This window comes from Psychrobacter sp. C 20.9, assembly GCF_001921765.1.
GTDB classification, from domain to species: Bacteria; Pseudomonadota; Gammaproteobacteria; order Pseudomonadales; family Moraxellaceae; genus Psychrobacter; species Psychrobacter piscatorii_B.
Genome location: NZ_MRYC01000007.1, coordinates 1 through 57,671 on the forward strand (window position 1 = coordinate 1; position 57,671 = coordinate 57,671).

The following is a 57,671-nucleotide window of genomic DNA, read 5'->3' on the forward strand; positions in this document are numbered from 1 at the left end:
GAACTAAGACTTAAGTCTCAGTAATGAGATTATGAATTAGTCATAAAAAAGCCATCCTAAGTAGGGTGGCTTTTTTTTGGGTGTTGAATAAGGGCGGATACAGAATTAGATCTAAGATTTAGCAAAATGGTTCTTTTAATACTAGTTATTTATTTATAGTATACTGTATTGTAATTTGCCGCATAGCTTGCTATATTAGCGCTGCATTTAACATGTATGGTTAATCTAAACCATAATGAGAAAGCCTATAATTAATATAGTGACTTTTGGTAAATGCAATATCAGGTAAAAATTAACAATTTTACCGCCAAAGGCTTGCATTCTATGCTAAATATTGTATAATGCTGTCCTTTACACCCATAGGCGATTGGCTCAATTGGTAGAGCATCGGTCTCCAAAACCGAGGGTTGTAGGTTCGAGTCCTACATCGCCTGCCATCTTCTTATCTCATCTTTGTTGTACCCCACCATCTCCGAAGCGAGTTCTTTATGAGCAATAATCAAGATAACCTCGAGACTAAGTTATCTGATGCCAAGGCGGTTGCTGGTGGAATGCTGTCTAAAGATAAGCACATCTCAGCGAACGGTACTTCTGCTGTTGAAGTTGCTAAGACTGGCTCAATCAAAGATTTGATTTTGTGGCTACTTGCCGCAATTGTTTTGATCGGTGCGACTCTAGTTAATCAATATCTACCAGGCTATTGGCAACCAGCCAACGACGTCTGGGTACGTATTGGTATCATTGTCGCACTTATTGTATTTGCATTAGTTTGCTTGGCAATGACGCATCAAGGCCGTGCTTTTAAAATATTATTAAGAGACGCAGGTGTTGAGCTTCGCCGAGTAACATGGCCAGGTAAAGACGAAACCTTTCAATATACATGGCAAGTCATTGTTGTGATTGCAATTGCTGGGTTCTTTGTTTGGTTATTAGATAACTTTTTTAATTGGTTCGTTGGTATCTTTATCGGTTAATAGCGCGTATTAGCGACTATTAACGAGAGATTTACTTATAACGACTTATTTATAATGATCAGGAGCGTGATATGCGTTGGTATATTGTCCAAGCGTTTTCAGGATATGAAAAACAAGTACAACGTTCATTAACTGATCGTATTAACCGTAGTGACTTTACTGAGTTATTCGGTGATGTACTGGTTCCTACTGAAGAAGTCGTCGAAATGAAAGACGGCAAAAAACGTAAGAGTGAGCGTAAGTTCTTTCCTGGATACGTATTGATCCAGATGGAGATGAACGATAATACTTGGCACATCGTAAAAGACTGTCCGCGTATTATGGGCTTCATCGGCGGTACGCCTGAGATGCCTGCACCGATTACGCAAGTAGAAGCTGATCGCATTTTAAACCGTTTGAATCAAACTGAGACTGACCCACGTCCTAAAACGCTATTTGAGCCAGGCGAAGAGTTGTTGGTTATCGATGGTCCATTTACTGACTTTAAAGGGTTGGTAGAAAAAGTGGATTATGAGAAGTCTAAACTACATCTAACGGTAAACGTATTTAATCGACCTACGCAGGTTGAGCTTGAATTTAGTAAAGTTGAAAAACTAGACTAAATCAGCAAAAAATTCATCAACCGGGGAGCTGTTAGTCAATTAGGTATATACCACGTTGATTTGGCGCTATTACCCATTTAGGAGAGTATCATGGCTAAGAAGATTGATGGTTACATCAAACTGCAAGTGCCTGCAGGCAAAGCAAATCCTTCACCACCGATTGGTCCAGCTTTGGGTCAAAAAGGTGTGAACATCATGGCGTTCTGTAAAGAATTTAACGCTGCGACCTCAGGCCAAGAGCCAGGTCTACCGATCCCAACTGAGATCACAGTATACAGCGATAAATCTTTTACCTTCATCATGAAGTCACCACCAGCTGCGTACTTACTACGTAAAGCTGCTGGCATTGCTAAAGGTTCAGGTACACCGAACACTGCTAAAGTCGGTAAAGTCGACCGTGCACAGCTAGAAGAAATCGTTAAAACTAAGAATGCAGACTTAACTGCAGCTGATCTTGACGCTGCTGTTCGTACCATCGCTGGTACTGCACGTTCAATGGGTATTACCGTGGAGGGTGTATAATGTCTAAGCTAACCAAACGTCAAAAAGAAATCCAAAGCCGTGTTGATAACGAAAAGCAATACACTCTTGAAGAAGCCGTTCAAATCCTAAACGATTTGCCAGCGCTGAAATTCAAAGAGTCTATCGACATTGCAGTAAACTTGGGCGTTGACCCACGTAAATCTGACCAAGTCGTTCGCGGTGCAACTAACCTACCTGCTGGTACTGGTAAAACCAAACGCGTTGCTGTATTTGCTCAAGGCGCTGCTGCTGAAGCCGCTAAAGAAGCTGGTGCAGACATCGTTGGTTTTGAAGACCTAGCAGAACAAATCAAAGCCGGCAACATGGACTTTGATGTTGTTATCGCAGCTCCAGATGCAATGCGTGTTGTTGGTCAATTGGGTACGATCCTAGGCCCACGTGGTCTAATGCCTAACCCAAAAGTTGGTACGGTAACGCCAAACGTTGCTGAAGCTGTGACCAACGCGAAAGCAGGTCAAGCACAGTACCGTGTTGATAAAGCTGGTATCATCCATGCAACTATCGGCCAAGTTGGTTTCACTGCTGAGCAAATCGAGCAAAACGCGCAAGCGATTCTTTCTGATCTAAAGCGTGCTAAGCCTGCTACTTCTAAAGGTACTTTTATCAAAAAAATCACCTTGTCTAGCACGATGGGCCCTGGTCTAACGATTGACGCTGTTCCTTATCGTACTGCAAAATAATTAAAGTCTCTATTTTTGAGTACTTGAACTTCAAGTATTTTGAATGATGAGCACACACTATATTTAAAAATTAGGTCAGCGTAGTATTTGCTACGCTGTCTAAGACCGTAGGTAGAGAGTGGTTTAGCGTCATAGATAGCAATTTTCGAATGGTTAAATATGATACTGAGTCACTTTTGTTAATCGACGACAGATGAAAATCTTAGTTGTCCTACGCAGACGGTGGCCCACACAGTTTAAGACACGAGCGAATAGGGCGGTAAGGTTATTTATATAACCTTCAAACTATTACTCAACGTCATTCTGATAACGGTGCCGTAATCAGTCGTTATCAGTAGATGCTTTTTTCATTAATTGAATCCGCTGGTAATGTGTCGTATCAAGTCAGTCCCAGCTTAAAGTTTAAGCCCGCGGAAATTTCGATTTTCAGCGCTTTTATGATAAGCAGATTGATAAGATTAAAGGAGTCAACTTATGGCATTAACGCTAGAGCAAAAACAACAAGTTGTGGCTGAAGTGTCTGAAGTTGCTGCTAATGCTTACTCAGCAGTAGCTGCCGAGTATCACGGAATTGGTGTTGCACAGCTTACTAAGCTTCGCGAACAAGCTCGTGATAAAGGTGTTGTTTTGAAAGTGGTAAAAAATACCCTTGCAAAACGCGCTTTTGAAGGCACTAAGTTTGAGAGCATGTCAGACCGTATGACTGGTCCACTACTTTTGGCTTTCTCTATGGAAGATTTGGGATCTGCAGCACGAGTCGTTTTCGACTTTAGCAAAGATAACAAAGCTTTAGAGACCAAATTAGTATCAGTCGGTGGTGAAGTTTATGGTCCAGAAGAGCTAGAGCGCGTATCGAAGCTACCAACTCGCGACGAAGCAATCTCTATCTTGATGGCTACTATGAATGCACCAGTGACCAAGCTTGTCCAGACTATGAATGCTGTTCCTGGCAAGTTCGTTCGCACTGTAGCGGCAATCAAAGACGCAAAAGAAGCTGCTTAATTGCTTGTTTTAACGTAACTTTGACATCGCTGGTTGTACTGTATTGCCAATTCTATTTGTATATTTGGCAAACGATCAAAGCGATATTAAAATCAATTAATTTTTATCAGATAACGGAGAGTTCTCATGGCACTATCTAAAGAAGATGTGTTAAACGCAATCGCTGAAATGTCAGTAATGGATATCGTTGAGCTAATCAGCGATATGGAAGAAAAATTCGGCGTAACTGCTGCTGTTGCTGCTGCTGCACCTGCTGCTGCTGCTGGTGGCGCTGCTGCTGCTGAAGAAAAAGACGAGTTTGACGTAGTTCTTGCTAGCTTCGGCGACAAGAAAGTTGGCGTAATTAAAGCCGTACGTGAAGCAACTGGTCTTGGCCTAAAAGAAGCGAAAGATTTGGTTGAAGGCGCTCCAGCTCCAATCAAAGAAGGCGCATCTAAAGCTGAAGCTGAAGAGTTGAAAAAGAAACTTGAAGAAGCTGGTGCAACTGTTGAACTAAAATAAGTTTAACACTGTACAGAAAAAAAGCTGGTAATGCCTTGCATTGCCAGCTTTTTTTTATTATAATTCGTAGCTTGACCTTTTGTGTCTGCCAACATACGTATGCATTAACGGTGGATACCCATCAAAAGGACAGACGATATACATGCAAGTACACATACCAGTTTTTAAAATCAGTTAATATCAGCTAAACGTCTGTAGATGTTTGGCATTTTTTTGTGTCTGCATGCTTTCCTATCAACACTATAGTTTATACTGATTCTTAAAGTTATAGTTACCCCGATTATTAATCCTGAAAAAAGCGGTATTCTGAAAAAGCTGGTGATCATAAGTTGCCTACTTGGTGTGGCATGACTGTCGATATTAAGTCTTATAGACAGTTTGCATGTGTAGGGAACATAGTTCGGTAATAAGCAGTCTAGATGGCAAGTGGCTTATATGCAATCTTAATAGACGTTATTTTCCAGCAATGTATTTGTAAATTAAGCCTCATAGGCAATGCATTATAGATTATATAATATTGAATTTTTTGGTTGCAACAGTCATATAGATTGATTCACTTACCATGAATTTAGCAAGCAACGACGAGATTAAGTGAAGTGTGCTAGGTAAGCACTGATGAGTAAAGTAGTAATTGAAAGAAAAAACATGAACTGAACACGAAAATCCGTTTTATATTATCGTTTACGTCGCTAAGTGTGCATCGTATTTATGCATACTGGCCACGCTTTTAATTTGTTTCCACGTTTACTGTAAGGACTCTCGATGGCATATTCTTATACTGAAAAAAAGCGTATTCGCAAAAGTTTTGCTGAATTGCCCACTGTAATGGACGTTCCCTATTTACTGTCTATTCAAGTAGATTCTTATGAGCAATTTTTGCAAGAGCACAAAAAGCCAAAAGCTCGTGAGAATACTGGTTTGCAAGCTGCGTATTCCTCTATTTTCCCAATTGAGAGTCACTCTGGTAACGCCGAGTTACAATTTGTTGAGTACTATTTAGGTACGCCTGAATTTGATGAGCGTGAGTGTATCTTACGTGGTTCAACGTTTGCGGCGCCGATGCGTGTCAAAATCCGTTTGATCATCAAAGATAAAGATAGCAAAGATAAAGATAGCAAAGCCGCTATCAAAGATATCCGTGAGCAAAGCGTTTACATGGGCGAGATGCCTTTGATGACTGCTAACGGTACTTTCATTATTAATGGTACTGAGCGTGTTATCGTATCTCAGCTACATCGTTCACCTGGTGTGTTCTTTGACCATGATAAAGGTAAGTCGCATTCAAGTGGTAAAGTGCTTTATAACGCGCGTATCATCCCTTACCGTGGTTCATGGTTAGACTTTGAATTTGATGCAAAGGACTTAGTCTTTGCTCGTATTGACCGTCGCCGTAAACTATTGGCTTCTATCATCTTACGTGCACTTGGTCTGACCACATCTGAAATTCTAGATTTGTTCTTTGATAAAGTGGCTGTTTATAAAGCTGAAGAGACGTTTGAAATTGATCTCGTTGCTGATCGCCTACGTGGCGAAATGGCTCAGTTTGATATCGTATCACCTGAAGGTGACGTTATCGTAGAGCAGGGCAAACGTATCAACGCACGCCGTATCCGTCAGCTTGAAGAAGCAGGAATGACGAAAATTGCTGTGCCTGATGAGTATCTATACGAGCGTATCTTAGCAGAAGACATCGTCGTTAATGATGAAATCATCGCTAAAGCAAACACGCCAATCGACCACGAGTTATTGGTTAAATTGAACTCATTTGAAGCCAGTGGTGCCATCAAAGAGTTCAGCATTCTATTCACCAACGATATCGACCAAGGTAGTTATATTGCCGATACGCTACGTGCTGATAGTACATCAAGCCGTGAAGAAGCATTGATCGAAATCTACAAAGTAATGCGTCCAGGTGAGCCACCAACGGTCGAAACTGCTGAAAAACTGTTTGAGAGCATGTTCTTTAACGCAGATCGTTATGACTTATCAAATGTCGGTCGTATGAAATTCAACCGTCGTCTTGGTTTAGAATTTGATAACACTGATGATCCTGATATCCAGCGTGAACGCAGTGTATTGACCAACGATGATATCGTTAACGTTCTAAAAGAGCTTATCGAGATTCGTAATGGTCGCGGTGATGTCGATGATATTGATCATCTTGGTAACCGTCGTATTCGTTCAGTAGGCGAAATGGCAGAAAACCAATTCCGTGTTGGTCTAGTACGTGTTGAGCGTGCCGTAAAAGAGCGTTTAAGCTCAGCAGAATCAGACAACTTGTCACCGCAAGATTTGATTAACTCTAAGCCAGTAGCGGCTGCGGTTAAAGAATTCTTTGGTTCAAGCCAGTTGTCACAGTTTATGGATCAGAACAACCCGTTGTCTGAAGTTACCCATAAGCGCCGTGTATCAGCGTTAGGACCTGGTGGTCTAACTCGTGAACGTGCAGGCTTTGAAGTACGTGACGTACATGATACCCATTATGGCCGTGTATGTCCTATTGAGACTCCTGAAGGTCCAAACATTGGTCTGATCAACTCACTAGCGACTTTTGCTAAAACCAACAGCTTTGGCTTCTTAGAAACGCCATATCGCCGTGTGGTTGATGGTAAAGTGACTGATGTTATTGAATATCTATCAGCAATCGAAGAAGTAGGTACTGTTATTGCACAGGCTGATTCTCCGATGACTGAAGATGGCGCGTTATCTGACGAAATGGTCAGTGTACGTAGCTATGGTGAATTTGTTCGTATGCCGCCAGAAAAGGTGACACATATGGATGTATCACCAAGTCAGGTAGTATCGGTTGCAGCAGGTTTGATTCCGTTCCTAGAGCATGATGATGCTAACCGTGCCTTGATGGGCTCGAACATGCAGCGTCAGGCTGTTCCTACGCTACGTGCTGATAAGCCATTGGTAGGTACTGGTATGGAGCGTCACGTTGCTCGTGACTCTGGTGTCTGTGTTATTGCTAAGCGTGGCGGTGTGATTGAAGATGTTGATGCATCGCGTATCGTTGTTCGTGTAAACGAAGACGAGATGACTGCTGGTGAAGCGGGTATCGATATCTATAACTTGATCAAATACACGCGCTCTAACCAGAACACTTGTATCAACCAACGTATCATCGTTAACCAAGGTGACGAGATTGCTTTGGGTGATATCTTGGCTGATGGTCCTTCAACGGATCTTGGTGAGCTAGCACTAGGCCAGAACATCCGCATTGCATTTATGCCGTGGAATGGTTACAACTTCGAAGATTCAATCTTGCTCTCTGAAAAAGTAGTTAAAGAAGATCGTTTCACTACTATTCATATCCAAGAATTGACTTGTGTGGCTCGTGATACCAAGCTAGGTACAGAAGAGATCACTGCTGATATTCCAAACGTTGGTGAAGCAGCACTATCAAGTCTTGATGAAGCAGGTATCGTCTATATCGGTGCTGAAGTTGACGCTGGTGATATCCTAGTTGGTAAAGTGACGCCAAAAGGTGAAACACAACTAACGCCAGAAGAGAAACTACTACGGGCTATCTTTGGCGAAAAAGCGGCTGACGTAAAAGACACTTCACTACGCGTACCAACTTCAAGTAAAGGTACGGTTATCGATGTACAGGTCTTCACCCGTGATGGCGTTGAAAAAGACGCACGCGCAAGAGCGATTGAAAAATCGCAGCTTGATAGCTATCGCAAAGATTTGAAAGAAGAGCTACGTATCTTTGAAGAAGCAGCACGTGGCCGTATTGGTAATCTATTAGATGGCCAAAAAGTCAGCGGCGGTGCTGGTCTAAAAGCGGGTACAGTTATGGCATTGGCTGATATGAAAGATATGAGCCTTGAGACCTTGCTTGATATCCAACCAGTTGAAGAAGAAATCTCTGAGCGTCTAACGCAAATCGCTGATTACTTGGTTGATAAGCAAAAAGACATCGATGTGAAGTTTGCTGAGAAAAAACGTAAATTGACTGCTGGTGATGACTTACAACATGGCGTACAAAAAATCGTTAAAGTATATCTAGCGGTTAAGCGTCGTATTCAGCCTGGTGATAAGATGGCTGGTCGTCATGGTAACAAAGGTGTTGTATCGCGCATCATGCCAGTTGAAGACATGCCTTATGATGAAAATGGTAATACCGTTGACATCGTATTGAACCCGCTTGGTGTACCATCTCGTATGAACATTGGTCAGGTTCTAGAGACGCATTTGGGTATGGCAGCGAAAGGGTTGGGCGAGAAGATTGACGGTATGCTCAAATCTCAAGCAGCAATCAAAGAGCTACGCGACTTCTTGGATAAAATCTACAACCAAGTTGGCGGTGAGCAAGTTGATCTTGATAGCTTGAATGATGACGACATCATGGCGCTAGCAGCTAACTTACGTGGCGGTGTCCCAATGGGTACAGCGGTATTTGATGGCGCAAGAGAAAGCCAAGTCAAAGATCTGCTTGAGCTTGCTGGTATGGATCGCGATGGTCAGCAGACGTTATATGATGGTCGTACAGGTCAGAAGTTTGACCGTAAAGTAACCGTTGGTTACATGTACATGCTCAAGCTTAACCATTTGGTTGATGACAAAATGCATGCGCGTTCAACGGGTTCTTATTCTCTAGTAACGCAGCAGCCACTCGGCGGTAAAGCTCAGTTTGGTGGTCAGCGCTTTGGTGAGATGGAAGTATGGGCACTAGAAGCTTATGGCGCGACGTACACGTTGCAAGAAATGCTAACGGTGAAGTCGGATGACGTTGAAGGCCGTACTCGTATGTACAAAAACATCGTTGATGGTGAGCAGTATATGGATCCAGGCATGCCTGAGTCGTTCAACGTACTGACCAAAGAAATCAAATCACTGGGTATTAATATTGAGTTAAAACAAAGCAACTAGCCCGTTGTTTAACTTAGTTGTCCACTAAAGGCAGTCTGCTTTATTGCTGCTGCTTTTAGTGATTTGTCTCAACCCTATTCATTGCCTTCATTCATCTTATCTGCGTCAATGGTACGCTGTCAGATGATTATAAAGATAACGGAGAAGCAACTTGAAAGATTTACTCGATATCATGCAAAGCCCTACCGGCAACGGTAATACAGAGTTTGATAGCATTCAAATTACTTTGGCCTCACCTGACGTCATCAAGTCATGGTCACACGGCGAAGTAAAAAAACCTGAAACCATCAACTATCGCACGTTCAAACCTGAGCGTGATGGTCTTTTTTGTGCCAAAATCTTTGGCCCAGTAAAAGACTTCGAATGTCTATGTGGTAAATATAAGCGCCGTAAGTTCCAAGGCGTTATCTGTGAAAAATGTGGTGTTGAAGTCACCACTGCTAAAGTCCGTCGTGACCGTATGGGTCATATCGACCTAGCTAGTCCTGTGGCGCACATTTGGTTCCTAAAATCACTACCAAGCCGCATCGGTCTATTGCTAGATATGACATTGCGTGATATTGAGCGCGTTCTATATTTTGAAAGCTATATCGTGACTGAGCCTGGTCTGACTTCTTTAGAGAAGTATCAATTGCTTGATGATGAAGATTATTACAAAGCACTTGAAGAGTTTGGCGATGAATTCACTGCCAAGATGGGTGCTGAGGCTGTCCAAGACCTATTGAAAGATATCGATATGGATCTTGAGATTGATGAGCTGCGTGAAGCGATTCCGCAAACAGGTTCTGAGACCAAGCTTAAGAAGATGTCTAAGCGTCTTAAATTATTAGAAGCATTCCGTGATTCTAATAACAAGCCTGAGTGGATGGTAATGAATATCTTGCCAGTACTACCACCAGATTTGCGCCCGCTAGTACCGCTAGAAGGTGGCCGTTTTGCGACGTCAGATCTAAACGATCTATATCGCCGTGTAATCAACCGTAACAACCGTCTTAAACGTCTGCTTGAGCTAAGCGCACCTGACATCATCGTACGTAACGAAAAACGTATGTTACAAGAGTCAGTGGATGCGTTGCTTGATAACGGTCGTCGCGGTCGTGCCATCACTGGTAGTAATAAGCGTCCATTGAAATCTCTGGCAGATATGATCAAAGGTAAGCAAGGTCGTTTCCGTCAGAACTTACTTGGTAAGCGTGTCGATTACTCTGGTCGTTCGGTTATCGTTGTAGGCCCAACATTACGTCTACATCAGTGTGGCCTACCTAAGAAAATGGCGCTAGAATTATTCAAGCCATTTACTTATAACAAACTATTGTCTCATGGTTTGGCAACGACGATTAAAGCTGCCAAAAAGATGGTAGAGCGTGAAGAGCCACAAGTGTGGGATATGCTGGCCATGGTTATCCGTGAGCATCCAGTACTTCTTAACCGTGCGCCAACACTTCACCGTTTGGGTTTACAGGCATTTGAGCCAGTATTGATCGAAGGTAAAGCCATCCAGTTGCATCCGCTTGTTTGTACTGCATTCAACGCCGATTTCGATGGTGACCAAATGGCCGTTCACGTGCCATTGACCCTAGAAGCACAGCTTGAATCACGCGCGTTGATGATGTCTACCAACAACATCTTGTCACCTGCGAACGGTGATCCGATCATTGTACCATCACAGGATGTTGTACTAGGTCTATATTACATCAGTCGCTCGTCGATCAATGCCAAAGGCGAGAGCATGATTTTTGCGACCGTTAATGAAGCATTGCGTGCAATTGGTTCAAACGACCTACATGTAAACGCGAAGATCAAAGTGCGTGTCACTGAGACGCAAATTGATGAAGACGGTAACGAGACCAAAGAAACCAGTATTAAAGATACGGTTGCTGGTCGTTTGCTTATCTGGAACATCATGCCTAAAGGTATGACGTTTGATGAGTGTAACCAAGAGATGACGAAGAAAAATATCTCTCGTTTGATCAACTCTTGCTACCGTAAAGTTGGCGTCAAAGAAAGCGTTATGTTTGCTGACCAATTGATGTATCTTGGTTTCGCACAAGCGACGCTATCTGGCGTGTCTATCGGTATCGATGACATGGTTATTCCACCACTGAAAAAGCAAATTATCGAAGTGGCAGAAGGCGAAGTTCGCGAAATCGAAGATCAGTTCGAGCAAGGTTTCGTAACTGCTGGTGAGCGTTATAACAAAGTCGTTGATATCTGGTCACGTACCAATGACAAAGTCGCTAAGGCGATGATGGATAACTTGGCAACAGATAAAGTCATCAATGCGCAAGGCGAAGAAGACGAGCAGAAATCATTCAACTCGATCTTTATCATGTCGGATTCTGGTGCTCGTGGTAGTGCAGCACAGATTCGTCAGTTGGCCGGTATGCGTGGCCTAATGGCGAAACCAGATGGCTCAATCATTGAAACTCCGATTAAAGCGAACTTCCGTGAAGGTTTGACGGTACTACAGTACTTCATCTCAACTCACGGTGCACGTAAAGGTCTAGCGGATACAGCACTAAAAACAGCTAACTCAGGTTACCTAACTCGTCGCCTAGTTGATGTGGCGCAAGATTTGGTGATCACGAGTGATGACTGTGGTACTGAAGAAGGCCTACTCATGAAGCCACATATCCAAGGTGGTGAAATCATTGAGAAATTAGGCGAGCTAGTACTTGGTCGTGTAACTGCACGTGATGTGACGTATAACGATGATGCTGATAAAGTATTGGTTCCAGCCGGTACTTTGATTGACGAGTATTGGGTTAACGTCCTTGATAGCAACGCGATCGATGATATCTGGGTACGCTCAGTTATTACTTGTGATGTTGAGCATGGTGTGTGTTCACAGTGTTATGGTCGTGACCTTGCACGTGGTCATAAAGTGAACATCGGTGAGTCAGTTGGTGTTATGGCCGCTCAGTCTATCGGTGAGCCAGGTACTCAGTTGACCATGCGTACGTTCCACGTGGGCGGGGCCGCGAGTTCAGCATCTGTGGACAATAGCATCTCTGTACGTAATGCTGGTCAAGCGCATTTTGAAAACATGAAAACGGTACAGCATACTGACGGTCACTTAGTCATCGTATCGCGTTCAGCTGAAATCGCGTTGACTGATGAGCTTGGCCGTGAGCGTGAGCGCTATAAAGTACCGTACGGTTCAAGCGTTCTTGTGAAAGACGAAGAGCAGGTTGAAAGCGGTCAAACCATCGCTAAATGGGATCCGCATACCCATCCAATTATCACAGAATTTGCTGGTACAGCACGTTTCAGTGATATCGTTGATGGTTCAACGGCGACCGTTAAGGTTGATGATGCCACTGGTATGAGCTCGTTTGAGATTCTAGCGACTCGTGACCGTTCAAGTTCAGCAAAAGACTTACGTCCTGCTATTATCTTGAACACTGACGAAGGCAAAGAAGTGGTTTACTTCTTACCAGCTGAAACGATCATTCGCGTGAGCGATGGTGAAAAAGTAGCAGCAGGTTCGATTCTAGGCCGTGTCCCACAAGCCTCTTCTGGTACAAAAGATATTACCGGTGGTCTACCACGTGTTGCTGATCTATTTGAAGCACGTCGTCCAAAAGATCATGCCATTATGGCAGAAATGACAGGTGTCGTAAGCTTTGGTAAAGAGACTAAAGGTAAGAACCGCTTCATTATTACCAATGAAGATGGTGAAGTGCATGAAGAGCTGATTCCAAAATGGCGTCAAATCAATGTCTTTGAAAACGAGACGGTAGCACGTGGTGAGATTATTGCAGATGGTCCACAAAACCCGCATGATATCTTGCGCTTGAAAGGCCAGACGGCACTTGCTGATTATATCGTCAACGAAGTACAGGACGTCTATCGCTTGCAGGGTGTAAAAATCAACGATAAGCACATCGAAGTTATCATTCGTCAGATGCTGCGTAAAGTTGAAATCACTGATGGCGGCGATTCAAGCCACTTCAAAGGTGATCAGGTTGAGTATGCAGATATCAAAGCGTTGAATGCGAAACTAGAAGCGGAAGACAAATTCCCAGTACAGTTTGAGCGTCAATTATTAGGTATCACTAAGGCAAGTCTTGCAACTGAAAGCTTTATTTCAGCGGCGTCTTTCCAAGAAACAACCCGTGTACTAACGGCGGCGGCTGTGACTGGTAAAGTGGATGAGCTACGTGGTCTGAAAGAAAACGTGGTCGTTGGTCGCTTGATTCCTGCAGGTACGGGTCTTGCTTATCACAAGGCACGCAAAGAGACAGCGGATCAGAAGCTACAAGACAGTGATCTAAATGCAGCGTTTGATATGACTGCAAGCACTGATAGCAAAGACTTTGCAAGCTTTGATGAAGCTTTCGCTCAAGAGCTAAATCAAAATAATTAATTGTATTAAATATTTTTGATTCATTTTCAATTCAGAAAAAGCCAGCCTAAGTCGCTGGCTTTTTTGTGTGTATAAAAACTGAGAAAGGCATGGTGCTATTATCTAAAAAAATAGTACACTGGAAAACAAGCCTCAATTTACTATCTATAGAAGGATAAGTCGCACATGGCAGGTAAAACTCGCGTTGCCAAATATCAAGCAGATCGTACCAATCAAAAACTCTATTTCTGCCGTCTCTCTTGTCAAGCAGCAGGCAGCACCAATGATAAGCAGCTATATCAGGCTCATTGTGAAACGGCTATTTTTCATTTATACGGGGCATTGTTGGCATTTATTCAAGAGTTGGGTCATTTTTATAGTCTAAACATGACCTCGCCAACCTTGTCAGATATTGAGCAAGCACTAAGCGAGCGCACGCAGGTATCTCCTGAGATTCAGCGCTTGCAGCAATTGCAGCAGCAAGGCTTTATTGCAAATATAGAGCGCGCTTATGAGCGTTGTCTTTATGCGGTACCACCAGATACGGTTGTGGATGAAAAACCAAGTAGCGATTTAGCCGCGCCCGACCTTATTGTGAATGTCGTTACTTTGTCAAATCAATGGTTACCTGATGAGGCAACGATAAGAGAATGGCGTAATCAGCTTTTAGAGCTGATCGAGCAACTACGTGCAGGGATGGTTGAGTTTTAGCAGGATGAGTATATCTGAAATATAATATCTACAGAAAAGGCTTACTCAGCGATGACTGAACAAGCCTTTTTTTATATCGGTAGCTAGAGATACCAGTAGATTACTCTGGCATCGGGGGCATACGCTGAACTGGCGTGACCGATAAAGGGTTTTGCGGCACGCTATCGTTACTACGGCTATTGTTTGCTTGAGCTACTGCTGAGTTGTTAGTATCTGTAGTTGGTTCAGGTAGGGTCGGCTTACGCTGCTGAGTTTGAGTCTTGACCGGTTTTGCTGGTGCGCTATTATCAGAGATGTCGTCATCATCAGTTATAATACCATCATCGGTCATTTCTATAATTTGCTGTTGCTGCTTTTTAGATTTTGAGCGGTTATTGATAGACACCCATTGGTTTGGCGTGTCTTTGAGCTGAGCTTTCATAAAGTCCATCCAGACGGGCAGGGCAGCCACACCACCATACTCTCGGCGACCCATAGATGTTGGCTGATCAAACCCCATCCATACAACCGTTGCATTGGTAGGATGAAACCCTGCAAACCAAGCGTCTTTGGCTTCGTTGGTTGTACCGGTTTTACCGCCAATATCATCACGGCCTAAGGCTTTTGCTCGTACTGCTGTACCACGCTGCACCACATCACGTAAAATATCTGCCATCTCAAATGCCACTCTAGGCTTTAATATCCTTGGTGCTTGTTTGGCTGCTACGTATTGTACGACAGGTGCTTTTAGGCGATCTGATTGTGGACCAGCGTCATAGATAGTAAGGTCAACAACTTCATCCGTTTCTTCTACATTTTTACTATTTTCTAACTCTGTGCTTTCGGTAGCTGATTTATCAGTAGTACTATTGTCGTCTTCTAATGATTTATTATATTCTTCTATCAGGTTTTTATTAACCGCTTCAAGTTGCTCATTGAAGCATAAGGCGCAAGCCTGAAGTGGATTGGCCTGAAATAATAACTCATTTTTATAGTTATAAATTTGCTCAATAAAGTAAGGTTGTACGCGGTGACCACCATTGGCAAAGGTCGAATACGCCGTTGCCATTTGCAATGGGGTTGCTTGTCCTGCCCCTAGAGCCAACGATAAAGTTGTTGGTAGTTTTTCTTTGTCTAGGCCGAACTCATCTAATAGATTGCGCGCATCAGAAATACCAATGGCTTGTAGGAGACGGATAGAAACCAAGTTGCGAGATAAATACAAACCACGACGTAAGGTAATGTCACCTAAGAAGCGTTCATCAGAGTTTTTAGGTTTCCAGTCGCCTACTTGAATAGGGCGATCTGAAACAATACTGTCTGGATGATAGCCTTTTTCCAAAGCTGCGGTATAGACCAATGGTTTGATGGTTGAGCCAGGTTGGCGCCATCCTTGTAAGGCTCGGTTGAATTTACTATGTTTGAAATCAAAACCGCCTACTAATGCATTGACCGCGCCAGTTTCTGGATTTAATGAAACCAGACTACCTTGTATTTTGGGTATTTGCCCTAGCTGCCAATTACCATTTGCGGTAGGTATCACGCGGACAATATCGTTTTTGCTGACTATTTGGCTAGCATTATTAGGATAGTAACCGATACGATTGGCAGAGATGTATTTGCGTGCCCAGCTCATGCCAGACCAATTGACCGTTACACTTTCACCAGACTGTAATGTCGCTTCAAAACTACGAGAGTTGACTTTGGTAACTTTGGCAGGAGACATATTGCTATAGCGCTGAAAGTTTTCGAGAGGCTCGTCATTTGCCTCTGCACCGCGCCAGCCATGACGATGCTCATAAGCTACTAAGCCTGTTAATATGGCCGCTTCTGCATCGGTTTGTGCCTTACTATCAACAGTCAGGCGAACACGCCAACCACCATGCATCACTTGCTCACCGTAACGCTCGACTAGAGTCGCACGCGTCATTTCTGCCAAATAGGGCATATTAACGTCGAGTTTTTCTTGATATAGTTTGATGCCTACGGGGGAGTTAACGGCCTCATCATACTGAGCTTTTGTGATATAGCCCAATTCATGCATACGGCCAATAATCCAGTTGCGCCGAGTCAACGCGCGGCTAGGATTGGCAACAGGATTGTATTTAGAAGGGGCTTTCGGTAAACCGGCAAGCATTGCCATTTCAGCAATGGTGAGATTATCTAGTGATTTACTATAGTATTTTTTGGCAGCAGCGCGGATACCATAAGCGCCTTCACCCAAATAAATCTTATTGACATAGAGAGTAAGGATCTCATTTTTGCTAAGCTCATCTTCCATTTTTCGCGCCACAAACAGCTCTGTCAGTTTGCGATTTAGAGTACGTTCAGGACTTAAAAAGTAATTTTTGGCGACCTGCATCGTAATAGTGGAGCCACCAGTCTGACTGTCATCATCAGTCACAACTTCAGTGACCGCGCGCCCAAGACCTTTAATACTAATACCACTATGCTGAAAGAAAGAAGCATCTTCTGCCGCTAAAAAAGCATGAGTCAAATCTTCAGGAATTTCATCGAATGTGACTGGTAACGATAAACGATTGCCGTATTGGCCGATTAATTTGTCATCGCTACTATAAATCTGCAATGGCATTTCTAAATTGGCAGTTTTTATCTCTTGAATACTTGGCAAAGTTGGCGATAAATACATCGCCATACCATAAAAACCAATAGGTACAGCAAGTGCTAAGATAACTGCCAATGCTAGGCAAGCGACAAAAAGTCCCACCAAGAAATGAATGAGACGAGCGGTAGCATTTTTTTTGGCCATAATAAGACTTATTAATTAGAATTTGTAGCGGATAACTTATTATACCTTGAACAAAATCAACAGGTCATAATAAATGTGTAAGTAGGCCTTAATATATTTTTAAACGCTTGAATCTATCAATTAAGTAAAGTATTGTATTCAATTATTACAAATAACTATCAGATTGTACACTTAATATAAGGTATAGAGTTTGTGAGGCTATTTACTTCGAAAAGTCGACATTTGATTGGTGTGGATATTTGTGCCACTTCAGTAAAAATAGTGGACATACAGCGTCAACAAGGCATGTTCCACCTAAAATCCTACGGTATTGAGAGACTACCGGAAGGTGTAGTCGTCGACAAACTCCTAGTTGATACAGAGGCGGTTGGCAACATTATAGCGAGTCTAGCAAGACGTTGCCAAGTTGCGGGCAGCAATGCTGCAACGGCCGTATCAGGATCTGCCGTCATCACCAAAATTATTGATATGGATATGATGCTAAGCGATGTTGAGCGTGAAGCACAAATACGTTTGGATGCTGATCAGTATGTGCCTTATCCATTAGAAGATGTCAATTTAGATTTTGAGGTGCTAGGTCCATCTTTAGTGAGTGAGGATATGGTACAAGTACTGCTTGCGGCCTCTCGCTCAGAAAACGTTGATCAGCGTGTTGATGCGTTGGCCTTTGGTGGTATGCAAACCAAGGTTATGGATATCGAGTCACATGCAATAGAGCGCGCTTTTGGACTGATGGCAGACAATCTGCCAAATATGCCAGAACTGGTCGCTTTGGTTGATATCGGCCATAATCAAACCACTTTATATATCGCAAAAAATGGTGAGTTCATTTATAGTCGCGAGCAATTGTTTGGTGGTGTTCAGTTAACAGAAGCGATTCAAAACCGGTATGGGTTGTCAACTGAAGAGGCAACGCTGAGCAAACGTGAGCGCACATTGCCTGATGACTACTATCCTGAAGTTTTGACCCCTTTTATAGAAAATACCATTCAGCAAATCACTCGTTCCTTACAATTTTACTTCTCCTCAAGTCAGTATAGTAGTATTGACCACGTGGTACTTGCGGGTGGTAGTAGCTCCATTGCAGGTCTCGCTGGGATGGCACAACAAAAACTTGGTGTGAGCGTTAGTGTTGCCAATCCGTTTACCAATATGACCATTGCGCCTAATATTGATAATGAGCAATTGACCATTGACGCGCCAGGATTAATGGCTGCATGCGGTCTTGCGTTAAGGAGCTTTGACTAATGGCTCGTATTAACCTTTTACCTTGGCGACAAGAGGAGCGCGAGCGTCGTAACAAAGAGTTTATGACTCTGATCGTTGCGGTGACTTTGCTCACCTTATTAGCGGCCTTTGCTTCATGGAGCTATTTTAACAATGAGCTTGATGAACAGCTTGATGCTAATGCTTTGATTGAACAAGAAAATGCACGCTTAGACACCGCATTGACTGAGATTGACAGTTTAGAGCAGCGCCGTGAAGATATTATCTCACGTATGCAGGTCATTCAAGACTTGCAAGGTCGGCGTCCTGTACCAGTACGTTTGTGGGATGATCTGGCAAGAGCGATTCCACCAGCGCTTTATCTAACCAATCTCAAACGCGAAGGCGATGTATTAACATTGACTGGTCTGGCTGATAACCCAAATATTGTATCTAGCCTGATACGTAATTTGGACAGCAGTAAATGGATGGGTAATTCAGCAGTTAGCAATATTCAACAGAACATTAGCGCTTATGAAGCGGCCCCTGTACTGAATAATACCGTCACTAAGGCTGGTGAGACACCGCGTCCAGTCTATCCTGAAGACAGTTATGTACAGTTCGTAGTGACGACTAAAGTACAATCAGAAACGCCTGTCCCTGCGGAAGATGGTGTGGGAGGGGAGTTATGAAACTTGTCCGTAAAAAAAGCCTAATTAAGACCAAAAAAATTGCTTCAAAACCAAAGAAGCAGTTTGATCTTAATGAATTTCGTCGCAGTTTTGAGTCACTAGACTCTGAAAATTATGGCAGCTGGCCGCTACCAGTGAAGGTGACGGTGGTAGGTCTTATTATTACCTTTATAGCGGCCCTATCATGGGCGCTACCGATTAGTAGTAAAATCGACGAGATCAATGCTGCTGAAAGTCAGCAACAGACCTTGCTTGAAAGCTATCGTGAAAAGGAATCGCGCGCGCGTCACCTAGAAGCCTATCAAGCACAGGTCATTCAGATGGAAACGGAGTTTAATACCTTGTTAGACCAGTTGCCAAAAGATACGCGTGTGTCAGAGCTGGTAGAAGGTATCAATATGACAGGTGTCGGTAGTAATATTCGTTTTCAAGACATCTCTGTCGAACCTGAGATTGAAAATGAATTTTTCATTGAGCAGCCGATTCGCATTGCTGCTTTAGGTGAATATCATCAGTTTGGTAGTTTTATCAGTGGCCTTGCAGCACTGCCTCGTATTATCACCATGCACGATTTTGAGGTGAGTAATCCACAACCGAGCTTAGATGTTTTACCTGAGCTTAATCTAGTCTTGCAAACCAAAACCTATCGTTCAAAAGAAGCGACTCCTGAAGATGAAACGGCTCCTGCAGGTGATGCCGCCGCTACTGATGCAAATGCAGGAGGTAACTAATGAGTATGCAAAAACTACCCATGCTGTTGACTTTAAGTATCTCAGTGCTAGCGATGACTGGCTGTACGGATCGTATCGGTATGGCAGAGCAAGCGATGACTGACATCCGTAACCAGCCAGCGCAGCCTATCGAACCACCACCCAAAGCTGAACTAGTAGAAGACTTCGTCTATAGTGCAAGCTCACAGCGCAGCCCGTTTTTACCACCGAGCTTGGTGAATGTAGAGGGTCCTACCACTTCTATTGATGGCGTGCGCCCAGATATTACACGTGTAAAAGAACCACTTGAACAATACGAGTTATCGCAGCTGGTTTTTCGAGGCGTAGTAGTGTCGCCTGAAGGTCAGCGATACGCATTGGTACAACGTCCTGATGGTTCAGTTGCTAGTGTGAAGGTGGGTGATTATCTTGGATTGAATGACGGCCGTATTGTTGAAATCACGCCGACCCAGATCAATTTGATTGAAATTGTGCCAGACAGCCGCGCTGGGTTTATTGAAAAACCCCAGTCGCTGGTATCCCCTATAAGCTAAGTCGGCAGATTTTTTGAGGAATAAATAATGACAGTACGCAATAACAAGGTAATGATGATGAGCAACCGCGTTTCTTCTGCTTTTGCCATTTCAGCACTGGCAGTCAGCATGGTGGCAGTAAGTAGTAGCGCCCACGCTGCACAGCGCATCAATAATGTGTCTGTAGTGCAAACTGCACCAGCAGTGACACAAATGCGTTTGGGGTTCACAGGTTTACCAGTATTGCCTGCAGCCTACCAGCTTGATGATCCTAGCCGCTTGGTATTAGACTTTGAACAAGTACAAAACGGTCTTGCCAGTCGTTTCAACGAATACAACATTGGTATGGTCAATGATGTCACCACGTTGAGTAGCGACAGTACGACGCGTCTTATCGTTGGCCTCAAGCAATCAGGCAATTATACAACAGCGATTGAGGGTAACGAGCTACTACTGACCATTACAGATCCTGATCGTCCAGTGATTACTAGTGACCCTGTACAAGATGTCCTTAATAACTCTAGCGGCATCACCACCACTGCAGTCGTTACGCCAATCGTCGAGACTAGTACGGTTCCTGTTGCGGCTGTCAGTACAAATAATACAGTCGTGGTAGAAAACGAAGTACCAGCCGATACGATGGTAGTCAGAGTTAATCCACTGTTGAACCCACAACTTGCTTCGGCACAAGTGAGTAAGCAATACAGCTATGATGGTCTCAGCGCGGTCAATTTTTCGGCAGGTAATGATGGTGGCGGTAACGTCAGCATGGTACTTGCCAACGAAGCCATTCCGGTAGATGTACAACGCCAAGGTAATAAGCTTGTCGTACGTTTAACAGGCAGTACGGTCCCAAGAAACTTGCTACGTCGATTAAATATTAATAGTGGTCTGGTGAGTAGCATCGATACTAAAAACCAAGGACAAAATGGCGTCATCACTATCAACATGTCTGATGATTACGAGTATCAAGCTTACCAATCGGGCAATCAGTTAAATATTAGTATTAGCAAGCCTGAGCTGCTACGTGAGCCGACACTTGAGGAGAGAGTATACAGCGGCGAGCCACTGTCCATGGAATTCCAAGACGTTGAAATTCGCAGCGTGTTAGATATTTTAGCACAGTTTACCGAGATGAATATCGTTGCGAGTGATTCAGTCGCTGGTAACATCACCTTGCGTTTGATCAACGTGCCTTGGGATCAAGCACTCGATATTATTCTAAAAAGTAAAAATCTAGGCAAGCGCGAAAATGGTAATGTGATTTTGGTTGCGCCTTCTACTGAACTCGCTGAACAAGAAGCACGTGAGCTTGAAGCGCAGCAAGCTGTTCAATCTTATGCGCCATTACGTACTGAATATATTCGTTTGAGCTATGCAAAAGCACAAGATGTCCTGACTTTGATTTCTCAAGGAAGTGGCTCATCTGGTAGTAGCGGTATAGGGGGCACGAGCGGACTTACAAATCGTGGAAATGACAATAATACGTTGTTGTCGGATCGTGGTACGGTAACAGTTGATGAGCGTACCAATACCTTGATTGTCAAAGATGTGGCAAATAGCATTGAAAATATTCGTACCTTAATTAGCAAGATTGACATCCCTGTGCGTCAGGTTATGATTGAAGCGCGTATCGTTAGTGCCACTGACAGCTTTAGTAAAGAGATTGGGGTTCGCTGGGGAATCTTATCGAATGGTGCAGCCAATAATCGTAGCTTGTTGGTTGGTGGTAGTGATCAAACTTTGTGGGACTTAAAAGATTTTGACGTAGAAACCACGACTGTCAATGGACAAACGGTTTCTTATCCTTCATATGACATCAGCCGTCCTGATAACTTAAACGTTGATTTAGGGGTGGATAATCCAGCCGGTAGTATCGCTTTTGGCCTATTAAGTTTATCTGATGTGATGCTTGATCTTGAACTATCAGCATTGCAAGCGGACAATCGCGGTGAAGTCATCTCAACCCCGAAAGTTTTGACGGCCGACAAGCAAACCGCAAAAGTTTCTTCTGGCACCCAGATTCCTTATCAGGAAGCCTCAGCGAGCGGCGCAACTACAACCAGTTTTAGAGAAGCGGCACTGAGTTTAGAGGCGACGCCAAATATTACCCCTGATGGCAAAATTGGTCTGCAGTTACTTATTACTAATGGTACGCCGACTATTATCAACAATCAGGTGGCTATTTCCGAGGATTCTATCTCAACCAATGTGATCGTTGAAGATGGTCAAACGGTGGTATTGGGTGGGGTCTTTAGAAACCGCACTAACAACAATGTGGACAAAGTGCCGTTTTTAGGCGATTTACCATACATTGGCCGTGCATTCCGTAAAGATGTGCGCAATAACAATAAGGAAGAGCTGTTGATATTTGTCACACCAAAATTGATCAATGATGGTACAACTCGCTTGAATTAATCATAAATTTGTTTATTATTCACTAAAAAAGTAAGCCTTAGTGCTTACTTTTTTTTGTGCATAAACTTAGCATCTTTAATATTGCGAGCTATATGCATGGATTAATGGACGATAAGCGCTAAATATTACTAACAATAATCACAGCGCATTACTAGCCAGAATATCAATGACGTTGTATGATAGCTAATTTAGCTGAGTGAGTATTATGGTGCAGGAATTGCCGTCGGTGTTTTTAGTGGGTCCGATGGGAGCGGGGAAGACGACGATCGGTAAGTTACTGGCCAAGCAGTTAGGTCGCACTTTTGTAGATAGTGATTGGTATATCGAATCGCAAACCGGTGCTGACATTGCTTGGATATTCGCCAAAGAAGGTGAAGCGGGTTTTCGTGAGCGTGAAACGCGTGCCATTGATGAGCTGACTCAATCTCCCCAAATTGTATTAGCAACTGGCGGTGGCGCAGTATTGGCTGCTGAAAACCGAGAGTTCTTAAAACAGCGTGGTATCGTGGTTTATCTCAATGCCCCGGTCGATGTGCAAATGGCCCGCACTTCTAAAGACAAGTCACGGCCTCTTTTACAACAGCCTAATCCTAGAAAAATACTGCAAGATCTATATAGTATTCGCGATCCGTTATATCGTCAGGTCGCGCATATTATTATGCCCACTGGTCACACTTATCCACGTCATATGGTCAGCCAATTAATGCAGCAGCTGAACGCATTTTTTGATGGTACTGCCACCATACCAAAAGACAATAAAGAGTAGACCGATATTATCTATTGATATGATAGGTAGGTACACTCAGCTACTTTTACCCAACTATAAATGCTTAAGGAGTGTCTCATGGCAACGTCACTGTTTCATGATAGCTTAACAGTTCGTACGCAAAGTCATGATTATCCAATCATTATTACTGAAGATGCGACGTCAAAAGACAGCAGTATGGCAAAGCAAGTCGCACCTTATATTAAGGGTTGCCAAGTATTGATTGTGACTAACGATACCGTGGCACCTCTATACTTGCAAGCTTTAGAAAACGAGCTAGCAGAGCAGTTTACGGTAAAAGTTTGCGTGTTACCAGATGGTGAGCAATATAAGAACCAGACAAGCATTGACCAAATATATGATGCACTAATGGCAGAGCATTTCAATCGTGATGTCACGCTTATCGCACTTGGTGGCGGCGTGGTGGGTGATATGACAGGTTTTGCTGCGGCAAGTTTTATGCGCGGGGTCAACTTTATCCAAATTCCAACGACCTTATTATCGCAAGTCGATTCTAGCGTTGGCGGCAAAACGGGCATCAATCATGCGCAAGGCAAAAATATGATTGGCGCATTCTGGCAGCCACAAATGGTGCTCGCTGATATGAGTACGCTCAAAACGTTGCCTGCACGTGAGCTATCAGCAGGAGTCGCTGAAATTATTAAGTATGCGCTCATCATGGATGAAGCGTTTTTGACATGGCTTGAAGAGAATCTACCTGCAATGATGGCGTTGGATCTGGCAGTACTTGGCGAGGCGGTGAAGCGCTGCTGTCAATACAAAGCAGATGTGGTCGCTCAAGATGAAAGAGAGTCAGGTGTGCGTGCTCTGTTGAACTTTGGACATACGTTTGGTCATGTGATCGAGACCCATCAAGGCTACGGCAATTGGTTGCATGGTGAGGCGGTAGCGGCGGGCATGATGCAAGCGGCTGAACTGTCCCAAAAAATTGGTTGGTTGACCCTTGATGAGGTTGAGCGCATTAAGCGTGTTTTAATGCTAGGTAACCTGCCAACCAAACCGCCTGCCATTGATGTACAAACTGCTCTGAACTTGATGGGGCACGATAAAAAAGTGAAACACGGACAAATCCGGCTGATTTTGTTAAAATCAATAGGAAGTGCAGTGTTAACCAATGACTTCAATGACGATCTGTTGCTCGAAGTGTTGTCACAACACAGCACATAATGTATCAAAATTTTAGTGAGTGTTCGTACTAAAGCTTGATATGTACAGCAGATTTATAGGCTGCACTAGCTGCACTTCTATTTGAATGAGCATTGATGTAATGCTCTTAAATATGTTTTTACCAAGGACCTCCCAATGGCAGCATCAAAATCGAAGACGCGTACCGCTGGCCAATCATACAGTCGTCAAGCCCTGATTTGGCTGGTCGCGACGTTACTATTAGGTGTTGTGACAGCGTTAGTCTGGATGCTAAGCCAAACGCCAGCGATGGGTGCCAAAATTGAAAATGAACCAGTATCAGCACCGCAAATGTTGGCTGATGAGTTTGAGCAACCATTAAAAATCGAGTCGCTTCACGAGCTGGATACCGATGTACAGCCGATTAGTTTTGATACGACTGTCCGTGACTTGCGTAATTATCCTGACGAGTTTAAAGACAAGCGCTATCTACTTGCCAACAAGGGTAAGTGGACCGTGCAGGTGATGAATGTCGCTGAAAATGACGTGATTGTCAGTTATTTAGAAGGCCGTGAAGATCGTGATAAGTTCGCTTATTTTCGCTATCTTGATAGTGAAAATCAAGTCCGTTATATGCTGACTTACGGAATCATGAGTAGTCCACAGGAGGCCGTTGGGGCAGCAAAGCTCACAGATTTTAAACTGCCTGCCAATGTACGTGTGCTACCGGAGGAGATCAATCGATACGTAAGTATTATCGATAACTACGAGCGTCCTGATCCAGTAAAAGATTTAAGTACGAAGCGCACGCGCGCTGTCAATCTAAAACCGACTAAGCGTGAAATACCAGTACGTCAGCAAGCTCAAGCAGTTAATAATACGGCTAATGAGCAAGAAGCCGCTAACACCAATGCGAGTCGCGATAGTCAACGACCCTCTAACGATAGCACCCCAGTAGAAAGCATCCGTCAATCTGCAGATACCTCTGAAACATTATCTGTCACAGAAGAGCGCACAGTTGGTAATGAGCCACAATCAACTGATGAGGCATCAAGTCAAACGGAAAGTAATACCAATAACTCCAAGCAGGAAAATAAAAAGCCGTCAACAGCAGGTGCAGATAATAGCACCGCTAAAAAACCACCCGCTGTACCTGCGCCAAAACCGCCCAATACGAGCAACAATGGGGCAAATAGTAATGCAAATGCACCTAAAAATAATAATGCGCCTAAAAATAATAGTGACAGTATCAAGTCGTTAATAGAGGACAAAAGCAACTGATACGAATTTTCTGTTATTGAAAACCCCACTAGCTAATTGGTTAGTGGGGTTTTTTATACTTCGTTTTTTTAATATATTAGTGGCTACTGTCGCTATTTTGGGGCAAAGTGTTAAAGGTAGACACAACTCATCCACTGCCTTATGCAACCCTACGTAGGCGCTTTATATTATATTTCTAATGGGTTCTTAATCGTCCTATAACCAATAGTAATGAGACCTTATACAAATTATGGCTGATGAATCGATAGAAAAGACTAGATTTTTTGTGAATCATTAACTAATATAACTGTGGGCGACGTTCTGTATAGTTATCGTAAAAAACTATTATTAAACAAGCATTTAGTAGCAAATCAATGATTTATAAGGTGTGTTACTAGGGTTTGTTTTCTCAAGCGCGGCTACTTACTGGCTATGTTAAAGTTCTTGTAAGTGACGCAACCTCTCTTATTGTCACTCTTTTTAGAGTGAATAAGGCGCTTGAATACAGAGCGTCAGATATTCAAGACGAACCATATGCACGGTTATTAAATGGTTGGATGTCCAGCTCTCATTGCTAGATATAACGACATAACACACGATGCTTAAACAAACGACATAACGTATTACTGATTGGGCAATTGGCATTTAGGGGTATAAATTACTCTGTTTCAAAGGGCTGCCATTTACTGTCTTTAATATACGACGCATATGTCACGACATTATCTGATGACCAGGAGGGTCAAAGGTTTACTTGCTTTTAGAGCATGATGTCGATTGAGCCTCGCACCATTTACTAATTCAACTATCCGAATATCCACTATCAGCCCGTTCTGCTTACGGGTACCAGCTTATGCTCCGCATTGGAGATGTAAGTTGCCCGTCTACTTAAAAGGACAAGCTATGTCAATGATTTCCTCGCAAACACACCTGGCCACGCCAGATGATTTTTCTGATAATTGCGGTTTTGGTCTAATTGCTCATATTAAGGGTGAAGCCAGCCATAATTTGGTAAAAACCGCCATTCATAGTTTAAGTTGCATGACACATCGTGGTGGTGTGGCGGCAGATGGTAGAACTGGTGATGGTTGCGGTCTACTATTAGCGACGCCTACCGACTTCTTTAAACAGATCGCTGATGAGCAGCAATTCGCAATCACAGACAACTTTGCCGTTGGTATGGTGTTCGTCAATTTGGATGATGATAAAGCCAAGCATAGCCAGCAAGTATTGAGCGATGAGATTACCGCTCAAGGATTAGAAGTCGCTGGCTGGCGTGATGTGCCACTTGATTTGAGTATTGTGGGTGAGATCGGCCGTGAGACATTACCAGATTTTAAGCAGGTATTTGTCAATGCGCCAGATGACTTGGCTGCTGAAGATTTCAACCGTAAGCTATTTGTTGCACGCAAAAAAGCAGAGCAGCGCCTGACAGATGACGAGCTGTTTTATGTATGTTCATTAAGCTGCCAGACCATTATTTATAAAGGTCTGGTCATGCCATCAGACCTGCCAGCATTTTTCTTGGATCTTCAAGACGAGCGCTTGGCGTCACATATCGTGGTTTTCCATCAGCGTTTCTCCACCAATACTTTGCCGCGTTGGCCATTGGCACAGCCGTTCCGTTATCTGGCTCATAATGGTGAATTGAATACCATTACAGGTAACCGCAACTGGTCTAAAGCACGCACGCCAAAGCTCAAATCAGACAAACTGCCGAACTTAAATGAATTGACGCCGCTTGTAAACAGTACAGGTTCTGATTCATCAAGCCTAGATAACATGCTTGAAGTGCTAATGTCTGGTGGTATGAATTTGTTCCATGCGATGTCGATTTTGGTTCCACCAGCGTGGCAGAACGTCGATAGCATGGATATGGATTTGCGAGCGTTTTATGAGTTTTATTCGCAGCATATGGAAGCGTGGGATGGTCCTGCAGGGCTTGTGATCCAAGATGGACGCTATGCCGTCTGTATGCTCGATAGAAACGGTCTGCGTCCGTCACGTTGGGTGACCACCAAGAACGGTTATATCACGGTTGCATCAGAGGTTGGTGTTTGGGACTACTCACCACAAGATGTGTTGGCAAAAGGTCGTGTCGGCCCAGGTCAAATGCTGGTTATTGATACGTTGACAGGTCAAGTGATGGATACGACTGCTGTTGCAACGTTGCTGAAAAATGCGCATCCGTATCGAAAGTGGCTGCGTGAAGAAGCGACACGTGTCCGTGATGATGAGCGCTTAGAAGAAACCTTAGCAGCGCAAGCGTGCCGTGGCGATAAGCTAAAAGCTTTACAAAAGATGTATCACATCACCAATGAAGAGCGTACAGAGATCATCCGTCCTAATGCTGAAAACGGCCAAGAGCCAGTAGGTTCGATGGGTGATGACACGCCAATGGCAGTACTATCGCAGCAAATCCGCCATGTCGGTGATTTTTTCCGTCAGCAATTTGCACAGGTGACCAACCCGCCAATTGATCCACTACGTGAATCCATTGTGATGTCACTACAAACTTGCCTAGGTGCTGAGACTAATGTGTTTGCGCCATCTTCAAGAGATGCTCATCGTATTATTTTGTCATCACCAGTCTTGTCAGCCAGCAAGATGCAGCAGCTTGAAACCTTGGATAATCCAGCATTCAAGATGGCTCGTATCGATCTGAACTATGACCGTACTTTAGAGTTATCTGATGCTATCGTTGCTATTTGCGAAGAAGTGGCAGATAAAATCCGTTCGGGCAATACCTTGATCGTACTGTCTGATAAAGAGATCGATGCAGAAAAAGTACCTGCCAATGCCATCCTAGTCACAGGAGCCGTGCACCATTACCTGATTGCAGAAGGTATCCGTACCGATGCTAACTTGGTGATTGAGACAGGTCTTGCGCGCGATTCGCATCAAGTGGCTGTATTGATCGGGTTTGGTGCAACTTGTGTGTATCCATATCTGGCATATGATGTTATCGATGACTTGGTGGCTACTGGTGAATTGCTTGGTGATCCGATTCAAGCTCGCGTTAATTTCCGCAAAGGCTTGGATAAAGGTTTGCTAAAAATCTTATCAAAAATGGGTATCTCTACCATTGTGTCGTATCGCGGTGCGCAGCTGTTTGAAGCAGTTGGTCTGTCTGAAGAGGTCGTGAGCCTATGTTTTAAAGGTGTACAAAGCCGCATCAAAGGCGCTACCTTTGCAGATCTTGCCGCTGACCAAGCGCAACTGGCTGCCAACGCATTTAAGCGTCGTGCGCCACTAGATCAGGGCGGTTTGCTCAAATTTGTCTTCAATAAAGAGTACCATGCCTTTAACCCTGACGTGATCAACAGCCTGCATACGGCAGTACGTACGGGCGATTATGAGAATTATCAGAATTATGCCAATCTAGTCAATAGCCGCCCAGTGGCGACCTTACGTGACTTGTTGCAACTAAAGACTGACAACAGTATCGATGTCGATGATGTTGAAGATATCTCTGAGATTTTGACGCGTTTTGACTCAGCTGGCATGTCACTAGGTGCGCTGTCTCCTGAGGCGCATGAATCGATTGCAATGGCGATGAATACTATCGGTGGACGTTCAAACTCTGGTGAGGGCGGTGAAGATCCTGCGCGTTATGGCACATTGCGCAACTCAAAGATCAAGCAAGTGGCCTCTGGTCGTTTTGGGGTGACACCTGCATATCTGCGCTCAGCAGAAGTGATGCAGATTAAGGTCGCTCAAGGCGCAAAACCGGGCGAGGGTGGTCAGCTACCTGGTGGTAAAGTGAATGCGCTGATTGCGCGCTTGCGTTATTCGGTGCCAGGCGTGACCTTGATTTCACCGCCGCCGCATCATGATATTTACTCTATCGAAGATCTGGCGCAGCTGATTTTTGATTTGAAGCAAGTCAATCCAGATGCATTGGTATCCGTTAAATTGGTGTCGCGTCCGGGTGTTGGTACGATCGCGACAGGCGTTGCAAAAGCCTATGCCGATTTGATTACGATCTCAGGTTATGATGGTGGTACAGCAGCATCTCCGCTATCGTCTATCCATCATGCAGGCTCGCCATGGGAGCTAGGTCTGGCTGAAACCCATCAGTCCCTACGAGTGAATGGGTTACGTGATAAGGTACGTGTTCAGACCGATGGTGGTTTAAAAACAGGATTGGATGTCGTCAAGGCTGCCATTCTTGGTGCAGAGAGCTTTGGCTTTGGTACTACGCCGATGATTGCGGTTGGTTGTAAGTACCTTCGTATCTGTCATTTAAATAATTGTCCAACAGGGGTTGCTACCCAAAAAGCCAAGCTGCGTGATGAGCATTTCATTGGTGAAGCAGAAATGCTGATTAATTTCTTTAAATTTGTGGCGACTGAAACACGTGAATGGTTAGCAGCGCTAGGTGTTCGTAGTATGGAAGAGCTGGTCGGTCGTACTGACTTGCTCGATATCTTAGAAGGTAATACGGACAAGCAGCGTCATCTTGATTTAACGCCATTGCTATTTAGTCACCCAGCCAGTGTGGGCAAAGCTCAAACGTGTCAGGTGGAGCGTAACGAGCCGTTTGATAAAGGCTTGCTCGCTGAGCAGATGATTCGCGATATGCTCGTCAATATTCGCCAAGGCTCAGGCGGCGATTATAGCTATTTCGTTGGCAACTGTGACCGCTCTATCGGTGCTCGTATCTCTGGTGAGATTGCGCAAGTATGGGGCAACCTTGGCATGAGCGATATGCCGATCAAGCTTCGCCTGACAGGTACTGCAGGGCAAAGTTTAGGCGTGTGGAATGCTGGCGGCCTAAATATTGAGCTTGAAGGCGATGCCAATGACTATGTGGGTAAAGGCATGGCTGGCGGTGAGATTGTCATTTATCCACCTAAAGACTCAAACTTTACGGCACAAGAAACCGCCATCATCGGTAATACTTGTCTATATGGTGCAACGGGCGGTAAGTTATATGCTGCTGGGACCGCAGGTGAGCGTTTTGGCGTCCGTAACTCTGGTGCGCATGCAGTCATCGAGGGTACAGGTGACCATTGCTGTGAATATATGACTGGTGGTATCGTCACGATTCTTGGACGTACTGGACTCAACTTCGGCGCTGGTATGACGGGTGGTTTTGCTTATGTACTCGACATGGAAGGCGACTTCTTTGATCGTTGCAACCATGAACTGATCGATCTCAACCGTATCTCAAGCGAGCAAACAGAAGAGCATCGCATTCACTTACAACAAGTGATTGAAGCTCATGTAGATAAAACAGGCAGTGCGTGGGGTCAGACGATATTGGACGACTTTGAGCACTATGTTCGTAAATTCTATTTGGTGAAGCCAAAAGCGGCGAACATTGCAAGTCTTCTTAAAACTACCATGGCCGACCCACAATAGCCGATTTGTCATTGTCGGTCGTGTCAATCGATTGTCTTAAGAGATCGTATTGAGGAATCGACAATGACTTTAATTAGGGTAGCCAGCGTTCCGTTTTTAGAGACGTTTTAACTCACAGGTTTTCAGCAGGTACGTGACAGCAGCGATATATGTCTTAGATTTTAGACAAACAACACATCGCTTGACTGTCGCCACCCACTGCAAAAGAGCCTTATATAAAAGAGATAGTACCATGGCAAAACGCTTAGAAAATAATTTCCAGTTTTTAGATGTACCGAGATTTGATCCAACCAAAAAAGACATTGCAACGCGCTCAACAGAGTTTGTTGAGATTTATAAACCTTTTGAAAACGAAGCTGTTGCTCAGCAAGCGCACCGTTGTCTTGAGTGTGGTAATCCGTACTGCGAGTGGAAATGCCCAGTACACAACTATATTCCTAACTGGCTAAAGCTGGCGACCGAAGGACAGATCTTTCAAGCGGCTGAATTGTGTCACCGTACCAATACCTTGCCTGAGGTCTGTGGACGAGTTTGTCCGCAAGATCGTTTGTGTGAAGGCGCTTGTACCTTAAATGACGGTTTTGGGGCAGTGACGATTGGTAATGTTGAAAAGTACATCAACGATACTGCTTTTGCCCTTGGCTGGCGTCCAGATATGTCCGAGGTGGTTTGGACGGACAAAAAAGTCGCTATCATTGGTGCAGGGCCAGCAGGTCTTGGTTGTGCGGACATCTTGGTTAGAAATGGTGTAAAGCCTGTCGTTTTTGATAAGCGCCCTGAAATTGGCGGCTTATTGACCTTTGGTATTCCTGAGTTCAAAATGGAAAAGGATGTCATGCGCAACCGCCGCGTGATTTTTGAAGGCATGGGTATGGAGTTCCGGTTAGAGACGGAAATCGGTACAGACGTCACCATTGATGAGCTATTGGCTGAATATGACGCGGTATTTATGGGTATGGGTACCTATACGTATATGCGCGGCGGGTTTGCTGGTGAAGAGCTAGATGGCGTTTATGATGCATTAGATTATCTGATTGCCAACGTCAATCGCTGTAACGACTGGGAAAAAGATGCCGAAGAGTACATCGACCTTAAAGGCAAAAGAGTTGTCGTACTAGGAGGTGGTGACACAGCGATGGACTGTAACCGTACCAGTATTCGTCAAGGTGCTGAAAAAGTCGTCTGTGCTTATCGCCGTGATGAAGAAAATATGCCTGGCTCACGCCGCGAAGTAGTCAATGCTCGTGAGGAAGGGGTTGAGTTTTTATTCAATCGCCAGCCTACTGAAATCATTGGCTTAAATGGCAAGGTTAATGGGGTAAAAGTAGTCACGACGCACTTAGGTGCGCCAGATAACCGCGGTCGCCAGCGTCCTGAGCCGATTCCTAATTCTGAAGAGATTATCCCATGTGATGCCGTGATTATGGCATTTGGCTTTAGACCAAGTCCTGCTGATTGGTTCGAGTCGCAGCAAGTGGCAATGGACAGCTCTGGTCGAGTGTTGGCTGCAGAAAAACAAACCTTTAAATTCCAAACGCAGAATCCCAAAATTTTTGCAGGTGGTGATATGGTACGTGGCTCTGATTTGGTCGTGACGGCTATTTGGGAAGGCCGCGAAGCAGCAGAAGGTATACTAGACTTTTTAGAAGTATAATTACCTCGATTTAGATTCCACGATTTATTAGTGGTTTGTGATGTAAACGTCTTTTGTCTTTTATCAGACAAAAGGCGTTTTTTTTGAGTGATGCTTGGTAAATCGAGGCTCGACTGCTAGCATGTTTTTGCGTACCCTATATGCTTTATCGTTTACCTCATTTATCCACTAAAACTCGTTTATTCACTAAAAAGAGTAGCCTTGCGTGAAATCAACCCTTTACCAGCTTATTACTGCTCCATTTACTGAGCCTTATGTTCGCTATCAACATGCCGACGTCTTGCACGCCATTCGCTTAGGAACGGCTGTCATACTGGCGCTACTGGCCAATAAACTCACCAACCTGCCGCATGGTGAGTGGACCACCATTACGGTTTTTATTATCTTGGGATTATTGCAGTATCAAGGCGCTATCTATACCAAAGCCAAAGAGCGTGTCTTGGGTACTCTATTAGGCATAGGTACGGCCCTTGGGGTGCTGTGGTTCATTCAAAATGCAGGTGCATGGCTATGGATCGATTATGCACTTATCGGTATATTAAGCGGCATCATTGGCTATTTAGCCGTCAGAAAGCTCGGATATACAGGGTTGCTAACGGGTATCACTATGTTGATGATTGTCTCTGACTTGGGTCACAACAGCATCGGTCAAGATGGCATCTACCGCGCGCTAAATATCTTACTGGGTACAGGTGTTTCGGTAGCAGTGACGCTGATTTTACCGCTCAAATCAACGTTGATGTGGCGGTTTTTATTGAGTAGTAATCTTGACGCTTGTAGCAGTCTCTATGCTGGCGTGGGTCATCATATTGATGCAGCGGATGGGGTAATGGACAATGCTACTCAAAAATCAAACCCAATGGCCTTTCCTATTAAAGAAGTACCCGTTGATAGGAAGTTGGTAACAGCGCTACAGCAGATCAACAAACGCCTGCTGGCTGTGCGTCCACATATCGCTGCGACAGCAAGTGAGTCAGGAATCGAAAAAGAGACGCTAGAGACAATTCAGCGTACCCATCGTAATATTATCGGAACGATTGATTTATTATTAAGCGCTGCTCCGCGTTTGGCGAATATCGAAATTGATGAAGAAAACCATGTGTTACTGATACATTATCAGCACGAATTGACGCAAGCCATGCAGCATATGGCGGCGGTACTCCGAAGTCCAAGTGATGAAGTGTTTCGCCCGATTACTCGTATTGCTGTGTCAGAATATCCAAGTGTGCAGCACTTAGCATTTGAGTGGCAGGGGTATTTTTGGTTAACACAGACGTTGCAAACCCAGTTGCAGCAATTGAGTGATCTGTTACAAGCCTCTAAGCTACACTGGTTTGCTGCATCTGGGCTGGGTTATCAGCGCCGTGAGCAGCGCCGGATGAAAGAGCAGGGCGGCGAGACAGATTTGCATTTATAACGCACAAAAAAACGCTGACCATTTAGGATCAGCGTTTTTTCTTAAAGATTTACTTTATTTTAAAGGTATTAAACCATGGCTATTAGCGACCCGTTTTTAGCTTATCCCAGTATTGTTGATACACTTGTAGTGCTTCATCGCCCACATCTTCTTGGAATTCCGCTTTGGCTAACACGTCTTTAGATGGGTAAATCGTTGGATTGTTGCGAACGCTTTCATCCATCAGCTCTCGTGCTGCCTGGTTTGGTGAGGCATAACCAATTTCTTCACTCACGATTTTGGCGTTTTCAGGACGCAATAAGTAATCAATAAATTTATGTGCTGCATCAACCTGTTTGGCATTTTTTGGAATGACAAAGTTGTCCATCCACAAGATAGCGCCTTCAGTTGGGTATTTATAAGCTAGGCTCGTTAGACCTTCGTCATTCGCCATGACCGCTTCGCCATTCCACGTCATGCCAAGAGACGTCTCACCTTCGATGTACGGCATACGTGTCGCATCAGAGTTAAACGTTTTGACGTTTGGCATTAACGTTGTAAGCTTGTCGTAAGCCGCTTTGATTTCATCAGGATTGCTACTGTTGCCCGAGTAGCCTAGCGTCAGTAACGCCATACCGAACACTTCACGCACATCGTTGGTAAGCATCACCTGACCTTTGTACTTAGGGTCCCATAGGTCGTTCCAGCTATTCACAGTTGCAGGATCGACACTATCGCCATTGATCGCAAGACCGGTGCTACCCCACATGTACGGTATAGAGTATTTATTGTCAGGGTCGACTTTGGTGTTAGTAAATGACGTATCGAGGTTTTTAAAGTTACTTAATTTAGACTTATCTAACTCTTGCAGTAACCCTTCTTTGGCCATTTTTTCGACATAATAAGTCGATGGAATGGCCAAATCATACTGGCTAGAATCATCGAGCAGTTTAAGTTTGGCGTACATCGCTTCGTTTGAATCAAACGTCGTGTAATTGACTGCGATGCCAGTTTCTTCTTCAAAACCATCCAAAATCTCTTGTGGCATGTATTCTGACCAGTTATACAAATTGAGCGCCTCAGTGCTGGCCGCAGCGCTAGCATCTGCCGCATTGTCAGAATTGCTACAGCTGGATAATGCCAAGCCAATAGCTGCCGCTAATAATGCTTTTGGTACTATACGGCCGATACGAGCTGGGCTGTCTGGACGGGACGATGATAAATGGGTCAAAATACTTCTCCTAAATAAAAATAATGCAAATCAAGAAGTTGATAAAAATAATCAGGCAGTCGATGCCTGATGTCGCTAATAAAACTATTATGGTTATTACTTTGTACAATTTAAAGGGCTATTATCGAGACGATGCTTAGTTATGCTAATAAAGGTCGCTAATAATACTAATCAAATGAGTAATGAAAATTGGTTTAAAGACAGTCAATGCTGAGTGGGTTTTCTAGAGTATTGCCAAGGGTGAGACAAATAATGGCCGTATAGACCTATGCTATTACAAGTATAAGGACAAGCGAAGGTTCAAGCGTCAAATAGCGCCAAGAACTTATAACTTAGAACTTAACATAATAATTAGCTACACCAGAACAGCAAAGGATGCGACGCAATGACTGAGCGCCGCTATCACCGAAGATTCAATGACTGTTGATGGTAGTTCAACGATGCTTTGACAGGATATTGATAGGTACGCAATACATGCTCAAATAAGATTTTATTTGGTTGACGAGGTGGCGTAGAACGGTTCAAGCACTGTCTGTATGCCGTACTCTTCGATCGTACCTGTGACGAAATCAGCACGCGCTATCAGATCAGGCTGCGCATCCCCCATCGCAACCGCAAACCCCACCAAATCAAACATTTCTAAGTCATTCATACCATCGCCAAACGCCATACACTCGCTAACATCTACCGCATAGTATTCGCAGACATCTTTGATACCGCGAGCTTTTGATGCTTCTATTGGCAATATATCTGCACCGATTTGATGCCAATGCACCAGTTTTAAATCATACTGCGCAAAGTCGATATCTTGCATTTTTTCTTGTTGATTATTAAAAAATACGGAGCACTGATAGACGGTATTTGATTTGTAATACTCAGGGTCAAGAATAGAGTTGGGTGTGACAGCATTGAATTCACGCAAACGATCATTTTCACCTGACCAAGCGATATGAGTGGCAGAGTCAAATTTATGAATCAAGTCACTCTGCTGGCACAAACGCACGATTTTATCTGTTTGCTCATCTGACAATGGATAGTGGCTGATTCGGCCAGTTTTATCAAAGCTATACTGTCCATTCATACAAATAATGGCATCCAATATATCTGCATCAAGCAATGCTAAAATATCCTCAGGCAATATGGCCTTGGAGCGCCCAGTTGAAATCACCAACTTGATATCAGTGTCTGCCAGTTGCTCAAGGGTTGCTTTATTATGTTCGGCAATGACGCCGCTGCGACTCAAGGTATCATCGATATCGAAAAAGATGACTTTAGGTGTAGAAACTTTGGTATTCATACTTTCTTGAGCAATTTTATCTTCGATAAACATGGTTGTCCTTTACATTTTGAGCGCTGCTATTAAAGGTAATAGTAGCTGATTACTAATACCTGAGCGACTGTATTATTCGTTTTATCCTACAGGCTCATCAGCCAAAAACGATGAGAGTTTTGACTAGGTTGTGTAACGCATTGGTCTTACGCTATTCACTTTGATGATTCATAAAGTTGCTAACGTATTACCGAAGATACCGTTGATATTCTATGTGTAGTCTATATATAGACTACACTTAAATTAAATATTTTTTAGTTTATCTAATAAACTACTATGTTGTTTTCTGAGCTAAGTTCTTGAAAGAGTATTTATTGATAACGACTCAAGCATTCATAGAGAAAGTTTGAATAAGCAAAGTAATTTATGGGGACAATATTATGACTGCTTCCGCTCAAAACTCAAACGCTCAAGATATAGCAGATGAGGGGCTGCTTGCTCCGACTCCACGTCATCCTGACAGTCGGTTAGAGGTTGATTGGCTGTTTTTATACGAGAAGCTACCGCCCAATCAATGGCTCAGTGCAGATTATATTTATAAGACATCGTTTTGGTTAAGTATTCACGCTGATATACGTAAACGCCAACACACTCTTATCCAAATCAGTGACGCCTATCATGCCGGTGATATTAAATGGTCAGAATACCGCTCACAAATCTCACCACGGATTAATCAATATATTTTTAAGTTACACCAACACCATAATATTGAAGATACCGGCTACTTTCCACAGTTCATTCGCATGTATCCTCAACTAAAAGCAGGTTTTGAGATATTAGATCGTGACCACGTACATTTGGATGCACTACTTAATGAGTTGCAAGTGCTAAACAGTAGGCTAGCATCAAGCAACACTGAAGATAAAGCACTGGGTGAGCAATTGCATCAGCGCTTAATGGATGCCAGTGAGCTACTGTCGCAACATCTCACTGATGAAGAAGATTTGGTGATTCCTATTTTGGGGCTGAATTAGTGTTATAGGGAAAAATAGTTTAGCTTTATTTTTTATCAGACAAGACTACCGCACTAAATGTATCAAAATCTGTAGTACTACGATGTGGCGATAGGAGGAGGAATACGCCATCTTATTGAAACTGCAACGCTGTCTCTCTAGAAAAGAGTGAGAACGGGTAAAAACCTACTAAAAAATACAAAATGTTGTTGATTGTACTTTAGATTAAAGGGTATCTTAATTTAAAGCGGCTTTTGATCATTGAAATTCTTTATGCACAACGTTATTGATGACATCTCAGAATCTGGTACTGAAGTTTTAGAGGAGGGAGATAAAGACGGTGCAGATATTCTGGTTAGCCTCACATATATCGGTAAAAATCGTGAGAAAGATAATGGCATAAAACTGACTCGTACCTTTGAGACGGCACGAAAAAATAACGAAAAAAGCAATATCACTTCAGCGCTTGTCAATAATAGTTATTATTTTATTAAAAACATCGAAAACTCGAGATTTTCAATCAAGGAAAGCTTAGTTATTGTTATTTTGGGATTAAACAATAGTAATTATAGTCAAATATAGATTAGGCTTTTGAGCTATTAGAATAATACAATCACACAGCTTTTACCAACATTTGTAGTAAAATTCGCGATAGTAAATATTGGCGTCCTATTTAATCAAAAAGGCTATGTCATAATTTAAAAAAATAATAATAGATGGTAAAAATTCGGTCAAAACGTAACAATTTCATTGATTATATTTTATAATAAAGTGTATCTTAATTTAGATAAGTATTTTGCAAATAGGGTTCCTTATGAATATTATAACGACAAGCCATACTCCAGAAAATAAGAAAAGAAATGGCGAGCATATTCTTATTCACATGACATATATCGCCAAAAATGTCGAGCTAAATTCAGGAATCGAGCTGACTCGCGCACTTGAGTATTGGCGCAGATATTTTGAAGAAAATGATATCGTTTCAGCTTTAGTTATTAGTGAGGGTTATTTTGTTCAAAGTTTTCAAGGGACAAGGCCTGCTATCAATACTGCCTTGGCAAAGATATTTGACGAGCACTCAACCATCTTTCCTAATATTGTAAACATAGAGGAAATAGAGTCGCGTCAATGGAGTGGTTTTTTAATCAAACATCTCACCTCAAGCGCTGAAGACGAAGAGTATACTTTAAAGAGCTTCTCAGCAGGTTCTGACTATAATCCATATCTAATGACAAGTGCGCAGATTGAAAATTTTTTGAAAACAATTTTTGATGAGAAAAAATCACAAATCCGTGATGTTATTTGACTTTAACTTCGATCTTCTGCAATTAATGGCTTGTTAAGCGATGAAGCAAGTATTTAACTGATGCGAGTGGGCTGTTGTTGTAATTCTGATTGATCAGCAATATTTTGAGTTTAAAGTTTGTTTTAGTTTAGAAAAGTGTTTTGCAAATAAGGTTATTTATGCATATAACGACGAGCCATACTTCAAAAAATAATAATAGAAATGGCGAGCATATTCTTCTCAGTCTCACTTATATCGGAAGAAATAGCGAAAAAAATAACGGAGTAGAGTTAACTCGAATTCTTGAGCGATGGCGCAGAAATAATGAGAAAAGTGATATAACCTCTGCACTTGCTATTAATGATAATTACTTAATTCAAAATATTGAAGGCTCAAGGCCTATTATCAATGAAGTCTTAGCAATATTGATTAATGACTATCCTCATCTATTGTCTCATATCATTGGAGTTGAGGAAATAGAGGTGCGGAGATGGAATGGGTTTTTAACCAAATATTTAACATCAAGCGCTGAAGATGAGGAATATGCCTTAAAAAGCTTCTCAGCGGGTTATGATTTTAATCCCTACTTAATGAAAAGTACTCAGATTGAACATTTTTTGAACACTATTTTTACCTGAGAATTGCCTAAAAAATAGCCTCTGTCAGTGCTATGGTTGAGTGTTCAACACGCCATACCTACAATAAATACTATTTGACAGCTGCATTAATTGTGTAGAAAAATATATATCGAGTCGATAGCTATCTTTAATCTACAGCAATAACTCAGTAGTGACATATAGTAGTGTAGAGATCGTTTAGACTTTTTTGCATTCAACCAATTTTTGCTAAATAGGCTGTATTTGGGTAACGCTATTAAGTGCTAATTTAGAAGAGAGAAGGGAATGATTTCAGACGAGAGAAATAAAAACGGTGCTCACATTCTCATCAGTCTAACGTATATTGGCAAAAACCGCGAAAAAGATAATGGCGTGAAAATGGCTCGTACTTTTGAGATAGCAAGACGAAACAACGAGAAAAGCGGTATAACCTCAGCACTGGCCATCAACGACAACTATATTATTCAAAATATTGAAGGTTCAAGACTTGATGTCAACGAGCTGATAACAAGGATTATCACGGAACGTCCACATCTTTTTATCCATGTTGTAGATATTAAAGAGGTAGAGACACGTAAATGGGATGGATTTTTGATCAGATACTTAACACCAACTCCTGAATATGAAGTGCATACCCTCAGACATTTTTCGGCAGGTACTGACTTTAATCCCTACCTAATGCCGAAAGATCGAATCACAAGTTTTATGGATGCGCTGTTCACAGATGAACTGCTTAACGATATGTAAATGGAGCGTATCTGTTCGCTACAACTGTGTTTTTTCACTCTACTTTTAATCGTTTCTAGTTTCGGTGGCTCTTAGTTTTAATATTCAAATATGGTCAGGCATTTTTCTGCTGTAGTACAAATTTTTGTTCTTGGTAATACAAACCTTTATTAGTACAAAAAAGCCGCCTATACGTTTGTGTAGGCGGCTTTTTGCTGAGAATGAGCTTTGTTTGATTTACCTATAAAGCAGGTCGACTGAATAATTGTTTAAAGTCATGTTTTGTTACTCCTTAATTCATTCTACTGAACTGGGCTTATGAATTATCCTGCTATTTCAACACTCGTTACATTCTGAAAGCCTCGTGGTAACTGCCCACCGCGATTACCACGACTGCCCGTATAGTTAGCCAAGTCATTCGGCTTGAGTGTCACGTGGCGTTTGCCAGCAGTAATGACGAGGCTGTTTTGTAAACTGAGTGGCGTAATAGCCAGCACTTCTTCATCATCTTTCAGCTTAATCAATTTATTACCTTTACCGCGAGCCTGTTCGGGCAAATCATCGAGGGCAAATATTAGTAGATATCCGGCATTGGTTACCACTGCGACATGGTCAGGCGTTATCTCTAACTTGGTGGTCTCGTCGTCAGTGTTATCCGCCATTTTTACTGGCGCATCGATACGAGCGACAGACAGCAAGCGACTATCGGCAGCGAGGTTAATGACATTCTTGCCTGCCTTTTGATTGCTGTCTAAATTACCAAGGGTGTTGATAAAGCCATAACCTTGCGAGCTGGCAAGAATGATGCGTTGATCGTCAGCACCAGTCAATAGCTGCTCAAAGCTTGCACCGGCTGGCGGTTTTAACACACTGGTCAGCGGGTCGCCTTGACCACGCGCGGAGGCAAGGTTGTGCGTATCAATACTATAGCTACGTCCTGTACTATCGAGGACGTAAATTTTCTCATTGGACTTGCCGCGCACGTGCGCTTGATAACTGTCCCCTGAGCGATAACTCATACCAGCGGCATCGACATCATGGCCTTTGGCCGCGCGAATCCAGCCCGCTTTCGATAGGATAGCGGTGACCGGCTCGCTCGGTACGAGGTCTGACTCTTTTAATGCTTGTGCTTCTTCGCGTTCTGCTAATGGCGACACACGCTCATTGCCGTGTTCTTTCATATCGGCGGTGAGCTCTTCAATCATGAGATTGGTGAGACTATCTGGATTGTCCAAGTACTCTTGAATAATGGCGCGTTCGGCAGCGAGTTCATCTTGCTCGCGGCGTAACTCAATTTCCTCTAACTTTGCCAACTGACGCAGACGAATATCTAAGATGGCATTGGCCTGAATGTCAGTCAGGTCATAGTCTTGCATCAATGTTGCTTTTGGATCGTCTTCTTCACGAATGATGCGTATCACTTCATCGATATTGAGATAAGCAATTAGCAAACCTGCAAGGATGTGCAAGCGCTTATCGATTTTATCAAGACGATATTGCAGACGGCGTGTGACCACTGAGCGGCGACAAATGAGCCATTCTTCTAAGATTTCTTTTAGATTTTTGACCTGCGGCTTACCATTGAGGCCAATCATGTTCATATTGACGCGGTAGTTGCTCTCAAGATCGGTGCTAGCAAACAGATGGCTCATAACGCGATCGACATCGACGCGCGTTGAGCGCAATTCTAATACGATACGACAAGCGTTCTCATGATCTGATTCATCATGAATATCGGTAATCCAAGGCAGTTTTTTATCCGTCATGAGCTTGGCGATTTGCTCTTGGATTTTGTTGCCTGAGACTTGGTAAGGCAGCGCGTCAATAATGACTAAATTCTTCTCTTTGGGGTCGATATGAAAAGTCGCGCGCATTTTGTAACTTCCACGCCCTGTTTCATACATCGCCTGCAAGTCTTTTTTGCTAGTGATGATTTCAGCTGGCGTTGGCAAATCTGGTGCTGGTATTGACTGGGTAAGCTGCTTAACAGACAGCTCAGGATTTTTTAATAAACGAATCGCTGCGCGTACCACTTCGTTAAGGTTATGCGGCGGAATGTCAGTTGCCATGCCAACCGCGATTCCTGTGGTGCCGTTTAATAAAATATTGGGCAGGCGGGCGGGTAGAGTGGTTGGCTCTTCCATCGTGCCGTCAAAGTTATCTTGCCAGTCGACCGTGCCTTGTCCCAACTCTGCAAGTAGGGTGTTGGCATAAGCAGACATTTTGGCTTCGGTATAACGCATGGCCGCAAAGGACTTAGGATCATCAGGGCTACCCCAGTTACCTTGACCCGTGATAAGCGGATAGCGATAGCTGAACGGCTGTGCCATCAGCACCATGGCTTCATAACACGCGCTGTCACCATGTGGGTGGTATTTACCGAGCACATCACCGACCGTACGTGCAGATTTTTTTGCCTTAGCAGAGGATTTTAGCCCAAGCTCGCTCATGGCGTAGACAATACGGCGCTGAACAGGTTTTAGGCCGTCAGCGATATTTGGTAGCGCCCGATCCATGATGACGTACATGGCATAATTGAGGTAGGCCTGCTCAGTGAACTCTGCCACTGAGCGAGTATCCATCGGCTCATTAGGAATGATTGGGGCAACAGTAGGATCAATAACATCAGACATAAAATAGACTTCGCTTATGAGTTTTTAATTAGTATGGTTTATATAGTTAGGCATAGTATAGGTGTGAACTGCACCGTATGCTCATTTAGGTTCGGCGCGATATTCACGTAAAAATAAGATAGTGCTATCGTAAAGGATATTGATCCAATTAAAAAGACATGTATCAGAATATACGACAGCTCATGACGTGCTTATACTGGCTTTTATAGACTTTACTTACCATGTCCCCGTACGTGGCTTTTATAGATAAAGTTAAGTATAGTAAACCTAACATTTATTTTTTATTTTTAATAAATATCCCAGAGTGACGGTGCCGAATTAGTGACAAGAATTAGCATATCTCGACCAGGCAGTGACAAAGAGGGAGCTTGCTGTAACTTTACGCCGCTCACTGGGCCAGCTGATGCCCTTGAGAGCATGCGCGAAGGCAGTTTTATTATGTAAATATTGTGTCTAAAATAAAAGAGGTACTGTGGGTAAAATTCAGTGACATGACCAGTTTTTGTTGGTATAAATAATTGATATTAATGAAAATATCAGCCGTCAAGCCAGTTTGAGAACTCGTATAACAATCTTTTGTATTGAGTAGTCTATATAAAGTGTGTATGTTAATGAACAAAGGGCTATTTACCACTACATTGTTTGCTCATCACCTTACGACTATATCGCAGCCTCGCTTGTCATCATGATGGTGAGACTGCGCTCTGGTTTTTCGTCTGTTTATCACACTGTGATTTGCATGAGCTGACGGTAATGTATTATTACTAGGAGAGAAAAGATTATGGAAGATCAAGGTAACCTGATTCGTCGCAACGACAAAGTATGGCTCAAAACATACGAAAAACTTGGCATTCAGTATGATATTGATATGCCGCCAGCCAACACCTCATTGATTGATATCATTGAGCAAAACTTTATCAATCATGCAGGCAAAACGGCGTTTGTCTGTATGGATGTTAAGCTGTCTTACGAAGAGTTGGACCTCTATAGTAAACAAGTTGCTGCTTACCTTCAGTCATTAGGGCTACAAAAAGGCGATAAAGTGGCAGTAATGATGCCTAATATTTTGCAGCTACCAGTTGCGGTGCTAGGGGTGCTACGTGCTGGTATGACATTGGTCAACGTCAACCCACTTTATACCACCAAAGAGCTGTCACATCAGTTAACAGATTCAGATACCAAAGTTTTGATTTTGCTTGAGAACTTTGCCAAAACTTATGAAGATATCGGTCAAGGCTTAGTCGATCATGTCGTAGTTGCCTCAATGGGTGACATGATGAGTCCGCTCAAGGGCTTTATTGTCAATGCCGTGGTACGTCACGTCAAAAAAATGGTGCCTGATTATCATATCAAAGGCAGCGTCAAGTTCAAAAAAGCAATGAACCTTTTTTCTGCTAAAAGCTATAAACGTCCTAACAATATCAGCCTCGATGATGTCGCTGTACTTCAGTACACGGGCGGTACGACAGGGGTGGCCAAAGGCGCTATGCTAACGCATGGTAACTTGGTGGCTAACTTGATCCAAAGCGATACTTATTTAGGCGATACTTTTGACAAGTTTGAGAAGAGTAATGAGCAGCCAGTGATTATGACGGCTCTGCCGCTATATCATATTTTCTCGTTTACGGTCTGCGGTATGTTTGGTCTATATCGTGGTTGTATCGGTCTGCTAGTACCAAACCCACGTGATCTACCAAGCCTTATCAAAGCATATAAAGACTATCCACCAGCGTTTTTCCCAGCAGTAAATACTTTGTTTACTGCGCTTGCCAATAACGAAGAATTCCAATCGCTAGATCATAGCAAGCTTGAGATGTCTATGGGCGGCGGTATGGCAGTACTCAAAGACACGGCGACCAAATGGGAGCAGGTAACGGGCAATATCATCGTTCAGGGTTATGGTCTGTCAGAGACCTCGCCAGTTGCCTCAGCGAACCCACATGGTACGGGTGAGTTCTCAGGAAACATCGGCTTGCCAATGCCTGCCACTGATATGGCTATCTTGGATGAAGAAGGCAATGAAGTGGCCTTGGGTGAGCGTGGTGAGATTAGTATCCGTGGCCCGCAGGTGATGAAAGGCTACTGGAAGCGTGAAGATGCGACCGCTGAAGTCATGACTTCGGATGGTTACTTTCGTACTGGCGATATTGGCGTGATGGATGAAGACGGTTACTTTAAGATTGTCGATCGCAAAAAAGACATGATCTTGGTATCTGGCTTTAACGTTTATCCAAACGAAGTAGAAGACGCCATGTCGACACATCCAAAGATTTTGGAATGTGGTGTGATCGGTATCGATGATGAGAAGAGCGGTGAAGTACCGAAGATTTACGTGGTACGTAGTGACGCCAGTCTGACTGCTGATGAAGTCATCGCTTACGGTAAAGAAAACTTAACTGGCTACAAACGTCCTCGCCATGTTGAGTTTATTGACGAGCTGCCAAAATCGAACGTCGGTAAAATCTTACGTAAAGACTTACGAGCACTCGAAGAGAAAAACCACGGTTAATCTACGAAGGCTTATGTTTAGATAGGGTTTTATCACTGGCTATTTATAAGTACCTCTATGATTGATTGCTACTTGTAATATGCTGAGTAACCAGATTTAGTTATTGTTATAACCAAAATGATAAGGTTGTCTCGTGCTGCCTTGTCATTTTTTGTCTTTGTGCCTGTTGTGCCTGTTGTGCCTGTTGTGAATAGTGGGGCATAAGGAGTATAGATAGAGAATTTTTAGTAAAACTGCTATAGTGCCAGCCAAGAGGTTTTTGCATTTATTTATAATAGAGTGATGATTTTACTCAATATGACTTGCAAAGCGATTATTATAAAAATGATATAGCTACGCTGACCTGTGAGCTCATTTAATACGATTTCACCATGCTGCATCAAACATTACACCATCAAAAAAAACAGAGTTTTTATATAAAGTATTCTATGTTTTTAACAGTAATATTTAAGGAAAATTATGACGGACAATATCAATAAAGAGACAACAGATAATAACGCTGGCACTAGTGATAAAGGCAATGCATCTGAGTATATTTATCAAGACAATGCATTCCCTACTATGCCGACTATCGCCAGTGACAGTCCATGGTTGAGCGCTTATGAGCGTTATAGCATTGATGCTACGATTGAGATGCCAGAGGACAGTACCTCTTTACTTGATGTGTTTGAGCGTAATTTTAACCGTTATGGCCAAAAAACGGCCTATATTTGCATGGGCGCTTCGATTAGTTTTAAGCAATTGGACCTATATAGCCGCCAGATTGCCAGTTATTTGCAATCGCTAGGGTTGGTTAAAGGCGATAAGGTTGGGGTTATGATGCCCAACCTCTTACAGTATCCGATCATCGCGTTAGGTGTCATTCGCGCCGGTATGATACTCGTCAATGTAAACCCTTTATATACCAGTCGCGAATTGTCCCATCAGCTCCATGACAGTGGTGCCAAAGCCTTATTCATCGTTGAGAATTTTGCGAAAACCTATCAAGATGCCGAAGATAAAGGGCAAATTGAGCATGTTGTCGTCTGTAAGATTGGGGATATGCTGGGTACGGTCAAAGGGGTCGTGGTCAACCTCGTCGCTCGTCATATCAAAAAAATGATTCCTCCTTATCGAATCCCAAATAGCGTGAGCTTTAAGGAGGCATTGGGCGCAGTCTCTGCCAGTAATTATGAGCGTCCTGAGTTGAACTTGAGTGATGTGGCATTACTACAATATACAGGCGGGACGACAGGCGTGGCGAAAGGGGCAATGCTATCTCATGGCAACTTAGTCGCCAATATGCTACAGGTTAGTGCACTGATGAATAGTGCATTCGAAGATGATATAGACAGCAGAGATGTCATCTTGACAGCACTGCCGTTGTATCATGTGTTCTCATTTATGGTATGCGGTATATGTAGCATGTACCAGGGTTATACAGGCTTGCTTATTCCTAACCCGCGCGATCTCGATGGGCTTATCAAAGAGATGGGTAAATACAAACCTTCTTTTATCCCAGCTGTGAATACGCTATTTAATGGCTTAGTGCACAAAGACAGCTTTGCAGACCTAGATTTCTCTAATCTAAAAGCCTCTATCGGCGGTGGTATGTCCGTATTGCCGAGCGTTGCCAAAGAGTGGCATAAAATCACAGGTCTACCTATCGTTGAAGGCTATGGATTATCTGAGACGTCACCAGTCGTTGCTTTTAACCCAATGACCATCGCAGAGTTTACTGGCAAGATTGGTATTCCTGCACCTAGCACCGATGTCGTGCTCATCGATGAAGAAGAAAACGTCGTCGCGCTGGGTGATCGCGGTGAGATATGCGTCAAAGGTCCACAAGTGATGATTGGTTATCAAAACCGTCCAAAGGAAACAACCGAGTCCTTTACCGCTAGTGGTTACCTAAAAACCGGTGACATTGGCATCATGGACGAAAAAGGCTTTATCAAAATTGTTGATCGCAAAAAAGACATGATCTTGGTATCTGGTTTTAACGTGTATCCAAATGAAATCGAAGAAGCCATGAGTGAGCATCCAGCTGTGGTAGAGTGCGGTGCCATTGGCGTTCCTAATGATGAGCGCGGTGAAGAGCCAAAACTATTTGTGGTCAAAAAAGGCGATGTCACCGAAAAAGAGCTGCTTGAGTACGGCAAAAAACAACTGACTGGCTACAAGCGTCCGCGTCACATACAGTTCGTCGACGAATTACCAAAGTCGAACGTTGGCAAAATCCTACGTAAAGAATTGCGTAAGATGGAAGGCTTAGAATAGCCTCTATCGTCCATTATTGCCTAACTGACGGCGCAATGGCGGGCGTGAATCTTGCCATTGCGCCGCTGTCACGTTAGGATATCTTAAGATTTTAGTCTACCAGATACCTGTCGGTCTGCTTATTAGCCACTGATAGCGTACTTTTATGACACTGCTTTTATAATATTGTACTAGGAATTTTTATGCGTATTGACAATCGTGAACTTGACCAACTTCGTTCTATCAGCTTTGAGCGCCACTATACTAAGCATGCTGAAGGGTCAGTATTGGTCAGTTTTGGCGATACCAAAGTGCTATGTACGGCCAGTGTCGAATCTGGTGTACCGCGCTGGCTCAAAGGTAAAGGTAAAGGTTGGATAACCGCCGAATACGGTATGCTGCCACGCGCAACCAATACTCGCAATCAACGCGAAGCGGCTCGCGGCAAGCAGTCAGGCCGTACGCAAGAGATTCAGCGTCTGATCGGTCGTAGCTTACGTGCCATGATTGATTTAAGTAAGCTTGGTGAAAACACCATCTATCTTGATTGTGATGTATTGCAAGCGGATGGCGGTACTCGTACGGCCAGTATCACTGGTGCGGCAGTTGCACTGATCGATGCGTTAGAAACTATCCAAAAGAGCAAAAAACTCAAAGCTGATCCGCTGATTGGATTGGTTGCTGCGGTTTCTGTTGGTATGAAAGATGGTGAAGCTTATCTGGATCTGAACTACGAAGAAGACTCTAGCTGTGATACCGACCTAAACGTCGTTATGACTCAAAAAGGTGAGTTTATTGAGCTTCAAGGTACTGCTGAAGAAAAGCCATTCACCCGCGCTCAAGCAGACGCTATGCTGTCATTGGCTGAAACAGGCATTGCTGAATTGATTAAAATGCAGCAGACTGCACTTGGCTGGTAGTCTGGTATTTAGATAAAACTTGCTGTCTTTATTTTTAGTTTTGATAACTGCCTGTTAGTCTCTGATAGGCAGTTTTTTCATAAAAAACACTTTTTACATTTCGCAATAGGTAACAATGCATGCTCAAGCTGACTGATGATGGCGCCAAAATCACCTTACAGGGTCAGCCGAATAATGCTGACAACGGTATGTTTTGGTTTGGATCTGCATTACTGATAGGAGCGGTGGCAGTTGCTATGGCAATGAGCTTATTGTCTGAGCGATTGGCTATCGGTGCGCTGGCACTGCTTATCGTTGGTAGTTTTATTTTTAACAAAAAACGTCAGCAGCATAAAAAAGCCATGAGTGGCATGATTAGTAGCGGTACATTATGGGTGCGAGCGGATGAGTTGGTACATGACAATCTAGGCAAACGTGAACATATTCATTTGACTGACGACGATAAAGTTGTGCTTATCGGTGATGGGCTGCAGATTGTCGGTAGCAGTGAGGCACGCAAGTATCATATTACTGGTTTTGAGAGTGCCCAAGAGGCGAAAGTGACTAAAGCCATATTAGAAGGGCAAGCACTGACAAAACGCCACGTAAATATTAAAATGAATAGTGATTAGTATTTTTACGCCTCAGTCGCTTGATTCATCAAAAGTCACTCCAGTCTCTATCCTATCTAACACCACCGTGCTTTGTCTTCTTTGACCCTTCTGAACGCTCTTCTTTATTATGACCATTCGTCATGATTTTTATACCGTCTATCGCATATCTAAGGTGAATAGTTCTTGCAGATGCCTGTCTAAATGGTTTATAAGTAAGATTACAAAATTCAATCTTCACTATTATCCATACTGTCATTGATACTTTTTTGATCAGGAGTTAGTCATGTCGCGTTTGCCTATGTCGTCAGTCGCAGCGTCGTGCAGTTTGTTATTATTCACTTGTAGCATACAAGCCCATGCAGATAGTATGAGTGCCCTTATCGCTCAAAAGTCCGTCCAGTCTGACTCTAGTGCGCGCTATATGTCTTCTTATCCAGCAGTTCCCTCCATCAAAGTCAGTACACACTCTACCATTCGACGTGCTCATTCATCTCGAAGCGATGCAGCAGTTTCGCCAGCATATAACAATTACTCTAATACGAGCAATGATGGCAATCAGTCAACGATGAACAGCACCTATCGTTACCCTGAAATTCAGCGTCAGTCACCCACCGTGTTGCCAGCATTTTTATCAGGGAGTTATGACAATGTCGATAGCGAGTATTTACCGCTATTGAGTAGTGCGGAGACGCAAAGCAGTATGGCTGCCCGCGAAGTGGTCAGCACGGCACGTAAAATGGCACTGAATGAGCGGACGATTATCAAAGGCGGCTGCTGGGATTATTTGAATGCGGTGTTTAATCGAGCGGGAGTTTCGCGTAATACCATACATAAAGGCACGTATGCGCAAGGGCCTTATGCTAGTAGCAGTGAGATTGAGGCAGGTGACTGGCTTTACTATATCAATCATGGCTACAATGGCATTGAGCACAGTGGACTGTTCGTCGGTTGGGTGGATGAGCGTGCTAAGCAAGCATTGATATTAAGCTATGCTGGTGAAAACCGCCGTGAGCCGGCGCGTTATCGTGTTTATGATTTGAGCAATGTCTATCAAATCATGCGCCCTAGTGTTTGATCTATAATATTTGGTAGACAGTCCAAAAAACGAATAAAAAAGCGTCCGTCACTTATGGAAGTGGCGGACGCTTTTTATTGGTAGGTCATCAGTTATAAGCATTTCGACTGGATTTTAGAATGGTTTAACGACCACTAAAATGACGATAATCACCAAGGCAAAAACAGGTACCTCATTAAACCAGCGCCAAAACTTATGGGATTTATAATGAGGGTTATCAATCAGTTTTTTGCGATAAAATCCGCAAGCGCCATGATAGCCTGATAGCAGTACGACCAATAATAGCTTGACGTGTAGCCAGCCTTGGGTTTTATAAACATCCCAGCCCAGTCCTAACATCCATAGACCGAATATCCATGTCGCTATCATCGATGGCGTCATAATACCGCGATACAGCTTGCGCTCCATAATGGCAAAGCGCTCATGGCTGATGCTATCGTCACTCATCGCATGATAGACAAACAGACGCGGCAAATAAAATATCGCCGCAAACCAGCAGACCATCGAGATGATGTGTGCAGCTTTAATCCAGTTAAAATAATCTGCCATTACTTAATCTCTTATTATCAGCCGTGTAATATCAGGCTTGTTTTCATACATTTTTGTTAGCCGCACACAGCCAAACTAATCGGCCAATACCATCTGCGATTGATGACCGCTCATCGCATCCATCACAGGCAATACTTTGGGCGCTCTTGGTGCGGCAAACTGCTTGGTGAGACCAAGCTCACGCATGAGTCTGTCGTCGCCTGATTGACTGGCATTACCCGTCGTCAATAACTTGTCGCCATAAAAGAAGGAGTTAGCACCCGCCATAAATGCCAAGGCTTGCTCTGAATCTGATAAGCTTTCACGGCCAGCAGACAAACGCACATAACTAGTCGGGCAGCAAATACGTGCCACGGCAATGGTACGAATCCACTCTAGCACTGATAACTGGCCTTCTGCCAATACTTTATCGCCAATCGGTGTGCCTTTAATCGGGACTAGCAGGTTAACAGGAATCGACTCAGGGGCTTTCGGCATTTTTAGCAGCTCATGCACCCAATCAATACGGTCGTCCCGGCTCTCACCCATACCAACGATGTTACCACTACAAACATTGATACCAGAGTTGCGTACGTTTTCGATGGTATCTAAGCGCTCATCATAGCTACGCGTGCTGACGACTTGCTCGTAATAGCTGCGCGAGGTATCTAGGTTATGATTGTAATAATCCAGTCCTGCATCCGCGAGTTGCGCCGCTTGATTGGTATCGAGCATACCTAACGTCATGCAAGTCTCAAGTCCTAACGCTTTGACTTCTTTGATGAGCTCGACCACATAAGGCATGTCTTTGGCGCTTGGGTGTTTCCATGCAGCACCCATACAGAAGCGAGATGAACCGGTTGCCTTGGCGCGTTTGGCCGCGGCGATGACTTTATCCACTTCTATGCGTTTTTCTGCCTGCAGTTTCGTCGTATCGCGATGATGACCTGATTGTGAGCAATAGCCACAATCCTCAGGACAGTTACCCGTCTTAATAGACAGTAGCGTACTGATTTGTATTTCGTTAGCGACAAAGTGCTCTCTATGAATGGTCTGGGCTTTTAACAACAAGTCCATCAAAGGCAAATCAAACAACTGAGCGATGTCGTCACGACTGTATGTGTGAGCGGCTTTGTGAGTATCAGGTTGGCTGAGTAGGTCAGTTGTGCTATCGGCGTTTGGTTCAGAGATGCTAAGCAGTCCTGCCATAAGGTAAATCCTTTTATAAAATTAAATGGTATCAGGTAATATCAATGTATGTGTCTATTGTCATTTATAAGGTAATAAAAAAGGTTGCCGTATAGTATACCGCAACCTTTTTAGAAAATCAGAACACTGCTAGAGAGCATGTATAATTGTCACAATAGCGCACATAAATAGCAACTATCTAGTTGATCCTATTTCAGCCATTTTACCAGTGAATATCATGCAATGCATTACTCATTTATAGGAAAGGATCAGCTATTTACTTGCCCAATTTATGCTTAGCAAAACCCACCCAGTGCTCAGCAAACTTCTGTGCTTTATACGCATAAGGCTTGGCTTTTTGGAGGTAGGGTTTACACTCTTCTGGAACAGCTGGCACGATATGCTTAGCAAGTTTGTTGAACCACATCATTAGGCTATAGTCACCCTCGATGCTTAATTTGCCTTCTTGCACGGCAGTCATAAATGCAGGCAAGCTACCTTTGGTCAATAGCTTGACGCCTGTCATAGAATCTTTGAAAGTAATGGTCAAATCTGCTTCTTTTGCATGACCACTTTGTTGACTAAATTGTCCATTATCAAAGCGAAAAGAACGCGCGATATCAGATTCGGTGCTGGCAAACTCAATCGTGACATTACGATCAGCAAAGAGTGCTTTGACGTCTTCGTTATCGCTATCAGCGAGCATGGACAGACGATAGCCAACCACGGCTAGCAGCGCATCTAATGGGTCAGACTTGATATCTAATACAGGAATAGTAAACATAGTGGAACTCCTAAAGGTAGGGCATAAGAATAAAGCGTACTTTATACCAGTTTTTATGATAAATATATAACTAGATTATAAACTACTGAGTGATTTCAACTCTTTAGGAGTTAAGTAGAAAGCGTTAAGTATCTTGTAACATTAGATGTCACTGTTATGGGTAGGGTATTCATATCAGTATGGCAGTATCAATGAAAGCGTGGCTTATAATCATCATCGTAAACAGGCGTATGTTCGACATAGCGAGCCGCTTCTAACTCACGCTGCCGACTGACTGCATGACTCACATCCTCGTAGCGTAGTGCTCGGTATAGTACCCAGCCGGCCAAAGGTAACCAGCTGATTCCCATCGCGATGACGTAACGGTGCCATTCCGAAAGCGCAGACAGCATCGGACGACCTACCAAGATATTCTGTATCATCTCAACAGCCAACCAGTAGACCATACCACCAAATAGATATAGCAACAGCCAACGCTGCGATGATAGAGCGAGCGCCACGATCATACCTGCCAGTAAGCTATAGCCTAGCCATGCTGAGCTGCTCCACATCTCTACGCCAATAAAAGAAAAAATAGTCATTGCCATCATTCATCTCGCTATTCATAAGGTGAACTCCAATGAGACTATTATGGAAGGTTGTTGAGCAAAGCTAAAGAGGCGCTAGGCTACTTTGCGACAACCGTTGACGTTTGATTTTTTAGATTAAGGTTGCTTTTTTTTGGATAGCTTGTACGATTTTTAATCGTTAGCTGGTAGGCTAAGCGCCGCAAAAAAGGGCGCTTATATTGGGGAGGGTAGGAGCCGTTGTAATGGTTCAAACAGAGGCTTTTTAATCAAATATTTACACAGGGAGGATCAACAGTTAAGCCTTATTGGTCCGTCTGCCCCACCAAGATAGTAACGACACCAAAATAGCACCGAGTAGCATAAGACCAACTGTGGTCAGCCAGTGGGGACCAGTAGGATACTGCCATGGCATAACGTTATTGATCGCCTCGCTGTTAAGAGCGCCTAATACATCTACTTTCCACGGCCATACCTTGACCAAAGAGCCGGCAATAAAACCGGTCAGCAATGCCAAGGTGGCTTGATAGTAGCGGGCTAATAACCATTTTAGAGCACGGGTAAATAATAACAATCCAGTTGCCATGCCCGCCATCACAGTTAATAGTACCGTAAAGTTAAGAGTATGCACGGCTTCCAATACGGTATCGTAGGCACCTAGCAACAACAATATAAAAGACCCTGAGACCCCAGGCAATATCATGGCGCAAATCGCAATCGCGCCTGCAAAAAATAAGTACGGTAAGCTAGGTGTCGCCGCGAGTAATGGCAGACTACTAATGACCACAGCAGCAATGAGTCCGGCAGCAAACAGCGCCACACGTCCTATATTCCAGCGCTTAATCTCACTTAATAAGATAAATACCGTTGCGACCACCAATCCAAAAAAGAATGACCAAATAAGCAGTGGCTGATTGTCTAGCAAATATTTGATAATACCAGCCAAGGTAGCAAAACTCGTCGCAATACCAAGTATCAAACACAATAAAAATGTCGCATCAACCTGTCGCCAAACCGCAATCAGTCCTTTGATTCCGCCGTCTTGTCGAAATATCTGCCAAAGGTTGGGGCCAATGCTACCGAGTGCATTAATCAGGCGCTCATAAATCCCTGCAATCAATGCAATAGTGCCACCAGAGACACCAGGAACGATATCAGCAGCACCCATCGCCATGCCTTTGATATACACACCAAGCAGCTCTTTTGGGTTATCCGTATGCACAGGGACAGAGACAGGGACCTTGCTTGCGTCTAATGGCTCTGCTACTGACGGCTGGTTTGGCCGTGGGGATTGTGGTGCCGTCATGAACAGTCCTTTATTATCTGAGAATAAATGTTATCTAAAAATAAATATCTGGCGTTATTACAACGAAACGTACTTAAAAATTAAAGCAACATCATTTTATGAAACATGTGCTAACGCATAAAAGCTGGCTTAATGAGACAGACATTAACCCAGCTTAACGGATGATATAGAATACTTAGCGATTACTGAGTAGGAGCGAGCGCTGGATAGCCAAGTGCATAAAGCGTCCCTTCAAGTCCTGTCACATTGATCGCGGCATCAGCACGTGCTTGCACGATGGGTTTGGCATGATAAGCCACTCCTAAATCGGCAAGCGCCATCATCGGCAAGTCGTTGGCCCCATCACCGATACAAACCACTTGAGACATCTCCATACCTAAGCGCTCAGCAGTATGCTCGACTATAGCGGCTTTTTTGGCACCATTTATAATGGGCAGCTGTATGTGACCGGTCACTTTTCCTTCTTCGATGTCTAAGGCATTGGCATGGACCTCATCAATACCCAATTGCTCAGCAATATAGCGGGCAAAGTAAGTAAAGCCACCAGACACCAGTACCGTATGGTAGCCCAAGGCTTTTAACGCACTGATGGTGGTACGGGCACCGACCGATAACGTCAAGCGGCTGCAAATATCATCAAGCACATCGGTAGAGATACCTTTTAATAAGGCCACGCGCTGAGCAAATGATTCATCAAAGTCAATTTCACCACGCATCGCCGCCTCAGTAATGGCTTCAACTTGCTCACCAATACCAGCCGTTTTTGCCAGCTCTACAATGACCTCTTGTTCAATCAACGTCGAATCCATGTCAAAACAGGCAAGCTTGTGAGTACGCAGCATATGACCGACCGATAGGATGTGACAATCGACGATGTCTAGATTGCCTGTACTATCCGCACTGCGTGTGCGGTTGTATTCTTCAGACAAGTCATGGCGCAGACGAGTGGTCAGCTGATCGTCAATGATGTGAGCGGCGGCGGTCTTTTTGCCAGGGTGCATCAGCGTATCGGTCACAGGTACCAACAAATAGCGGTATACTTGAGCATTGGTAAAGGGTAGACGCTGTGCATCGGCTGCCGTTGGCTCTGTATCAGAGACCGTAATATTAACAAAGCTCGCCTCAGTATCCTCAGCGACCGTCACCAAATGCCAACTTGGCTGTTCATCGACCCAAGACTGAACATATTGATGAATGTCCATCGCTGATACTTGAGTAGGCAGCACGACAATGAGCGCAAAAACAGGCAGCGACTGTAGCGCATCAAAATCTCGCAGATTGGTATCATCAGGTAATAATTCTGCAATAGAGTCGACGGCTTGTTGCCATGCTTTGCTGTCTTTTGGTAACGAATAAGATGTATTTTTTGGCATGGCTCAATTGTCCCTTGTATGCTCATATAAGATTGGGAATAATAACAGTTTTACTGAGCAGCGCCTATAGATGACATGCAAAGTATCATGGGTGTCCAAAAATGCTTATCAGCGCCTAAAATCTGCTGAAATACAACAAAGTTATTATGATAAATTTATAAATCGACTAACGCTATAAGTCTTATTATGGTGATATAGTAGATGAGATAAACGGACCACTTTGATAATAATGCTGTGGCAAAAATAGCAGAGATAATCATGAGGCAGCGCGCGATAGTATCATCGTTCAAATTTAGCTCAATAAATAAGTGTCATTTTACATAGTAGCATTTTATATGATGACTGATTTCAATGAAATACTATCGATTTTCCGTAAATATCGATCAATATTCGCGAATTACAATTGTTCAAAAATTAGCCAAAAAATGAGCAATAGACTCGTTTTTTAATTTCTTTTCTCCAAAAAAGTTTAACATATCATGACGTATTTAGCGCCGCGGCAAGGGTTGTTTGCCATTATTCTTCTGGTTAGTTTTTGTTTGCAGACGTTGTTATTGGTCATCAGTACCGATCAACAGCTGAGCAAAAGTCGTGCGTTAAAAGGCGAGCAAATGGTCGCCCAGCTGATTGATGAAGCAAGGTTGTCTTTAGAAAATAAAGACCGTGTCAGTCTCAGTGTGATTGCTAACCGCTATACTAGCGAGCAGGACGTAACAAGAATACTGATTAAAGACAATAAAGACGATATTTTGGTGCCTGTGGGCAACGCGCCGATGCAGCAAGGCGATACGATTCGCCAAATCGCCACCAACGGCGATGCAGTGATTGGTAGCGTTGCACTGACGTTAAAAGACGTTAGTAAAGGTGAAATCATCGCGATGCAGTGGCCGTTTGTGATTGGCACTATGTTGCTGCATTTATTGCTTTGGCTAATCTACGGTTATCTTGCTCGTCCGACCAAAGAGCAAATCAGTGCGCTGAGCCGTAATATTCAGGACTTGTATCATGAGCAATACAATCAGGGCGATCAGCGCGGCTATAGCCGTGACCTTGAGCGCGGCACAGGCGGCACAGTGAGTAACCCAGCTGATGGCCAACTATCTGGTGGTGCTTCTGAGAGTGCGACAGAAGATAAAGTAACGAACGCGCGCACATTCAACGTACACAATGAAGTCAATGAGTACCTAAGAAATCAGCAGAACCAAGAGACTGGTGACGAAACTGGCAGTCTAACAGCTACGTCTGAAGGCGATATTGAAGACAAGGTTGTTAGCACCGCAAAGCGTCATAGTTCGCAATCTGGTGGTCAGACTTCTAAATTGTCTGCCACACGCGCAGTCGATAGCGTAAGAGTGCAAATCGTCTTTCATGATGAATTCAATATGCTTGAGCGCCTTGCACCGGCGCAGCGCCTGCCTTATCTAGCCCTATGTACGCAGCTGCTCAATCAAGCCGTGACCGAACTACTCAAACAGCCATTACTACTGGGTGTCAGTGCGACCAATGAGGCACACTTTGAGGACGATGGTGCAAGCGTGGTGCTAAAAGCGGACAACAGCCATGCCAAAGTAGCACTGGCTGGGGTCATGCTTGCCAAGCTGTACTTGATGCTCAACAAAATCATTCATGACAAGCATATCGAGCTGTCGCGCTTTGCACTACCAGCCAAAGCAGGCGTGA

Annotated in this window: 41 protein-coding genes and 1 tRNA gene (1 of these 42 running past the window's edge); 32 read left to right on the forward strand and 10 right to left on the reverse strand. The window is 43.6% G+C overall.

What is annotated here, in order from left to right; translation table 11 throughout:
* Positions 1-361 precede the first annotated feature (361 nt).
* The 10 genes from BTW00_RS06075 (at position 362) to BTW00_RS06120 (ending at position 14,242) form a co-directional block, all read left to right on the forward strand.
* A tRNA-Trp gene (locus BTW00_RS06075) sits at positions 362-437 on the forward strand.
* Between the two features lie 51 nt (positions 438-488).
* The gene (secE, locus tag BTW00_RS06080) at positions 489-974 is read left to right on the forward strand and encodes a preprotein translocase subunit SecE (RefSeq protein ID WP_075106682.1); all 486 of its coding nucleotides are present in this window, start codon (positions 489-491) and stop codon (positions 972-974) included.
* Between the two features lie 71 nt (positions 975-1,045).
* Entirely contained in the window at positions 1,046-1,576 is a 531-nt protein-coding gene (nusG, locus tag BTW00_RS06085; protein WP_075106683.1) for a transcription termination/antitermination protein NusG, read from the forward strand.
* A gap of 90 nt (positions 1,577-1,666) precedes the next feature.
* Complete coding sequence (gene rplK, locus BTW00_RS06090; protein ID WP_058025423.1) at positions 1,667-2,098, forward strand: 50S ribosomal protein L11; 432 nt, start codon at positions 1,667-1,669, stop codon at positions 2,096-2,098.
* Positions 2,098-2,799 carry a 50S ribosomal protein L1 gene (gene rplA, locus BTW00_RS06095; RefSeq protein WP_075106684.1) on the forward strand — a complete coding sequence of 234 codons (702 nt, stop codon included), beginning with the start codon at positions 2,098-2,100 and terminating at the stop codon, positions 2,797-2,799. Before rplK ends, rplA begins: the two co-directional genes overlap by 1 nt.
* A 474-nt stretch (positions 2,800-3,273) precedes the next feature.
* A complete protein-coding gene (rplJ, locus tag BTW00_RS06100; protein ID WP_057761724.1) occupies positions 3,274-3,801 on the forward strand; it encodes a 50S ribosomal protein L10 in 528 nt (175 codons plus the stop codon).
* Between the two features lie 126 nt (positions 3,802-3,927).
* Entirely contained in the window at positions 3,928-4,302 is a 375-nt protein-coding gene (gene rplL / locus BTW00_RS06105; protein WP_058025420.1) for a 50S ribosomal protein L7/L12, read from the forward strand.
* 762 nt (positions 4,303-5,064) lie between these two features.
* Complete coding sequence (rpoB, locus tag BTW00_RS06110) at positions 5,065-9,183, forward strand: DNA-directed RNA polymerase subunit beta (RefSeq protein WP_075106685.1); 4,119 nt, start codon at positions 5,065-5,067, stop codon at positions 9,181-9,183.
* 151 nt (positions 9,184-9,334) lie between these two features.
* Positions 9,335-13,552: a DNA-directed RNA polymerase subunit beta' gene (gene rpoC, locus BTW00_RS06115; RefSeq protein ID WP_075106686.1), complete on the forward strand. Its 4,218-nt coding sequence runs from the start codon at positions 9,335-9,337 to the stop codon at positions 13,550-13,552.
* 165 nt (positions 13,553-13,717) lie between these two features.
* The gene (locus BTW00_RS06120; protein WP_075106687.1) at positions 13,718-14,242 is read left to right on the forward strand and encodes a DUF6586 family protein; all 525 of its coding nucleotides are present in this window, start codon (positions 13,718-13,720) and stop codon (positions 14,240-14,242) included.
* A gap of 100 nt (positions 14,243-14,342) precedes the next feature.
* Here the strand turns inward: BTW00_RS06120 and BTW00_RS06125 are convergent, their stop codons facing one another.
* Positions 14,343-16,991, reverse strand: a complete 2,649-nt coding sequence (locus tag BTW00_RS06125; RefSeq protein WP_075106688.1) for a penicillin-binding protein 1A — start codon at positions 16,989-16,991, stop codon at positions 14,343-14,345.
* 192 nt (positions 16,992-17,183) lie between these two features.
* Between BTW00_RS06125 and pilM the strand changes: the two genes are divergently transcribed.
* The 11 genes from pilM to BTW00_RS06180 all read left to right on the forward strand — a co-directional run bounded on the left by pilM (position 17,184) and on the right by BTW00_RS06180 (position 34,157).
* Positions 17,184-18,239 (forward strand): type IV pilus assembly protein PilM, encoded by a 1,056-nt coding sequence (pilM, locus tag BTW00_RS06130; protein WP_075106689.1) that lies wholly within the window; start codon positions 17,184-17,186, stop codon positions 18,237-18,239.
* Positions 18,239-18,889 carry a PilN domain-containing protein gene (locus BTW00_RS06135; RefSeq protein ID WP_075106690.1) on the forward strand — a complete coding sequence of 217 codons (651 nt, stop codon included), beginning with the start codon at positions 18,239-18,241 and terminating at the stop codon, positions 18,887-18,889. The genes pilM and BTW00_RS06135 overlap by 1 nt, the downstream gene beginning before the upstream one ends.
* Entirely contained in the window at positions 18,886-19,620 is a 735-nt protein-coding gene (locus tag BTW00_RS06140; RefSeq protein WP_075106691.1) for a type 4a pilus biogenesis protein PilO, read from the forward strand. The genes BTW00_RS06135 and BTW00_RS06140 overlap by 4 nt, the downstream gene beginning before the upstream one ends.
* Positions 19,620-20,153 carry a pilus assembly protein PilP gene (locus BTW00_RS06145; protein WP_058025948.1) on the forward strand — a complete coding sequence of 178 codons (534 nt, stop codon included), beginning with the start codon at positions 19,620-19,622 and terminating at the stop codon, positions 20,151-20,153. Before BTW00_RS06140 ends, BTW00_RS06145 begins: the two co-directional genes overlap by 1 nt.
* 27 nt (positions 20,154-20,180) lie before the next feature.
* Entirely contained in the window at positions 20,181-22,550 is a 2,370-nt protein-coding gene (gene pilQ, locus BTW00_RS06150) for a type IV pilus secretin PilQ (protein WP_075106692.1), read from the forward strand.
* Between the two features lie 205 nt (positions 22,551-22,755).
* Positions 22,756-23,316, forward strand: a complete 561-nt coding sequence (gene aroK / locus BTW00_RS06155; RefSeq protein WP_075106693.1) for a shikimate kinase AroK — start codon at positions 22,756-22,758, stop codon at positions 23,314-23,316.
* Positions 23,317-23,394: 78 nt separating this feature from the next.
* Positions 23,395-24,504 carry a 3-dehydroquinate synthase gene (gene aroB / locus BTW00_RS06160; protein WP_075106694.1) on the forward strand — a complete coding sequence of 370 codons (1,110 nt, stop codon included), beginning with the start codon at positions 23,395-23,397 and terminating at the stop codon, positions 24,502-24,504.
* A gap of 135 nt (positions 24,505-24,639) precedes the next feature.
* Positions 24,640-25,743 carry a hypothetical protein gene (locus BTW00_RS06165; RefSeq protein WP_075106695.1) on the forward strand — a complete coding sequence of 368 codons (1,104 nt, stop codon included), beginning with the start codon at positions 24,640-24,642 and terminating at the stop codon, positions 25,741-25,743.
* A gap of 879 nt (positions 25,744-26,622) precedes the next feature.
* Positions 26,623-31,086, forward strand: coding sequence for a glutamate synthase large subunit (gltB, locus tag BTW00_RS06170; RefSeq protein WP_075106696.1), 4,464 nt, complete (start codon positions 26,623-26,625; stop codon positions 31,084-31,086).
* 232 nt (positions 31,087-31,318) lie between these two features.
* The gene (locus BTW00_RS06175) at positions 31,319-32,740 is read left to right on the forward strand and encodes a glutamate synthase subunit beta (RefSeq protein ID WP_075106697.1); all 1,422 of its coding nucleotides are present in this window, start codon (positions 31,319-31,321) and stop codon (positions 32,738-32,740) included.
* 205 nt (positions 32,741-32,945) lie between these two features.
* Positions 32,946-34,157, forward strand: a complete 1,212-nt coding sequence (locus BTW00_RS06180; protein WP_075106698.1) for an FUSC family protein — start codon at positions 32,946-32,948, stop codon at positions 34,155-34,157.
* An 82-nt stretch (positions 34,158-34,239) separates the two neighbouring features.
* Here the strand turns inward: BTW00_RS06180 and BTW00_RS06185 are convergent, their stop codons facing one another.
* Positions 34,240-35,367, reverse strand: coding sequence for a PotD/PotF family extracellular solute-binding protein (locus BTW00_RS06185; protein ID WP_075106699.1), 1,128 nt, complete (start codon positions 35,365-35,367; stop codon positions 34,240-34,242).
* Positions 35,368-35,857: 490 nt separating this feature from the next.
* Positions 35,858-36,697, reverse strand: coding sequence for an HAD family hydrolase (locus BTW00_RS06190; protein ID WP_256714016.1), 840 nt, complete (start codon positions 36,695-36,697; stop codon positions 35,858-35,860).
* A 380-nt stretch (positions 36,698-37,077) separates the two neighbouring features.
* On the opposite strand from BTW00_RS06190, the gene BTW00_RS06195 reads away from it, so the two are divergent.
* The 5 genes from BTW00_RS06195 to BTW00_RS06215 all read left to right on the forward strand — a co-directional run bounded on the left by BTW00_RS06195 (position 37,078) and on the right by BTW00_RS06215 (position 40,299).
* Positions 37,078-37,671 (forward strand): hemerythrin domain-containing protein, encoded by a 594-nt coding sequence (locus BTW00_RS06195; RefSeq protein WP_083603588.1) that lies wholly within the window; start codon positions 37,078-37,080, stop codon positions 37,669-37,671.
* A 252-nt stretch (positions 37,672-37,923) separates the two neighbouring features.
* Positions 37,924-38,232 (forward strand): BLUF domain-containing protein, encoded by a 309-nt coding sequence (locus BTW00_RS06200; RefSeq protein WP_075106700.1) that lies wholly within the window; start codon positions 37,924-37,926, stop codon positions 38,230-38,232.
* A gap of 232 nt (positions 38,233-38,464) precedes the next feature.
* Positions 38,465-38,956 (forward strand): BLUF domain-containing protein, encoded by a 492-nt coding sequence (locus BTW00_RS06205; RefSeq protein ID WP_075106701.1) that lies wholly within the window; start codon positions 38,465-38,467, stop codon positions 38,954-38,956.
* Between the two features lie 158 nt (positions 38,957-39,114).
* Positions 39,115-39,573 (forward strand): BLUF domain-containing protein, encoded by a 459-nt coding sequence (locus BTW00_RS06210; RefSeq protein ID WP_075106702.1) that lies wholly within the window; start codon positions 39,115-39,117, stop codon positions 39,571-39,573.
* A gap of 264 nt (positions 39,574-39,837) precedes the next feature.
* Positions 39,838-40,299: a BLUF domain-containing protein gene (locus BTW00_RS06215; RefSeq protein ID WP_075106703.1), complete on the forward strand. Its 462-nt coding sequence runs from the start codon at positions 39,838-39,840 to the stop codon at positions 40,297-40,299.
* 302 nt (positions 40,300-40,601) lie between these two features.
* Here BTW00_RS06215 and parC read toward each other — a convergent pair whose 3' ends face one another.
* On the reverse strand, positions 40,602-42,911 hold the full coding sequence (gene parC, locus BTW00_RS06220; RefSeq protein ID WP_075106704.1) for a DNA topoisomerase IV subunit A: 2,310 nt from the start codon (positions 42,909-42,911) through the stop codon (positions 40,602-40,604).
* Between the two features lie 781 nt (positions 42,912-43,692).
* Between parC and BTW00_RS06225 the strand changes: the two genes are divergently transcribed.
* The 5 genes from BTW00_RS06225 (at position 43,693) to BTW00_RS06245 (ending at position 50,246) form a co-directional block, all read left to right on the forward strand.
* A complete protein-coding gene (locus tag BTW00_RS06225) occupies positions 43,693-45,420 on the forward strand; it encodes an AMP-binding protein (protein WP_058024459.1) in 1,728 nt (575 codons plus the stop codon).
* 459 nt (positions 45,421-45,879) lie between these two features.
* On the forward strand, positions 45,880-47,679 hold the full coding sequence (locus tag BTW00_RS06230; protein WP_083603589.1) for an AMP-binding protein: 1,800 nt from the start codon (positions 45,880-45,882) through the stop codon (positions 47,677-47,679).
* A 182-nt stretch (positions 47,680-47,861) separates the two neighbouring features.
* A complete protein-coding gene (gene rph, locus BTW00_RS06235; protein WP_058024458.1) occupies positions 47,862-48,578 on the forward strand; it encodes a ribonuclease PH in 717 nt (238 codons plus the stop codon).
* A gap of 119 nt (positions 48,579-48,697) precedes the next feature.
* On the forward strand, positions 48,698-49,189 hold the full coding sequence (locus BTW00_RS06240) for a hypothetical protein (protein ID WP_075106705.1): 492 nt from the start codon (positions 48,698-48,700) through the stop codon (positions 49,187-49,189).
* Positions 49,190-49,454: 265 nt separating this feature from the next.
* Positions 49,455-50,246: a hypothetical protein gene (locus BTW00_RS06245; protein ID WP_075106706.1), complete on the forward strand. Its 792-nt coding sequence runs from the start codon at positions 49,455-49,457 to the stop codon at positions 50,244-50,246.
* Positions 50,247-50,360: 114 nt separating this feature from the next.
* On the opposite strand, the gene hemJ is transcribed toward BTW00_RS06245, so the two are convergent.
* The 6 genes from hemJ to serB form a co-directional block, all read right to left on the reverse strand.
* Positions 50,361-50,795 carry a protoporphyrinogen oxidase HemJ gene (hemJ, locus tag BTW00_RS06250; RefSeq protein ID WP_058024455.1) on the reverse strand — a complete coding sequence of 145 codons (435 nt, stop codon included), beginning with the start codon at positions 50,793-50,795 and terminating at the stop codon, positions 50,361-50,363.
* A gap of 75 nt (positions 50,796-50,870) precedes the next feature.
* On the reverse strand, positions 50,871-51,983 hold the full coding sequence (bioB, locus tag BTW00_RS06255) for a biotin synthase BioB (protein WP_075106707.1): 1,113 nt from the start codon (positions 51,981-51,983) through the stop codon (positions 50,871-50,873).
* 256 nt (positions 51,984-52,239) lie between these two features.
* Entirely contained in the window at positions 52,240-52,746 is a 507-nt protein-coding gene (locus BTW00_RS06260) for an SCP2 sterol-binding domain-containing protein (RefSeq protein WP_075106708.1), read from the reverse strand.
* 188 nt (positions 52,747-52,934) lie between these two features.
* On the reverse strand, positions 52,935-53,327 hold the full coding sequence (gene aciT / locus BTW00_RS06265) for an AciT family ciprofloxacin tolerance protein (RefSeq protein ID WP_227511582.1): 393 nt from the start codon (positions 53,325-53,327) through the stop codon (positions 52,935-52,937).
* Between the two features lie 283 nt (positions 53,328-53,610).
* On the reverse strand, positions 53,611-54,618 hold the full coding sequence (locus BTW00_RS06270; RefSeq protein WP_075106709.1) for a DUF368 domain-containing protein: 1,008 nt from the start codon (positions 54,616-54,618) through the stop codon (positions 53,611-53,613).
* A 182-nt stretch (positions 54,619-54,800) separates the two neighbouring features.
* On the reverse strand, positions 54,801-55,991 hold the full coding sequence (gene serB, locus BTW00_RS06275; RefSeq protein ID WP_075106710.1) for a phosphoserine phosphatase SerB: 1,191 nt from the start codon (positions 55,989-55,991) through the stop codon (positions 54,801-54,803).
* Positions 55,992-56,470: 479 nt separating this feature from the next.
* On the opposite strand from serB, the gene BTW00_RS06280 reads away from it, so the two are divergent.
* Positions 56,471-57,671 carry the 5' portion of a hypothetical protein gene (locus BTW00_RS06280; RefSeq protein WP_075106711.1) on the forward strand. It continues 260 nt past the right edge of the window, so only the first 1,201 of its 1,461 coding nucleotides appear in the window; the start codon lies at positions 56,471-56,473; its stop codon lies off the right edge, out of view.

What these genes read in the sequence shown, in the direction of transcription:
- BTW00_RS06135 (WP_075106690.1), top strand. Translation starts at nt 18,239, where the DNA reads ATGGCTCGTATTAACCTTTTACCTTGGCGACAAGAGGAGCGCGAGCGT.
- BTW00_RS06225 (WP_058024459.1), top strand. Translation starts at nt 43,693, where the DNA reads ATGGAAGATCAAGGTAACCTGATTCGTCGCAACGACAAAGTATGGCTC.
- rplK (WP_058025423.1), top strand. Translation starts at nt 1,667, where the DNA reads ATGGCTAAGAAGATTGATGGTTACATCAAACTGCAAGTGCCTGCAGGC.
- bioB (WP_075106707.1), bottom strand. Translation starts at nt 51,983, where the DNA reads ATGGCAGGACTGCTTAGCATCTCTGAACCAAACGCCGATAGCACAACT.
- BTW00_RS06145 (WP_058025948.1), top strand. Translation starts at nt 19,620, where the DNA reads ATGAGTATGCAAAAACTACCCATGCTGTTGACTTTAAGTATCTCAGTG.
- BTW00_RS06175 (WP_075106697.1), top strand. Translation starts at nt 31,319, where the DNA reads ATGGCAAAACGCTTAGAAAATAATTTCCAGTTTTTAGATGTACCGAGA.
- serB (WP_075106710.1), bottom strand. Translation starts at nt 55,991, where the DNA reads ATGCCAAAAAATACATCTTATTCGTTACCAAAAGACAGCAAAGCATGG.
- rplA (WP_075106684.1), top strand. Translation starts at nt 2,098, where the DNA reads ATGTCTAAGCTAACCAAACGTCAAAAAGAAATCCAAAGCCGTGTTGAT.
- BTW00_RS06120 (WP_075106687.1), top strand. Translation starts at nt 13,718, where the DNA reads ATGGCAGGTAAAACTCGCGTTGCCAAATATCAAGCAGATCGTACCAAT.
- rpoB (WP_075106685.1), top strand. Translation starts at nt 5,065, where the DNA reads ATGGCATATTCTTATACTGAAAAAAAGCGTATTCGCAAAAGTTTTGCT.
- rplL (WP_058025420.1), top strand. Translation starts at nt 3,928, where the DNA reads ATGGCACTATCTAAAGAAGATGTGTTAAACGCAATCGCTGAAATGTCA.
- BTW00_RS06190 (WP_256714016.1), bottom strand. Translation starts at nt 36,697, where the DNA reads ATGTTTATCGAAGATAAAATTGCTCAAGAAAGTATGAATACCAAAGTT.
- BTW00_RS06200 (WP_075106700.1), top strand. Translation starts at nt 37,924, where the DNA reads ATGCACAACGTTATTGATGACATCTCAGAATCTGGTACTGAAGTTTTA.
- secE (WP_075106682.1), top strand. Translation starts at nt 489, where the DNA reads ATGAGCAATAATCAAGATAACCTCGAGACTAAGTTATCTGATGCCAAG.
- BTW00_RS06210 (WP_075106702.1), top strand. Translation starts at nt 39,115, where the DNA reads ATGCATATAACGACGAGCCATACTTCAAAAAATAATAATAGAAATGGC.
- BTW00_RS06140 (WP_075106691.1), top strand. Translation starts at nt 18,886, where the DNA reads ATGAAACTTGTCCGTAAAAAAAGCCTAATTAAGACCAAAAAAATTGCT.
- BTW00_RS06205 (WP_075106701.1), top strand. Translation starts at nt 38,465, where the DNA reads ATGAATATTATAACGACAAGCCATACTCCAGAAAATAAGAAAAGAAAT.
- BTW00_RS06230 (WP_083603589.1), top strand. Translation starts at nt 45,880, where the DNA reads ATGACGGACAATATCAATAAAGAGACAACAGATAATAACGCTGGCACT.
- gltB (WP_075106696.1), top strand. Translation starts at nt 26,623, where the DNA reads ATGTCAATGATTTCCTCGCAAACACACCTGGCCACGCCAGATGATTTT.
- BTW00_RS06260 (WP_075106708.1), bottom strand. Translation starts at nt 52,746, where the DNA reads ATGTTTACTATTCCTGTATTAGATATCAAGTCTGACCCATTAGATGCG.
- rph (WP_058024458.1), top strand. Translation starts at nt 47,862, where the DNA reads ATGCGTATTGACAATCGTGAACTTGACCAACTTCGTTCTATCAGCTTT.
- BTW00_RS06270 (WP_075106709.1), bottom strand. Translation starts at nt 54,618, where the DNA reads ATGACGGCACCACAATCCCCACGGCCAAACCAGCCGTCAGTAGCAGAG.
- aroB (WP_075106694.1), top strand. Translation starts at nt 23,395, where the DNA reads ATGGCAACGTCACTGTTTCATGATAGCTTAACAGTTCGTACGCAAAGT.
- BTW00_RS06125 (WP_075106688.1), bottom strand. Translation starts at nt 16,991, where the DNA reads ATGGCCAAAAAAAATGCTACCGCTCGTCTCATTCATTTCTTGGTGGGA.
- BTW00_RS06165 (WP_075106695.1), top strand. Translation starts at nt 24,640, where the DNA reads ATGGCAGCATCAAAATCGAAGACGCGTACCGCTGGCCAATCATACAGT.
- BTW00_RS06240 (WP_075106705.1), top strand. Translation starts at nt 48,698, where the DNA reads ATGCTCAAGCTGACTGATGATGGCGCCAAAATCACCTTACAGGGTCAG.
- aroK (WP_075106693.1), top strand. Translation starts at nt 22,756, where the DNA reads ATGGTGCAGGAATTGCCGTCGGTGTTTTTAGTGGGTCCGATGGGAGCG.
- aciT (WP_227511582.1), bottom strand. Translation starts at nt 53,327, where the DNA reads ATGACTATTTTTTCTTTTATTGGCGTAGAGATGTGGAGCAGCTCAGCA.
- BTW00_RS06245 (WP_075106706.1), top strand. Translation starts at nt 49,455, where the DNA reads ATGTCGCGTTTGCCTATGTCGTCAGTCGCAGCGTCGTGCAGTTTGTTA.
- parC (WP_075106704.1), bottom strand. Translation starts at nt 42,911, where the DNA reads ATGTCTGATGTTATTGATCCTACTGTTGCCCCAATCATTCCTAATGAG.
- BTW00_RS06195 (WP_083603588.1), top strand. Translation starts at nt 37,078, where the DNA reads ATGACTGCTTCCGCTCAAAACTCAAACGCTCAAGATATAGCAGATGAG.
- rplJ (WP_057761724.1), top strand. Translation starts at nt 3,274, where the DNA reads ATGGCATTAACGCTAGAGCAAAAACAACAAGTTGTGGCTGAAGTGTCT.
- pilQ (WP_075106692.1), top strand. Translation starts at nt 20,181, where the DNA reads ATGACAGTACGCAATAACAAGGTAATGATGATGAGCAACCGCGTTTCT.
- nusG (WP_075106683.1), top strand. Translation starts at nt 1,046, where the DNA reads ATGCGTTGGTATATTGTCCAAGCGTTTTCAGGATATGAAAAACAAGTA.
- hemJ (WP_058024455.1), bottom strand. Translation starts at nt 50,795, where the DNA reads ATGGCAGATTATTTTAACTGGATTAAAGCTGCACACATCATCTCGATG.
- BTW00_RS06215 (WP_075106703.1), top strand. Translation starts at nt 39,838, where the DNA reads ATGATTTCAGACGAGAGAAATAAAAACGGTGCTCACATTCTCATCAGT.